The sequence below is a fragment of the Shewanella sp. MF08487 genome (assembly GCF_050848685.1).
Taxonomy (GTDB): domain Bacteria; phylum Pseudomonadota; class Gammaproteobacteria; order Enterobacterales; family Shewanellaceae; genus Shewanella; species Shewanella glacialipiscicola.
On the sequence record NZ_JBOZPB010000005.1, the window covers coordinates 1 to 57,671 of the forward strand.

General features: G+C 44.1%; 52 protein-coding genes, 1 pseudogene and 2 riboswitches. Of the genes and pseudogenes, 26 read left to right on the forward strand and 27 right to left on the reverse strand.

Annotation, left to right across the window (positions count from 1 at the left end; all coding sequences use genetic code 11):
- Positions 1 to 367: 367 nt before the first annotated feature.
- Entirely contained in the window at positions 368 to 1,270 is a 903-nt protein-coding gene (locus ACRN9H_RS04895; RefSeq protein WP_432312690.1) for a DUF4097 family beta strand repeat-containing protein, read from the forward strand.
- Positions 1,271 to 1,358: 88 nt separating this feature from the next.
- On the opposite strand, the gene rsuA is transcribed toward ACRN9H_RS04895, so the two are convergent.
- A complete protein-coding gene (gene rsuA / locus ACRN9H_RS04900) occupies positions 1,359 to 2,111 on the reverse strand; it encodes a 16S rRNA pseudouridine(516) synthase RsuA (protein WP_432312691.1) in 753 nt (250 codons plus the stop codon).
- Between the two features lie 65 nt (positions 2,112 to 2,176).
- Between rsuA and ACRN9H_RS04905 the strand changes: the two genes are divergently transcribed.
- The 6 genes from ACRN9H_RS04905 (at position 2,177) to ACRN9H_RS04930 (ending at position 7,203) form a co-directional block, all read left to right on the forward strand.
- Positions 2,177 to 2,731, forward strand: coding sequence for a sugar O-acetyltransferase (locus tag ACRN9H_RS04905; protein ID WP_432312692.1), 555 nt, complete (start codon positions 2,177 to 2,179; stop codon positions 2,729 to 2,731).
- Positions 2,732 to 2,992: 261 nt separating this feature from the next.
- Positions 2,993 to 5,077 (forward strand): M13 family metallopeptidase, encoded by a 2,085-nt coding sequence (locus ACRN9H_RS04910; RefSeq protein ID WP_432312693.1) that lies wholly within the window; start codon positions 2,993 to 2,995, stop codon positions 5,075 to 5,077.
- Positions 5,078 to 5,122: 45 nt separating this feature from the next.
- On the forward strand, positions 5,123 to 5,272 hold the full coding sequence (locus tag ACRN9H_RS04915) for a hypothetical protein (protein WP_432312694.1): 150 nt from the start codon (positions 5,123 to 5,125) through the stop codon (positions 5,270 to 5,272).
- 33 nt (positions 5,273 to 5,305) lie between these two features.
- A complete protein-coding gene (locus ACRN9H_RS04920) occupies positions 5,306 to 6,091 on the forward strand; it encodes a RelA/SpoT domain-containing protein (RefSeq protein WP_432312696.1) in 786 nt (261 codons plus the stop codon).
- A gap of 173 nt (positions 6,092 to 6,264) precedes the next feature.
- Positions 6,265 to 6,672: an SMI1/KNR4 family protein gene (locus ACRN9H_RS04925; RefSeq protein ID WP_011845817.1), complete on the forward strand. Its 408-nt coding sequence runs from the start codon at positions 6,265 to 6,267 to the stop codon at positions 6,670 to 6,672.
- A gap of 30 nt (positions 6,673 to 6,702) precedes the next feature.
- Entirely contained in the window at positions 6,703 to 7,203 is a 501-nt protein-coding gene (locus ACRN9H_RS04930) for a DUF4447 family protein (protein ID WP_432312697.1), read from the forward strand.
- Positions 7,204 to 7,420: 217 nt separating this feature from the next.
- On the opposite strand, the gene ACRN9H_RS04935 is transcribed toward ACRN9H_RS04930, so the two are convergent.
- On the reverse strand, positions 7,421 to 10,003 hold the full coding sequence (locus ACRN9H_RS04935) for a TonB-dependent receptor (protein WP_263187583.1): 2,583 nt from the start codon (positions 10,001 to 10,003) through the stop codon (positions 7,421 to 7,423).
- Positions 10,004 to 10,245: 242 nt separating this feature from the next.
- Between ACRN9H_RS04935 and ACRN9H_RS04940 the strand changes: the two genes are divergently transcribed.
- The 4 genes from ACRN9H_RS04940 to ACRN9H_RS04955 all read left to right on the forward strand — a co-directional run bounded on the left by ACRN9H_RS04940 (position 10,246) and on the right by ACRN9H_RS04955 (position 14,674).
- Positions 10,246 to 10,785 (forward strand): PH domain-containing protein, encoded by a 540-nt coding sequence (locus tag ACRN9H_RS04940; RefSeq protein ID WP_432312698.1) that lies wholly within the window; start codon positions 10,246 to 10,248, stop codon positions 10,783 to 10,785.
- 125 nt (positions 10,786 to 10,910) lie between these two features.
- On the forward strand, positions 10,911 to 12,182 hold the full coding sequence (locus tag ACRN9H_RS04945) for an Nramp family divalent metal transporter (protein ID WP_432312699.1): 1,272 nt from the start codon (positions 10,911 to 10,913) through the stop codon (positions 12,180 to 12,182).
- Positions 12,183 to 12,249: 67 nt separating this feature from the next.
- On the forward strand, positions 12,250 to 12,714 hold the full coding sequence (locus tag ACRN9H_RS04950) for a DUF1456 family protein (RefSeq protein WP_246611737.1): 465 nt from the start codon (positions 12,250 to 12,252) through the stop codon (positions 12,712 to 12,714).
- 271 nt (positions 12,715 to 12,985) lie between these two features.
- Entirely contained in the window at positions 12,986 to 14,674 is a 1,689-nt protein-coding gene (locus ACRN9H_RS04955; protein ID WP_432312700.1) for an NAD-dependent malic enzyme, read from the forward strand.
- A 123-nt stretch (positions 14,675 to 14,797) separates the two neighbouring features.
- Here the strand turns inward: ACRN9H_RS04955 and ACRN9H_RS04960 are convergent, their stop codons facing one another.
- Both ACRN9H_RS04960 and ACRN9H_RS04965 read right to left on the reverse strand, forming a co-directional pair.
- Positions 14,798 to 15,232, reverse strand: coding sequence for a DUF3069 domain-containing protein (locus ACRN9H_RS04960; protein WP_432312701.1), 435 nt, complete (start codon positions 15,230 to 15,232; stop codon positions 14,798 to 14,800).
- A gap of 33 nt (positions 15,233 to 15,265) precedes the next feature.
- Positions 15,266 to 15,790, reverse strand: coding sequence for a phosphatase PAP2 family protein (locus tag ACRN9H_RS04965; protein WP_432312702.1), 525 nt, complete (start codon positions 15,788 to 15,790; stop codon positions 15,266 to 15,268).
- Positions 15,791 to 16,009: 219 nt separating this feature from the next.
- On the opposite strand from ACRN9H_RS04965, the gene queG reads away from it, so the two are divergent.
- Positions 16,010 to 17,212 (forward strand): tRNA epoxyqueuosine(34) reductase QueG, encoded by a 1,203-nt coding sequence (queG, locus tag ACRN9H_RS04970; RefSeq protein WP_432312703.1) that lies wholly within the window; start codon positions 16,010 to 16,012, stop codon positions 17,210 to 17,212.
- 191 nt (positions 17,213 to 17,403) lie between these two features.
- Here queG and metE read toward each other — a convergent pair.
- A pseudogene (metE, locus tag ACRN9H_RS04975) lies at positions 17,404 to 18,713 on the reverse strand (5-methyltetrahydropteroyltriglutamate--homocysteine S-methyltransferase); the annotation flags it as partial.
- A gap of 263 nt (positions 18,714 to 18,976) precedes the next feature.
- On the opposite strand from metE, the gene ACRN9H_RS04980 reads away from it, so the two are divergent.
- Entirely contained in the window at positions 18,977 to 19,882 is a 906-nt protein-coding gene (locus ACRN9H_RS04980; protein WP_432312704.1) for a LysR family transcriptional regulator, read from the forward strand.
- Positions 19,883 to 19,978: 96 nt separating this feature from the next.
- Here ACRN9H_RS04980 and ACRN9H_RS04985 read toward each other — a convergent pair whose 3' ends face one another.
- Both ACRN9H_RS04985 and ACRN9H_RS04990 read right to left on the reverse strand, forming a co-directional pair.
- Positions 19,979 to 20,707 carry an HDOD domain-containing protein gene (locus ACRN9H_RS04985; RefSeq protein WP_432312705.1) on the reverse strand — a complete coding sequence of 243 codons (729 nt, stop codon included), beginning with the start codon at positions 20,705 to 20,707 and terminating at the stop codon, positions 19,979 to 19,981.
- A 554-nt stretch (positions 20,708 to 21,261) separates the two neighbouring features.
- Positions 21,262 to 23,223 carry a TonB-dependent receptor gene (locus tag ACRN9H_RS04990; protein ID WP_432312706.1) on the reverse strand — a complete coding sequence of 654 codons (1,962 nt, stop codon included), beginning with the start codon at positions 23,221 to 23,223 and terminating at the stop codon, positions 21,262 to 21,264.
- A 108-nt stretch (positions 23,224 to 23,331) separates the two neighbouring features.
- A riboswitch (cobalamin riboswitch) is annotated at positions 23,332 to 23,559 on the reverse strand.
- A 385-nt stretch (positions 23,560 to 23,944) separates the two neighbouring features.
- On the opposite strand from ACRN9H_RS04990, the gene rihA reads away from it, so the two are divergent.
- From rihA to azu, 3 genes are all read left to right on the forward strand, one after another.
- Positions 23,945 to 24,907: a pyrimidine-specific ribonucleoside hydrolase RihA gene (gene rihA / locus ACRN9H_RS04995; RefSeq protein WP_432312707.1), complete on the forward strand. Its 963-nt coding sequence runs from the start codon at positions 23,945 to 23,947 to the stop codon at positions 24,905 to 24,907.
- A 13-nt stretch (positions 24,908 to 24,920) separates the two neighbouring features.
- Positions 24,921 to 25,829, forward strand: a complete 909-nt coding sequence (rbsK, locus tag ACRN9H_RS05000; RefSeq protein WP_432312708.1) for a ribokinase — start codon at positions 24,921 to 24,923, stop codon at positions 25,827 to 25,829.
- A gap of 164 nt (positions 25,830 to 25,993) precedes the next feature.
- Positions 25,994 to 26,458 carry an azurin gene (gene azu, locus ACRN9H_RS05005; RefSeq protein ID WP_432312709.1) on the forward strand — a complete coding sequence of 155 codons (465 nt, stop codon included), beginning with the start codon at positions 25,994 to 25,996 and terminating at the stop codon, positions 26,456 to 26,458.
- A 150-nt stretch (positions 26,459 to 26,608) separates the two neighbouring features.
- On the opposite strand, the gene ACRN9H_RS05010 is transcribed toward azu, so the two are convergent.
- The 4 genes from ACRN9H_RS05010 to ACRN9H_RS05025 all read right to left on the reverse strand — a co-directional run bounded on the left by ACRN9H_RS05010 (position 26,609) and on the right by ACRN9H_RS05025 (position 30,914).
- A complete protein-coding gene (locus ACRN9H_RS05010; protein ID WP_220773174.1) occupies positions 26,609 to 26,911 on the reverse strand; it encodes a DUF3622 domain-containing protein in 303 nt (100 codons plus the stop codon).
- Between the two features lie 239 nt (positions 26,912 to 27,150).
- Positions 27,151 to 28,200, reverse strand: coding sequence for an ABC transporter ATP-binding protein (locus tag ACRN9H_RS05015; protein WP_432312710.1), 1,050 nt, complete (start codon positions 28,198 to 28,200; stop codon positions 27,151 to 27,153).
- Positions 28,200 to 29,831 (reverse strand): ABC transporter permease, encoded by a 1,632-nt coding sequence (locus tag ACRN9H_RS05020; RefSeq protein ID WP_432312711.1) that lies wholly within the window; start codon positions 29,829 to 29,831, stop codon positions 28,200 to 28,202. Before ACRN9H_RS05020 ends, ACRN9H_RS05015 begins: the two co-directional genes overlap by 1 nt.
- Before the next feature lie 75 nt (positions 29,832 to 29,906).
- Positions 29,907 to 30,914 carry a Fe(3+) ABC transporter substrate-binding protein gene (locus tag ACRN9H_RS05025; protein WP_432312712.1) on the reverse strand — a complete coding sequence of 336 codons (1,008 nt, stop codon included), beginning with the start codon at positions 30,912 to 30,914 and terminating at the stop codon, positions 29,907 to 29,909.
- A gap of 216 nt (positions 30,915 to 31,130) precedes the next feature.
- Here ACRN9H_RS05025 and ACRN9H_RS05030 point away from each other — a divergent pair, with 216 nt between their 5' ends.
- Positions 31,131 to 31,556 carry a hypothetical protein gene (locus ACRN9H_RS05030; protein WP_432312713.1) on the forward strand — a complete coding sequence of 142 codons (426 nt, stop codon included), beginning with the start codon at positions 31,131 to 31,133 and terminating at the stop codon, positions 31,554 to 31,556.
- Between the two features lie 49 nt (positions 31,557 to 31,605).
- On the opposite strand, the gene ACRN9H_RS05035 is transcribed toward ACRN9H_RS05030, so the two are convergent.
- From ACRN9H_RS05035 to ACRN9H_RS05045, 3 genes are all read right to left on the reverse strand, one after another.
- Entirely contained in the window at positions 31,606 to 32,202 is a 597-nt protein-coding gene (locus ACRN9H_RS05035) for a glutathione S-transferase N-terminal domain-containing protein (RefSeq protein ID WP_432312714.1), read from the reverse strand.
- A gap of 92 nt (positions 32,203 to 32,294) precedes the next feature.
- The gene (locus tag ACRN9H_RS05040) at positions 32,295 to 33,044 is read right to left on the reverse strand and encodes a ferredoxin--NADP reductase (protein ID WP_432312715.1); all 750 of its coding nucleotides are present in this window, start codon (positions 33,042 to 33,044) and stop codon (positions 32,295 to 32,297) included.
- Between the two features lie 115 nt (positions 33,045 to 33,159).
- Positions 33,160 to 33,771 (reverse strand): DUF5610 domain-containing protein, encoded by a 612-nt coding sequence (locus tag ACRN9H_RS05045; RefSeq protein ID WP_432312716.1) that lies wholly within the window; start codon positions 33,769 to 33,771, stop codon positions 33,160 to 33,162.
- Positions 33,772 to 34,031: 260 nt separating this feature from the next.
- Here ACRN9H_RS05045 and ACRN9H_RS05050 point away from each other — a divergent pair, with 260 nt between their 5' ends.
- Together ACRN9H_RS05050 and ACRN9H_RS05055 are read left to right on the forward strand one after the other, a co-directional pair.
- Positions 34,032 to 34,562, forward strand: coding sequence for a histidine phosphatase family protein (locus ACRN9H_RS05050; protein ID WP_432312862.1), 531 nt, complete (start codon positions 34,032 to 34,034; stop codon positions 34,560 to 34,562).
- A gap of 500 nt (positions 34,563 to 35,062) precedes the next feature.
- Positions 35,063 to 35,272, forward strand: coding sequence for a hypothetical protein (locus ACRN9H_RS05055; protein ID WP_076497920.1), 210 nt, complete (start codon positions 35,063 to 35,065; stop codon positions 35,270 to 35,272).
- Positions 35,273 to 35,386: 114 nt separating this feature from the next.
- Here ACRN9H_RS05055 and ACRN9H_RS05060 read toward each other — a convergent pair whose 3' ends face one another.
- Together ACRN9H_RS05060 and ACRN9H_RS05065 are read right to left on the reverse strand one after the other, a co-directional pair.
- Complete coding sequence (locus tag ACRN9H_RS05060) at positions 35,387 to 35,644, reverse strand: hypothetical protein (protein ID WP_220773183.1); 258 nt, start codon at positions 35,642 to 35,644, stop codon at positions 35,387 to 35,389.
- An 80-nt stretch (positions 35,645 to 35,724) separates the two neighbouring features.
- Entirely contained in the window at positions 35,725 to 37,518 is a 1,794-nt protein-coding gene (locus tag ACRN9H_RS05065; RefSeq protein ID WP_432312719.1) for an ABCB family ABC transporter ATP-binding protein/permease, read from the reverse strand.
- A gap of 481 nt (positions 37,519 to 37,999) precedes the next feature.
- On the opposite strand from ACRN9H_RS05065, the gene ACRN9H_RS05070 reads away from it, so the two are divergent.
- On the forward strand, positions 38,000 to 38,176 hold the full coding sequence (locus tag ACRN9H_RS05070) for a hypothetical protein (RefSeq protein WP_220773687.1): 177 nt from the start codon (positions 38,000 to 38,002) through the stop codon (positions 38,174 to 38,176).
- Positions 38,177 to 38,249: 73 nt separating this feature from the next.
- On the opposite strand, the gene aroG is transcribed toward ACRN9H_RS05070, so the two are convergent.
- From aroG to ACRN9H_RS05090, 4 genes are all read right to left on the reverse strand, one after another.
- Positions 38,250 to 39,305, reverse strand: a complete 1,056-nt coding sequence (aroG, locus tag ACRN9H_RS05075; RefSeq protein WP_263187599.1) for a 3-deoxy-7-phosphoheptulonate synthase AroG — start codon at positions 39,303 to 39,305, stop codon at positions 38,250 to 38,252.
- Positions 39,306 to 39,552: 247 nt separating this feature from the next.
- Positions 39,553 to 39,891 carry a hypothetical protein gene (locus ACRN9H_RS05080; RefSeq protein ID WP_220773685.1) on the reverse strand — a complete coding sequence of 113 codons (339 nt, stop codon included), beginning with the start codon at positions 39,889 to 39,891 and terminating at the stop codon, positions 39,553 to 39,555.
- Positions 39,892 to 40,063: 172 nt separating this feature from the next.
- Positions 40,064 to 41,314, reverse strand: coding sequence for an ammonium transporter (locus tag ACRN9H_RS05085; protein ID WP_432312720.1), 1,251 nt, complete (start codon positions 41,312 to 41,314; stop codon positions 40,064 to 40,066).
- Between the two features lie 10 nt (positions 41,315 to 41,324).
- A complete protein-coding gene (locus tag ACRN9H_RS05090) occupies positions 41,325 to 41,663 on the reverse strand; it encodes a P-II family nitrogen regulator (RefSeq protein ID WP_220773683.1) in 339 nt (112 codons plus the stop codon).
- A 340-nt stretch (positions 41,664 to 42,003) separates the two neighbouring features.
- On the opposite strand from ACRN9H_RS05090, the gene ACRN9H_RS05095 reads away from it, so the two are divergent.
- Positions 42,004 to 42,546, forward strand: coding sequence for a hydrolase (locus ACRN9H_RS05095; protein WP_432312721.1), 543 nt, complete (start codon positions 42,004 to 42,006; stop codon positions 42,544 to 42,546).
- A gap of 80 nt (positions 42,547 to 42,626) precedes the next feature.
- Here the strand turns inward: ACRN9H_RS05095 and nrfA are convergent, their stop codons facing one another.
- A complete protein-coding gene (nrfA, locus tag ACRN9H_RS05100; protein ID WP_432312723.1) occupies positions 42,627 to 44,030 on the reverse strand; it encodes an ammonia-forming nitrite reductase cytochrome c552 subunit in 1,404 nt (467 codons plus the stop codon).
- Between the two features lie 242 nt (positions 44,031 to 44,272).
- Between nrfA and narQ the strand changes: the two genes are divergently transcribed.
- Entirely contained in the window at positions 44,273 to 46,090 is a 1,818-nt protein-coding gene (gene narQ / locus ACRN9H_RS05105) for a nitrate/nitrite two-component system sensor histidine kinase NarQ (RefSeq protein WP_432312725.1), read from the forward strand.
- Positions 46,083 to 46,712 carry a response regulator gene (locus ACRN9H_RS05110; RefSeq protein WP_220773679.1) on the forward strand — a complete coding sequence of 210 codons (630 nt, stop codon included), beginning with the start codon at positions 46,083 to 46,085 and terminating at the stop codon, positions 46,710 to 46,712. Before narQ ends, ACRN9H_RS05110 begins: the two co-directional genes overlap by 8 nt.
- Positions 46,713 to 46,817: 105 nt before the next feature.
- Here the strand turns inward: ACRN9H_RS05110 and ACRN9H_RS05115 are convergent, their stop codons facing one another.
- Complete coding sequence (locus ACRN9H_RS05115; protein WP_432312726.1) at positions 46,818 to 47,192, reverse strand: YacL family protein; 375 nt, start codon at positions 47,190 to 47,192, stop codon at positions 46,818 to 46,820.
- Positions 47,193 to 47,389: 197 nt separating this feature from the next.
- Here ACRN9H_RS05115 and ACRN9H_RS05120 point away from each other — a divergent pair, with 197 nt between their 5' ends.
- Positions 47,390 to 48,355: a zinc transporter ZntB gene (locus ACRN9H_RS05120; RefSeq protein ID WP_432312728.1), complete on the forward strand. Its 966-nt coding sequence runs from the start codon at positions 47,390 to 47,392 to the stop codon at positions 48,353 to 48,355.
- Positions 48,356 to 48,418: 63 nt separating this feature from the next.
- On the opposite strand, the gene ACRN9H_RS05125 is transcribed toward ACRN9H_RS05120, so the two are convergent.
- The 3 genes from ACRN9H_RS05125 to ACRN9H_RS05135 form a co-directional block, all read right to left on the reverse strand.
- Positions 48,419 to 49,540 (reverse strand): succinylglutamate desuccinylase/aspartoacylase family protein, encoded by a 1,122-nt coding sequence (locus ACRN9H_RS05125; protein ID WP_432312730.1) that lies wholly within the window; start codon positions 49,538 to 49,540, stop codon positions 48,419 to 48,421.
- A 1-nt stretch (position 49,541) separates the two neighbouring features.
- A complete protein-coding gene (lysC, locus tag ACRN9H_RS05130; RefSeq protein WP_263187602.1) occupies positions 49,542 to 50,897 on the reverse strand; it encodes a lysine-sensitive aspartokinase 3 in 1,356 nt (451 codons plus the stop codon).
- A gap of 149 nt (positions 50,898 to 51,046) precedes the next feature.
- A riboswitch (Lysine riboswitch) is annotated at positions 51,047 to 51,221 on the reverse strand.
- Between the two features lie 104 nt (positions 51,222 to 51,325).
- Positions 51,326 to 51,760 carry a DUF3293 domain-containing protein gene (locus ACRN9H_RS05135; RefSeq protein ID WP_432312731.1) on the reverse strand — a complete coding sequence of 145 codons (435 nt, stop codon included), beginning with the start codon at positions 51,758 to 51,760 and terminating at the stop codon, positions 51,326 to 51,328.
- Between the two features lie 581 nt (positions 51,761 to 52,341).
- On the opposite strand from ACRN9H_RS05135, the gene arcA reads away from it, so the two are divergent.
- Positions 52,342 to 53,058 (forward strand): two-component system response regulator ArcA, encoded by a 717-nt coding sequence (gene arcA / locus ACRN9H_RS05140; protein ID WP_076497949.1) that lies wholly within the window; start codon positions 52,342 to 52,344, stop codon positions 53,056 to 53,058.
- Between the two features lie 103 nt (positions 53,059 to 53,161).
- On the opposite strand, the gene ACRN9H_RS05145 is transcribed toward arcA, so the two are convergent.
- Complete coding sequence (locus tag ACRN9H_RS05145; protein ID WP_432312733.1) at positions 53,162 to 55,489, reverse strand: DPP IV N-terminal domain-containing protein; 2,328 nt, start codon at positions 55,487 to 55,489, stop codon at positions 53,162 to 53,164.
- A gap of 182 nt (positions 55,490 to 55,671) precedes the next feature.
- Here ACRN9H_RS05145 and ACRN9H_RS05150 point away from each other — a divergent pair, with 182 nt between their 5' ends.
- Complete coding sequence (locus ACRN9H_RS05150; RefSeq protein WP_432312735.1) at positions 55,672 to 56,664, forward strand: class 1 fructose-bisphosphatase; 993 nt, start codon at positions 55,672 to 55,674, stop codon at positions 56,662 to 56,664.
- Between the two features lie 165 nt (positions 56,665 to 56,829).
- Here the strand turns inward: ACRN9H_RS05150 and ACRN9H_RS05155 are convergent, their stop codons facing one another.
- Positions 56,830 to 57,399 carry a DUF7010 family protein gene (locus ACRN9H_RS05155; RefSeq protein WP_432312736.1) on the reverse strand — a complete coding sequence of 190 codons (570 nt, stop codon included), beginning with the start codon at positions 57,397 to 57,399 and terminating at the stop codon, positions 56,830 to 56,832.
- Between the last annotated feature and the right edge of the window lie 272 nt (positions 57,400 to 57,671).

Consider the following 57,671-nt stretch of genomic DNA (forward strand, 5'->3'; position numbering starts at 1 on the left):
ACCTTTTAGAGCAGCATCCGCTAAAAGCCAGTAAACCAACCAAGATAAGAAAGGCAGCATGGAATGACGATTTTAGGCGCGAGATTTTCTTTGGTTAAGAGATTTAACAAAGCTTAATCCCGCCCTGCTCCATTATTATGGCAGGATACTATGATGACCGCAGGGTTCCTGCCACTCGATAGCGCAATATTCGACTTCAAACGAATTATCTTAGTAAGCCAAGACAACACGGATTGACCAAGCATAACGAACAAATCCAACTAACAACTTTGCTCACTCTGGCTTTGGGTACTGCAACGTGAACTAGACCTCTTGCTATAGGCTCAAAAATTAACGACTTAAAACTCAATACAAGGAAACACGCCCTATGAGTCACCTCAATTTGACTAATACTAGCCTATTCATTTCGATGCTTTATTTAAGCCTGATAGCCAATGTGTTCGCAGCGCAAAGCATCGATAAAAAACTCAGCATAGGCCATGATGTTCAACTGCAAATAAAAGTCCAACGTGGGGATGTAACCATTCAAACTTGGGATAAAAACGAAGTCAGCGTTAGCGGTACATTGGATGAATTGAGCGAAGGTTTTATATTCGAGCAACAGGGAAATAATCTTAATATCGAAGACAAAATGCCCCGCCACTACAATAGCAAGATTAACACTGGCTCGCAGCTCACCATTAAAGTGCCAAAAACAGTAAAACTCAGTGCCGATACCGTCTCTGCTAATTTGCAACTCACGGACATAAAAGGTGAACTCGAGTTAAATACTATAAGTGGCAATATCAGCGCCGAAGCCGTTGACGGTAAAATCCAATTAGAAACCGTATCGGGCATGATTCAAGATACTGATAGTCAAGGTGAAATTAGCTATCGTCTCGTGAGCGGTGATTTAACTAGTCAATCTCGGGCCGAAAAGGTCACAATTGAACAGGTCTCTGGTGAAGTGAATGCAAACTTGAGTGTTGCCAAGGAAGTCACCCTCAAAACGGTCAGTGGCGACGTGCAAATATCACTGGCAAAAAATCTTACAAAAGCCAATTTAGACAGTGTTAGTGGCGATATTATGCTGACTTTTGTTGATATGCCCGATGCTAGCTTTGATTTAAATGGCGGCCCTAGTGGAAAAATCAATAACGCGTTAATCCAAGATAAGCCTGAAAAACAAAAATATGCACCACGTTCAGAGCTTGTATTCCAAACTGGCTCAGGCGCTGCCAAGGTAAAAATGAATACCATCAGTGGCGAACTGACACTAAAAAAGCGGTAATCACTCCAGCTTTTAGCACACAAAAATGCCGCCACGAGTAACACTCGGGCGGCATTGTTATATCAAGTTAGCGAACTTGAACGATAAATTAGACAGATGCGATTTCTTCAGCCGTCAAATATCGCCATTCACCCAGTGCTAAGGAGGGGTCTAATTCAATTTGCCCAATGCTTTCACGGTGCAAATCTGCCACGTGATTACCCACAGCGGCAAACATACGTTTCACTTGATGGTACTTACCTTCGGTGATGGTTAAGCGCACTAATTGCGGCTCAATAATCTCCAATAGCGCAGGCTTTGTTAAACCATCCTCACCGCGTAATTCAACACCCGCAGCAAATAGCGCAATTAAGCTAGCATCAACCGGATCGGCCAGTTGCACTAAGTAACGTTTGGCGCACTCTTTTTTAGGTGAGGTGACTTTGTGTGACCACTGGCCGTCAGTCGTGATGAGCACAAGCCCTGTGGTATCAGCATCTAAACGGCCGGCAATGTGCAAGGTTTCAGGCTTTGGTACATCGAGTAAACTCAATACCGAAGGATAGGTCTCATCAATCGTTGAGCAAATCGTATCGACTGGTTTATTAAGCATCAAATAACGCACGCCCACTAATGCTATCCGTTCGCCCTCAAGGCAAACGTGCATAGCTTCACTCACTTTAAAGCCCGAATCTTTAACAACCACACCATCGCAAGTAATGTCACCGCGATGCAGGGCTTTTTTCGCTAATGAGCGAGTTAGTGAGGTACTCTCACAGATAAATTTGTCTAAACGCACGTTAATACTCAACTTCAATAAAGAAAACTGCCATATTATGAGGCCGACCACTTCAAAGGGCAAAACATTGCTACTGCCAAGCGATGCCTCCAGTAAGAATTATTAGCTGTCGTTAAGGGAGAAATGACATGACAGAATACCAAAAGATGATCACTGGCCAAGAATATGATTGCTTTGCCGGCGAACTATTAAGTTTAAGAGCTCAGCAACAACGACTAAATCGACAATTAAATCAAATGATTGAGCAAGATAATCAAGATTACGCTCAACTCTGCCAACAACTCATTCCCCATAAATCATCAACGGCGACAATATCTACGCCTATTTTTATCAGTTACGGCCTCAACCTCACCCTTGCCGATAAGGTGTTTATTAATATGAATGTCACCTTGCAGGATAACGCGCCTATTGTGATTGGTGAACAAACGATGGTTGGCCCTAATGCCCAGTTTTACACCTCGAGTCATCCGCTTGATGCCAAGCTGCGTTGTTCAGGTTTAGAAACCGCAAAAGCCATTAACGTAGGTAAACGAGTATGGATTGGCGGCGGCGCAATCATAATGCCGGGAGTCAGTATTGGTGATGATGCGATTATCGGTGCTGGCGCCGTAGTGACAAAAAATGTCGCCGCGAAGAGCGTCGTGGTAGGTAATCCTGCTAAACCAATTAAGCAACTGAGCTAACCTATTTTAAAATGTCGGACTAAATGCTCGCTAACCTGAAATAGCTTGCATACGCTAGTGTTACCTAGAGTCATATCAATCATCTAATTGGTAACCTTTAGTTACATATGACTCAAGTTAATCCCACGATATAAAGAGTAATGATCTTGTTTCAACTCACACTAAAGCATTAACATACGATTCATTACGCCTGAAGCAATCCCATTTTGCCAAAATAACAGCCCCAATAATGGGCACAATAATAAACCCGAAGGAAACAACATGAGAAAAGTACTTATTGGGGGACTGTGTGCCTCACTTATCGCAGGCCTGACTGCCTGTAATGACAAGCCTGCCGAGGTTAAAGCACCTGAAACGGCTAAAACAGCCACCGCAGCGGCAGTAACTCAAGCACTAGGTTCTGGAATTGAATTTGCTAATTTTGATAAAGCGATTCGTCCACAAGACGACTTCTATAAATACGTTAACGGCACTTGGCTAAAAAATACTGAGATCCCAGCCGATCGCACTAGCATTGGCGCTTTCTACGATTTACGTGAAAAATCACGTGACGACGTAAAAGTCATTATCGAAGAAGTGGCTGCAACGCCCAATCTCGCCGTTGGTACAGACGAGCAAAAAGTGGCCGATTTATATCGTTCGTTTATGGATACAGAGACACTCAATAAACTGGGAGTCACACCAATCCAAGGCGAATTTGATGCTATTAATGCCTTAAAAGATAAGAATGAATTAGTGAAGTACTTCGCTCACAGCCAAATCGCTGGCGCGGGTACTCCAATAGCATTTTATATCGATATCGATGCGAAAAACTCTAGCCGTTACGCAACGCATCTCTATCAATATGGCCTAAGCCTGCCAGAAAAAGACTACTACTTTAACGAATCAGAACGCTTCGTTAATATCCGTAAGGCATATGTCGCCCATATCGAAAAAATGTTTACCCTTGCGGGTCTTGCTAACCCTAAAGCCAGTGCTGAAGCTATTTTAGCGTTAGAAACCGCCATTGCTGCTAAACATTGGGATGTGGTTGAAAACCGTGACAGCACGAAAACCTACAATCTATATCAAGTCAAAGATCTGCCAACACTGGCACCGGATATCGATTGGGCTGGCTACTTAGCTGCTCTTGGCGCTGACAAGCAAACCGATATCATCGTTAACCAACCTAGCTATATCCAAGGGTTAAACGAAGTTTTAAAAACGACTGAGTTAGCCACTTGGAAAACCTATATGCAATGGCAAGTGCTGACGCACGCGGCGAGCAATCTGAGTGAAGCGTTAGACAATGAAAACTTCGCTTTCTTCTCTAAAACCTTAAACGGTCAAGAAGAACAAGAACCTCGTTGGAAGCGTGGCGTTGCAGCCGTCAATGGCGTTCTTGGTGAAGTCGTGGGTAAAGTGTATGTCAAACGTCACTTCACTCCAGAAGCCAAAGACCGTATGCAAGCACTGGTTGAAAACCTGCGTGGTGCTTACGGCGACAGCATCAAAGAATTAGCTTGGATGAGCGACAGTACTAAAGTGGCTGCGGCGGATAAATTAGCAAAATTCAACCCGAAAATCGGTTACCCGAACAAGTGGGAAGATTACAGTAAGCTAACTATAAAGGCAGACGACTTAGTCGGTAACGCTATGCGTGCCAGCGAAGTTGAACATGCTAAATCATTAGCCAAACTGGGCGCACCAATCGATAAAGACGAATGGCACATGACGCCACAAACGGTTAACGCTTACTACAACCCAACCATGAACGAAATCGTCTTCCCTGCGGCAATTCTGCAACCACCATTCTTCAATTTGGCGGCTGATGATGCAGTCAACTACGGTGGTATTGGTGCGGTAATCGGCCACGAAATGGGCCATGGTTTTGACGATCAAGGTGCTAAGTTCGATGGCGAAGGCAACATGCGTGACTGGTGGACTGAGCAAGACTTGAAAGAGTTCTCTGCCCGCGGCCAAGCGCTGATTGCACAATACGACGGTTACTTTGTGTTTGACGATTTGCACGTCAACGGTGGTTTAACGCTAGGTGAGAATATTGGTGACTTGTCAGGTGTGACTATCGCTTATCGTGCTTATAAGAAATCGCTTAACGGTCAAGAAGCGCCGGTCATCGATGGCTTAACGGGCGATCAACGTTTCTTCATCGGCTTCACGCAAATTTGGCGCGCAAAAGCCAAAGAAGAAGCCATGCGTAACCGCGTAGCGACCGATCCACACTCACCTGCGGAATTCCGCGCACTGGGTGCACTATCTAACATGCCAGAGTTCTACACCACATATGATGTGAAACCCGGTGATGCTATGTATATCGCACCAGAAAAACGTGTAAAAATTTGGTAAGCCAGATTTAAATCGCCACTCGGCTGCATAAGCTGAGCAACAACAATGGCGCTCACTGTCACAGGTGGCGCCATTTTTATTTGGCTAAACTCCTCAATCCTGAGTGATGAATGTGAGCCCCATGCGCAAGATGAACAAGTCTTAATGATTGATTCAGCTTTAATTAAGCAAAAGAAGCCTATGGTGGATGGGTGACCTGTACAACTCACCCATAAGGAAGTAGGCCGCATGACTAAGTTATTTCGTACCTTTTTTATTTTTCTACTCTTATTATCGAGCCGCGCTGGTGTAGCAAATTCTCTCGACGTCAGTGACACAAAAACAGAACGTGGTAATTACAGTGCAAGACAGGCATCAAGCCACGATCTACAAGGTCTATACGCACTCAGCAGTCAGACCTTTGATGCGCCTCGTCAAACCTCGAATGACTTATCCGTTCTCCATCACCAAGCCTATGATGCTCAGGCTGAACTGGCTCAGTTGCTTACCCGAATTACCCATCATTCACAGACGCAAGTGATTATTCCTCCGGTGAAGAGTTATCAAAGAGCTGCCGATAAAGTGGCGACAAAATTTAACGGTGATGCCAGCCAAATTACCGACCTGGCAAGGGCAAGTATCGTGACCGACAGCATTCAAGATCTCATGCAGGCTTACCAAGCCTTGAACGAACAGACCCAAGTGGTGAAGCAAAAGAACCGCTTTGCCGAACCCAAAGCATCTGGCTATCGCGATCTCAACTTGCTGGTACGTTTACCCCAATCGGGCATGATTGCCGAGGTGCAATTGCATTTGCAGGATATCGCCGATATCAAAAACGGCCCAGAGCACAAGGTATATGAAAAAGTGCAGACGATTGAAGCTAATGCCCGTAAACAGCAAAGGTTACTCAGTGAGTTTGAACTCGCGCAGATTGCTAAATTACGACAAGAATCACACAAGCTGTACCACAAAGCATGGCTTAACTATAAACGGGTCGATGAAGCCAGCTTATTAAGAGTCTCAGTCGCTTAACCCGCAATCGTTTCCACTGTTGCGCTGGTCTCCCGCAAAGGTGCCAGCGCTTTTTTTATATTTACAGTGCCTAAAAAATCATCTTAAAAATAAGCTGAAAAAAGCACTCTCTCGCATCGAACGTCTTTTTAAGTATATAATCCCGCGCCATAGCCCTATCAGCAGGAAATGCCATGCACGACATTATTGAGCAACTCCAAGAACGCAGCGAAACTGTGCCAGTGCCACTCGAATTACCCACATTTGAGCAGCTCGTCGAAGTCGAAGAGCAAATCCTGATTTCATTGCCAAGGGAGCTAAAAGAATACCTGTTGTATGCCAGTGATGTGATTTACGGCACGATAGAGCCAGTAACAGCATCGGATCCCTACTCGCACACCTATCTACCTGAAGTCACTTGCTATGCTTGGTCTATTGGCATGCCAAGGGACATGATTGCCATTTGTCAGCAGGGCGATGCCTTTTACTGTATCGACCAAGATGGCCAAGTGCATTTCTGGAAAAACGGCGGCTTTACCGATATCTATTGGGAGTCGTTCTGGGAATGGGTTGAAGAAATCTGGCTAAAGATTAAATACTAATTTTACTTTCACTGCATTGAGAACACGATTATGTCTAAAAACATTGGCTTGAATGCCATCGAAATGAGCTACTTACGCCAATCATTGAGCTTAAGTGCGGCTCAAGTTGGCACGCTAACTAACCATAGCGAAGCCGATGTATTAGCCTGGGAAAGTAGCGAACAAGCGGCACCTGAGCTGGCGCAAAAGAAACTGCTTGATATTGATGACATCATTGAGATGCAAGTGCTTAACACCTGCGATGGTATCGAAGAACTATTTAAGAAAGAACCTAAGCGTCACTTAGCCTTCGTGGTCTACCCCACTCAAGCGGTTTACACACAATACAACCCCGAATTCTTAAGTTCACTACCTTTTACTGAGCTGTACAACACGGCAGCTTGGCGCATCAAGAAAGAGTGCAAACTGGTCTTAGAAGTCGATGTGAGCTTAGTCGCACTGGACGTGGAGGCCTATAAAGCCTTCCGTGAACCGACCAAAATGAGCGAAAGCCGCGAAAGTCGTGCTAAATGGGCCGCTACGCAGCTTTAATTCAGACCTATACAACACTAAAAAGCAGCAATCATGCTGCTTTTTTATATCTAACATAAATTGTCAGATAAGTTATTCGTTATTAATGGATTTCATAGCAAACTAATTTTTATGAAAATCTGTATTTTACGCTATAAGTTGCAATGTATATTGCTCTGCATACAAAAACGGCGCCTTTAATCGGCGCCGTTTAACATTAAGATCTTTGATTCATCATTTAGAAATTCATGGTGAATTTAGTGTAAACGTAGCGTCCCATTGGGTTATGTACTGAAATCACATAGCCGTAAAGGTCAGTATCACCATCACCAATGGCAAATGGTGGCTCTTCGTCAAAGACGTTGTTCACGCCTAAAGTGAGCTTGAACATGTCATTGAAGCGGTAAGTACCTGACATATCTACCAACAATTGCGCATCAATAGTACGCGACTTATTGCTTTCAAAATCGAGTACACCATCAAAATCGATATCGGGAGTATCTTCAAACTCACCGATATAACTTAGATTAATGTTGGCGCCAAAGTTGTCCATAGTCCAGTTAGTAGTGAGTAACCAACGATGTTGAGGAAACTTATATTCGCCAGTGTAATCTAAGCCGTCTTTTTCGAAGTTATGTAAGTAACTGTACTCTAGACCGAATTTTAAATCGCCATAGCTATCTAGCTCAAAACCATAATGGCTAGATACGTCCATCCCTTGTACATCTTGAGAGCTTAAGTTTACAAAGCTTGAATGGATGATACTAATCGGACCTAGAGTTTGCCCCGCCTGCGGTGTTAAACGCTCACACACAGTGCTACTTTGATCGTTACAATTTGCAGTATAGATATCGCCTAATGGTTGTTTATCAATTTTGTTATCTTGCGTAATGCTAAAGATATCAAAACCCACATCAAACTTCTGGCTTGGTGCCCAGATCATACCAACGTTCCACGTCTCAGACTCTTCAGCATCAAGATCTGAGTTGCCTTCAAATTCAGTGTTGTAATCTAAAGCCTCACAATCCACATTATCGGCAGCGCAGCGGTAAGTATCTATAAAGAAACTACTTTCACGAGATGGACCTAGGCCAATTTGTGCTAAAGATGGTGCACGAAAACCCGTAGACCAAGAAGCGCGAGCTGTTAACTCATCAGACACGCCCCATTGGAAAGCAACCTTAGGGTTAGTCGTTGAACCAAAATCACTGTAATGGTCATATCGACCCGCTAGTTGCAGTTCGAAGTTATCGGTTATCGGAATAGATAATTCCATATAAGCCGCATATTGCTCACGGGATGCTGCAGCAGAAACCGCCTCAGTACCAAAAATCAATCCACGTTGGAATTGCTCATCCGGCACATCACTTACATCTTCTTCGCGATATTCAGCTCCGGCCGCCATCATAATGTCGCGACCACCTAGGGTAAACGCTTGACCAGAGATATTAGCCGCATAAGACGTCATATTCGACAGGCCTTGGCGCACTAAGCTAGTCGTAATGGCATCAATCACTTCTGGTGAGTTAATCGCGCCACCAAATGGGTTATAACGACCGGCATCAATTTCACGTTGTAAGTAATCGGTTCTTACCCAACCTTGGCTACGATCACCCGTTTGAGTTGACTCACTACGACCTTTTTGAACAGAAGCTTCCCAATCCCACTCCTTTACGACACCACGTAAACCCGCCACTAAACGTAAGCTGTCAGATTCGATATCCCAACGTCGCGCGCCCGCATCAACGGTACGAAAACGGCCGATTTCAATATCTTTGCCCCAAGGATTATTTGGGTGACTACCGGGAACCGTTAATCCAGCATCTTCATCAAGAGGCGTTGGTGCACCGCCCGCTTCTGAGGTGTTGTGCTGAGCCGCTAATTCAAGGAAGGCAGTTAAATCATCATTGAAATGGTAATCAAATTGACCAATAGCACCGACACGTTCAGCGGATGGGATCACCAAGTTATATGAACCATATTCAAATAAACAACTGCCGCTCGCAGTTGCACTATCAGCAGGACAAGCTGGATCGATGGTTTTCACCCCATCTACATAGAAATAACCAGGGAAACCACGGGAAGATCTAAAGTCCTCACCCCCATAAGGTGATTGGTTTGAAACCCCAAAACGGCCTAAGTCAGTTGCAGCCAAAGTATCATTTTTAAAATAATCGAGAATAATCGATGCATTGCCTTTTTCGGACTTAGTTCCCCATACGACACTCGCGGTTTTTTCGCCATAATCCGTACCAGAGCTGTCGCCTAAACCAAGGCTGACCTCAATGCCTTCAATGTCTTTTTTGAGGATAATGTTAACCACACCCGCAATAGCATCAGAGCCATAAATAGCCGATGCACCGTCCTTAAGAATGTCGATACGTTCGATAGCTGAAACGGGAATATTATTGATATCAACAAATGAATTAGTAATGCCTTCGGCAAAAGCACTCGCCGCAACACGGCGGCCGTTAATCAAGACTAAGGTCGCATCAGGGCCTAAGCCACGTAAACTAATGGATGCACCACCGTTAGCCGTAGAATCTTGACTGTTTCCTCGGGTAGAAAACGCGCCAGCACCGTTCGCCGGCATACGCTCGAGTAATTGCTGTAAATTATCAAATCCCATATTAGCAATATCGTCTTTGCTAATGGATTGAATCGGTGATGGGCCTTCGATATCGGTACGTTTAATACGAGAGCCTGTTACTTCAATACGTTCAACTTTTTCAACACCGTCAGCGGCTTGGACTACTGTAGGGGCTAATGACATAGCAATGGCAATGGCACAAGCACTGGGTAAAATCTGAGGTCTTTTCATACACATCCCTTGTTTTAATTATTTTATAAAACCAAAGTTAACTTTTATTTAACTTTAAATTAACAACAAGTAAGATAATGAGTTACAAGAGAAAGTCAATCAGATAAAAGTAGAAGTGATACTTTTATTACATGTTAAAACAGGACACGTTCTCTACTAACAAACTGAGAAAGAACTCAGAGCCTTTAAGTGATATCTGGTCGTAAATCATCATATTTTAATAACGAGAATAAAGAGGTCGTATGCAAGAAAGTATTATTCATCAAGCGGAGTTTGAAGCTAATTTAGGCTGGTATTGGTTGCTTTCTGGGGCCGCTTATTTCAGCCTCAGCATAGTCGGTATTCCTTTGTTATTGCTTTGGTTTCCGATAGGACTGTGGGGGACTCGCCGTTATATTAGTAATATGAGTGCCCAGCTCACCAGTAATAAGTTGATTGTGTGCCGTGGAATATTAACTCGTACCGAAAACACTGTACCTTTGGATAAAATTACCGATATGGCATTGATCCAAGGCCCAATTATGCGTCTATTTGGGCTACATAAACTCACGGTAGAAACCGCAGGGCAATCGGGCACTGGCGCCTTGATAAGCTTAATTGGCATTGTTGATGCGCCCCAGTTTAGAACCCGCGTATTAGAACAAAAAGAACGTCTTGCTCAGACATTGCATCCAACAATTCCCTCGGTGCAGCCTGATAATGCGTTATTACAAAACGTTGTGGAGATGGCTGCAAGCCTAAAACGCATTGAAGCCTTGCTCAGCCAAAAATTAAACGGATAAATTGAATAAAACGACTTTGAGTGTCATCACTTTACCTTTAAGGTTGGGCCACTAACCCAGCATGAGCGCAGCGGCGCTTATTCCAATCCTAAGATTAATTTTCAACAGGTATTTTTGATAACGATATGACTGAATCCTCGGTAACTTCTCCTTCATCCTCTTGGATGACACACCTGACTCTGGGCATTAAAGCCATGGGGCCAGGCATTCTTATGGCCGCAGCAGCAATTGGCGCATCCCATTTAGTTGCCTCCACTCGGGCGGGCGCCGAATTTGGCTGGCAATTAGCTTGGGTTATTTTAGGGGTTAATTTACTTAAGTATCCCTTCTTTGCCGCAGGCGCACGCTACACCGCTGCCACAGGGGAAAGTTTACTACACGGCTATCTTAAACAAGGCCGAGGTTACTTACAGCTATTTACCGGACTGAATGTCATCGCCGCTGTTGCTAGCACGGCAGGGGTTTGCATGCTAACCGCTGCTATGTTGACTCAATTTATCCCGCTTCCTATCGATTGGTTAGCGCTGTTGGTCTTGTTGAGCTCATTGGCTTTATTAATTTTAGGGCATTATCAATTACTCGATAAACTCACTAAAATCATCATGTTTGTTCTAACACTTACCACATTAATTGCTGTTGCCTTGGCTTGGGATCATGCTCAGCCATTAGCGAGCAATTTTGTCTCTCCTTCACCTTGGCAATGGGCCCATGTGGGATTTCTGGTCGCCATGATGGGTTGGATGCCAGCACCGATTGAAGTCAGCGCTTGGAATTCTCTCTGGTTGCTCGAAAAACAAAAAAGCCAGACGGTCACGAAAGCGCAGGCACTGCTCGACTTTAACTTAGGCTACATCATCACAGCAGTCCTCGCGATCGTGTTTTTGTCATTGGGCGCCTTAGTGATGCACGGCAGCGGCGAACACTTTTTAGATTCCGGCGCGCAGTTTGCTAATCAATTGATTAATCTTTACAGCCAAGTGATGAGCGGCGAGAGTCGTTATCTTATTGGTATTGTGGCATTTCTGTGTATTTTCAGCACAACAGTAACAGTGATCGATGGCTATAGCCGTACCTTAGATATGGGCTGGCAGTTACTCACCTTAAAGACCAGTTCAGACAAACGTCTCACAGGGATCATGCTCGCTATCAGTGCCTTTAGCTTATTGCTGATCCTCTTCTTTAAAGGCGCACTGTTACCGCTACTCGAGTTTGTTATGATCTTGGCCTTTATGACCACAGTCATTTTTGCTTGGTTAAACTACCGTCTAATGACCAGTCGCCAGCTCCCCAAAGCCGATAGATACGGCGCGAAGATGAAGCTACTATCTTGGTTTGGCCTGAGTTATTTACTGATTTTTGCTGCACTTTTTGTTTATTGGTATGCTTTTATTAAATAAACCCATTAATTTGAGAGTATAATAGCCGCTCTTAAACCAGACAGCGCAGCCGCGCCAAGAGATGACCATGATTAATAATGATATTTTGCGCCGTTTGCGCTTCGTGTTTGATTTTAGCAATGCAAAAATGATTAAAATTTTTGCCAAAGCTGGAAGAGAAGTGCCTGTCGAAGAGATAATTGATCTTCTACGTAAAGAAGAGGAAGAAGGTTATAAAGCTTGTAACGACACGACCTTATGTCAGTTTTTAGATGGTCTTATCATCGAAAAACGTGGTTTACGTGAAGGGGCTGAAATTCCAGCACCTGTTGCACGTTTAAATAACAACTTAATCTTCAAAAAGCTCAGAGTTGCCCTCGAAATGCGTGAAGAGGATATTGTTGCCGTATTGACCTTAGCCGAAGTGCAAATGGCAAAGTCTGAACTCAGCGCTCTGTTCCGTAATCCAGAACACAAAAACTTTAAAGAGTGTGGCGATCAAATCCTGCGTAACTTTGTTCGCGGTTTATCGCTCAAATACCGCGGCGTTTAACGCTAGGCTTTAAGCTGGCTGAATAAGCCACGCGCTTTTAACATCAAACGCAGCTAAGGCTGCGTTTTTTATATTTAGTTTCACCCAAGCAATAACGCCCTCTTAATGCCTCATCTCATGAGCTTTTTTGTTTAAAACAGCCCACTTCTTGATTACTGCAAAAAAATGACAAATACCTTGCTCATCGGACAACAAAGATCACGTTTCATGATAACCTTACGTGACTTACAGCACGTATCGAACCACTTAAACAATAACTAAAAGGTTACCCATGGACGATAATAAACGCCCCCTCTATCTTCCGTTTGCAGGACCAGCCATTCTTGAAGCCCCGCTAATTAACAAGGGCAGTGCATTTTCTGAAGAAGAGCGTATTTTCTTTAATCTCGAAGGCTTAGTACCCTATGCCATTGAAACGATTGAGGAGCAAGCTTCTCGCGGCTACGACCAGTTTAGAAGTTTCACTAACGATCTCGATAAACATATCTACCTACGTAACATTCAAGATACTAACGAAACGCTATTTTATCGTTTAGTACAAAATAATATCAGTGAGATGATGCCGATCATCTACACCCCGACTGTCGGCTTGGCTTGTGAACGCTTCTCGAAAAACTATCGCCGCAATCGTGGTTTATTTATCTCCTATCCAAACAAAGATAGAATTGATGACATCCTCAATAACTCCACTCGCCAAAAAGTAAAAATTATCGTTGTTACCGACGGTGAACGCATTTTAGGCCTTGGCGACCAAGGGATTGGCGGCATGGGTATCCCTATCGGTAAGCTATCACTCTACACCAGTTGTGGCGGCATAAGCCCAGCCTATACTTTGCCGATCACCTTAGATGTCGGTACCGATAACCAGCAACTGTTAGATGATCCTATGTATATGGGCTGGCGCCATCCGCGCATCGGCGGCGAAGAGTACGCCGAATTTATCGAAGCCTTTATGCAAGCTGTACACGTTCGTTGGCCAGATACACTGATCCAATTTGAAGACTTTGCTCAAAAGAATGCCATGCCGCTGTTAGAGCGATATAAAGATCGCTATTGCTGCTTTAACGATGATATTCAAGGTACAGCTGCGGTGGCAGTAGGTTGTTTACTCGCCGCTTGTAAAGCTGCTGGCACAGAATTAAATCAACAACGTATCGCTTTTCTCGGTGCGGGTAGCGCCGGTTGTGGTATCGCCGAAGCTATTGTGGCGCAAATGGTGTTAGAAGGCATCAGCGATGAACAAGCTCGCACGCAAGTGTGTATGGTTGACCGTTGGGGCTTATTGTTAGACAACATGCCTAACCTATTACCCTTCCAGCAAAAGTTAGCGCAAAAATGTAATGATATTCAAAACTGGAGCAATTTCAGCGATAATATTTCGCTGCTCGATGTGGTCCACAACATTAAGCCAACCGTCCTTATTGGCGTATCTGGCGTGCCGGGTCTATTCACCGAAGAAATTATTCGCGCTATGCACAGCCATTGTGTTCGGCCGATTATTTTCCCCATGTCAAACCCCACTAGCCGTGTTGAAGCAACACCTAAAGACATCTTACATTGGACGTCTGGCCAAGCATTAGTGGCTACGGGTAGCCCGTTCGAGCCTGTGATTGTTGATGGTGAAACCTTTGAGATTGCCCAGTGTAATAATAGCTTTATCTTCCCAGGTATTGGCTTAGGGGTTTTAGCCTCGGGTGCACGCCATGTGTCTGATGCCATGTTAATGGCTTCAAGCCGTGCATTAGCAGAGTGCTCACCACTGGCAATTGATGGTACGGGTCCATTACTGCCAAAACTTGAAGATATCCATGCAGTAAGTAAACATATCGCCTTTGCTGTTGGTAAAGTGGCGGTAGAGCAAGGTTTAACGCTGCCAATGAGCGATGAGATATTGCAGCAATCAATTGAAGGCAATTTCTGGAGTCCAGAATACCGTCGTTATAAACGCACCTCATTCTAACCATCTGTTTGTTCCCGCTTAAGTAGCGACAAACTGGCTTAGTCAAGAAGCGTTAAAAAAGCCCCGTCACAGTAAAGTGACGGGGCTTTTTATGTTGAGTTTAAGCTTTCTTTTAATCTACCACTAAGGCGCCATAACCTGCTTAAAGCTATTAAGCATGGAGCGATCAGTACGCGCTTTTTTCAATTTGCGTAAACTTTCTTTGAGCGACTCATCGGCTAAACGTAAAAAGATACCGTTATATTCTTGTTCTTGAATTTCACCATCGCTATCAGCTTGTTCAGAAATTTCTTGAGCGACACGACTCAGTTGTAGCCAAGCATTGGCGATATAAAAGCCATGAAATGCGGCTTGATCCATCAGATTACGGGCGCTGGCGGGTAAAGACACCCAAGCTTGAGCAAATTTGCCTTCTCGGTCTTCTAACAGTTCGGCGCACAATCCTTGATACGCCACTAATAATCCTTCTGGCAATTTTGCCATTGGCAGCACTTTATTGGCGACATTGTAAGAAATCTGCTCGGCAGTTTCACGGTACGCAGCTGATAATTCACTCATAAAAGTCTCGATTAACCTTGATTAAAAATATATTTAAAACTGACCACTGACATACAAACCATACACCCCATTACCCGCGACTGGCGTTAAGGTAATGCTGTCATAGGGCTGGGTAAAATACCAACCCGCAAGTGCGCCAATCGCAGCGCCGGCTAACACATCTTCTAAATAATGTTGGTCGCTCGCCACTCGGGTATAGCCGACATAAGATGCGGCAACATAAGCAGGCAAACCATATTGCCAGCCATAACGTTGTTGAATAAACGTCGCGGCCATAAAACTGTCAGAGGTATGTCCCGATGGAAACGAATCATCACCACTATCGTCAGGGCGGTCTTTACTGACGCCATATTTTAGACCTTCAACAATTAATCGACTCGAAACTGCAGCCTGAATTAACTGCCAACTGCCGTCATAACCGTCTTCATAAAATAAAGTTGCACCCATAGCGGTAGCGGGAAGTAATAAATGCAGCACATCGCCTGAGGTTTCTAAATCAGAACCTGCCCAGCTCGAGCCACTCACCATTAGCAGTGCAACATAAAGTAATTTTTTCAATGGAGATCCTTTTTAGCATAATATCCAGCGCGCAGTTTATACCTTGATAACTCGCTGAATGCAAAATTGCGGCCGTTCTAAATCAAAAAAACTAAACGAGTAAATTCAGCTCGATGAAATGGTGCAGTAGAGCCCCATTCAGACCACTGAGTAAACTCGTCGCTCATAACTGAAAAATGCTATCATATTGTCACCTAGTAAAAGGCTCCGCATCAATCCATGTCGACTTTAGCCCCTCCATCCCCAAGCCAATCTTATGCCAGCACCTTGTCGCGCCTCGCGCTGCAAATAAAAACCTGGGGAAAAGCGCTCGGATTTGCACAGGTCGGTATTTGCGATACCGACTTAACCGCCGAAGAGGCTAAGCTACAAACCTGGCTAGATAATGGCTATCACGGTGAAATGGCCTATATGGCAAATCACGGCATGATGCGGGCTAGGCCACAGGAATTGCATCCTGGCACAGTGCGGGTTATCTCAGTGCGGATGGATTATTTACCCCCAGAAGCAGGCTTTGCCGCTAATCTCACCGACCCTAATTTAGGCTATATTTCGCGTTATGCCGGTGGCCGCGACTATCACAAATTGATCCGTGCTCGACTTAAAAAGCTAGGCGATCAAATCAGTGCAGAGTTAGTTGCCCTCGGGTTTGATGCGGCTGATTTTCGCCCCTTTGTCGACTCAGCGCCAGTACTTGAACGCCCGTTAGCTGAAAAAGCGGGTATCGGCTGGACAGGCAAACATTCACTGATCCTCAATCACGATGCAGGCAGTTGGTTTTTTTTAGGCGAACTACTCATTAACTTACCGCTACCCGTGGATATTCCGATTCAAGAAGGTTGTAATACTTGCGTTGCTTGTATTACGTCTTGTCCAACAGGTGCAATTGTAGCGCCTTATGTGGTCGATGGTAGACGCTGTATTTCTTATCTCACCATTGAACTGCAAGGCGCTATTCCCGAAGAATTTCGACCACTCATGGGTAACCGTATTTATGGCTGTGACGATTGTCAGTTGGTCTGTCCAATCAATCGTCAAGCGCCGCTTACCGCCGAAACCGACTTTCATATTCGTCCCAAGCTAAAACAACCCGAACTACTCAGCCTGTTTGCTTGGTCCGAGGCCGAGTTTCTTAAACAAACTGAAGGCAGTGCGATTCGCCGAATTGGCCATAAACGTTGGCTGAGAAATATCGCCGTTGCGCTCGGTAATGCACCCGCAAGTGAAACCATTATTGCGGCATTACACGCTCGCCAAGATAATGAAGAGGTTGATGAAATAGTACGTGAGCATATCAATTGGGCACTGAATGCCCAACAAGCACGCCTTGCCGATAACGAATTGATTATGCAGCAAAAAGCACGCCGTAAAACTGAGCGCATGGTACGTATTGTTGAAAAAGGTTTGCCACGCGACGCCTAAGCTCTGTTGTCTCGTATAAAAAGAGGTTTGGTAACATGCTGTTGAATTGACAATCGTCGTTATCATGACCCAATACTGACATTAAATACTGACCATTCTCAACTCAGATTAATAAATCAATAATGGATGCCAAGGCATTCATTATTGATTGTGACCAAACACATTTTATCCGCGCATGTTAAGTGAACGTATTAACCTAAACGACAACGTAACTCCCGTGTTGCATCAACCATGGTTTTCAGTGCAGGTTCAACTTCATCCCAGATGCGCGTTTTAAGGCCACAATCTGGGTTGACCCATAATTGACGTACTGGTACTTTTTGTGCTTCCTTTTCAATTAATTGCACTATCTCATCCAAACTGGGCGTATTGGGTGAGTGGATATCATAAACACCGTGACCGATTTCATTCGGGTAGGGGAAATCTTCAAATGCGTTTCAAAGTTCCATCCGCGAGCGCGAAGTCTCAATGGTAATCACGTCAGCATCCATCGAAGTAATAGCGGCAATTGTGTCGTTAAACTCGCTATAACACATATGGGTATGAATCTGAGTTTCATCAGTCACGCCTACGGCGCTGAGTTTAAAGGCATTAACCGCCCAATCTAAATAGACCTGCCACTCACTGTGTTTCAATGGCAAACCTTCACGAAAAGCCGGCTCGTCAATTTGAATAATGACGATACCCCCATTTTGTAAATCCACCACTTCATCACGGATCGCCAACGCCAATTGAGCGGCTATCGCATCACGGCTAATATCTTCACGGGCAAATGACCAAGGCAAAATCGTTACGGGCCCCGTTAACATCCCCTTGACAGGCTTATCCATCAGACTTTGGGCAAACTCAGCCCAATCTACCGGCATCGCTTTGGGACGACTGACGTCACCGTATATCAATGACGGCTTAACACAACGCGAGCCATAACTTTGCACCCAACCATTTTTGCTAAAACCGACACCAGTTAGTTGTTCACCAAAGTATTCCACCATGTCGTTACGCTCAGCTTCACCATGCACCAGCACATCAATGCCCAGTTTTAATTGGCGATCAATAGTATCGCGGGTGACTTGCTGTAATTGCTCTGTGTACTGAGCATCGTTTAATTCACCTTTACGCCAACGGCTACGCAAACTACGAATGGCAGGCGTTTGCGGAAAAGAGCCAATAGTGGTGGTAGGTAATAATGGCAAACGATATTTTTGCAGCGGCACACTTTGGCGCACGCTAAAACCATTAACACGCTCATAATCCGCCGCAGTTAGTGCACCAACGCGCTCAATAACCTGTGTATCCGCCAATTGTGCTTTAGCTTGGCGACGGGCGATGCAAAAAGCGGTGATTTTTGTGCTTCATCTGAGCTAGGCACTAATAACAGTTGGCGAATCTTACCCAGCTCTAACAATTTTTACTTAGCGAATGCCAATTGTTTACGTAGAACAGGCAGAAGCTTGACTTCAACATCTAAATCCACAGGGCTGTGCAGCAAAGTTAACGCAGATAAAGGGAAAAATAACCGGTAGAGACACAGAGCTTATCCCGAGTTCAGGTTATCTAGTTGCATATTCTATCTTCCTTTATTTGAAATGAGCCCCATTTGGCACGCGCATCCACTCGGTTATATTCTCTTGGCATTTTAAAACATGTCTGCCTAGATAAATAGCATTAGGCGTCTGGACGTCTAGATGTTTATTGTGTTAGTCTCTATCCCAGCAACCGAATTGATTTCAAGCACAACATGAGCGAAATTCACTTGGAGTGAACATGATCGAACTAAGACACCTGCGCACCTTAATGGCACTAAAGGAAAGTGGCAGCTTGGCGGGCGCAGCCAAAAAACGTTTTGTCACTCAGTCCGCCCTCTCACATCAAATTAAAGAATTAGAACTGCGGATTAACTCGCCTATTTTTGTACGTAAAAGTAAGCCGTTGTCATTCACCCAAGAAGGTGCGCGATTATTGCATCTGGCCGAAGAGATTTTGCCTAAGGTGTTAGAGACCGAAAGTGATCTAAAGAATGGGCTTGAAACCGAAATTAATCAGTTACGAGTCGGCATTGAATGCCACAGCTGTTTTCGCTGGCTAATGCCTGTAATGGAGAAGTTTAGACAACAGCACCCACTAGCAGAGTTAGACTTGTCTAGTCGTCATCTGTTCGATTCGCTTAACGCCCTAGAAATGGGAGAGTTAGATATTGTGCTCACCTCTGATCCTGTACCTGGGCATTCATTGGCTTATCAGCATTTATTTGATTTTGAAGTGAAATTAGTGGTAGCTAATGATCATCCCTTAGCGAAAGAAGCTTACATCACACCAAAACAATTGGTGCACTTACCCATTATCAGCTATCCAGTGCCACTGGCGCGTTTAGACATTTATCGTCACTTTTTAGAACCTGCTGGCATTGAGGCCGGCGAGCAAAAAACCTGTGATTTAACCATGATGCTACTGCAACGTATCGCCTGCAAAGACGGTATAGCCGCGTTACCGAACTGGTCGATTAATGAGGGACATGGTTTGAGTTTAACAACGGTAAAACTAGGCGCAGAAGGTTTAAAACGTCCCTTGTTTGGCGCCTATCGCCGTCATAGTAACAATTCGGTATTGATTCAGCAGTGGTTACAATTAGTGGCAAATGAAGGGTTATCCCGTCAAAACAACGGTAATTAATTCGTTATACAATAACCAGCCCACGGAATGCAGGCTGGTCAATTACTTTAAATTAATTATTTAATCAATGAGTTATAGCGTTTTCGAATGGAATAATTACAGCGGATTCATCAGTAAGCCACGAGTAGATAATACGCGGCGCAGGATTAACCCTGCTGAATTAGGGTTAGGTGTTTGGCGCAGATTATGTGCAATCATAAACTCTTGACGTAAATCTTGATCTAAATCTAATGCCTCAAAGGCCTCTATCGTTAACGTCTGTTGCTGATTATCAATCACTGATTTAATCGCACTTAACGGGAACGATTGTTCGGCATTAGCATTTAAATAAGCGAATGCGGTTAATGCGATAATAAGGCCAAATACACTAAATAAGGCTAAGGTTTGAACTTCGTCGGCATCAACGTCAATACCTTCCATACCGACTAAACTGTCTACCGCATCCGTAGCAATATCTTCTGTTAGCTTCCAATAACCATGGACCAGCTTTTTATAGGGCTGAGGCAACTCATCGAGGCGTTCTTTGAGATAAAACGTAAAGGCGTAGCGGTAGATATTCACTTGGCCTAGGCGGATCAGCGCCTCTTTTAACGAACGCGCTTTGTGGTTTTCAACTACAGCCGCCTGCGCCGAATTACTGCGCATTAGCATATGGGCCGACAATGCAGGATCGCTCGAGACAATATCAATCACGTTACGAATATCGCCTTCAGCAAGGATCGCCTTTTTAAGTGGAATTAAAATTCCTCGGCGGCCAATCACTTGTTCTTCATTGGCAATGATAGCGCTAACTTGAGAAAAAACCTGTTGCTCAAGATCAGTCATAAGACACTTTACACCTGTTAATTTGCATTAGTATTGGTTCGGTTACAGCCCATATCATACCAAAAATACGCATCATTTCAGCTATAGACAGCACAGTAATGTCATTATTGAAGCCCATTTTTTATTCAAACTCACTAATAACTATAAATAACGACAGTTAATACACATAACTAAAATCATATTCAAAACTATCGTGCTTTAAGATTTATTCTTTGAGCTAATACCAATCGTATTAAATATCTGTTCATTCAGCGGGAGTTCAACGCGCTTTAGACAAGGCAAAAGCTTGGAAGGCATAGTGGTGCTCTGTCAAAAGCCTTACACACAGTATAAAGCGCTTTGCCATGTAGTTAAATGCCGCCCTTTGGGAGCCTCACAGGCATCCCACTCCCGTGTTGCATTGACTTAAAAGGGAATAACCATTCTGCGTCAATGCGCCTTGGATTGAGATGCCTGTCAGGCTCTGAACTGACTAGATATTTAATGTGATTGGTATAAGTGTAAAAATAAAAAAACCAGACTCAGTCTGGCTTTTTTTAAACAATTTGTCGAGATTAGAAACGATAGCCCACGGTAAAACGTATGTCACGACCGCGGCCTGAGTAGTAACTATCACCCCAAGCGCCGCCATAGTAACCTGAACTGACATAATCTTTATCAAATAGGTTATCGATGCGCAAACTCGCCAGCCAAGCATCGCGGGTATAATTAAGGGCTAAATTACTCAGTATATAACTGGCTAACTTATCACCTTCATTGCCATTATCGCCTTCGATAAAACGATCACCGGTATAAATCGATTCAGCAAATACTTGGAAATGTTCGGCAACATCCATGCTGATATAACCGCGCCCGGTATGCTGCGCCACCCAAGACAATTGCTTTCCATCGTTTAAACCGTCAGTAAATTCAGCATCGATATAGTTATATTCCAATCCTAGCTGCAGCGCTTGAGTAATCTGCCAATCCCAATCGGTACTGGCGCCATAGCGACGTGAAGCATCAGCATTGACATTAGCACCTTGGAAGCTGCCGCCTTCTGGCGTTGGTGCACTGGGATCAAACACGATTTCATCTTCTAAATCGAGACGATATAGGCTAACTCGTAATGTTTGGCTCGTAAGAGTCCAATCCCAGCCCGCTTCATAGGAGCGGCCTGTTTGCGGCGTTAAGCCAAACACACCTTTAGGGGTATAAGCTTGCTCATCGACTTTGGCAAAACGGAAGTTATCATCGGCACGTAAATACAGTCTATGCTCGGTGCTCGGACGATAGTTTAGCCCCAGTTCAAATGCATGGGCATCTTCATCAAGGTCGATACCCAGAGGATAGGCTTGACCATCTTTTAATTCATCTTGAACCCAAGCATAACGACCACCCACAACGTAACTTAACGTAGGGCTTAAAGGCACAGTGGCATGCACATAGGCACTTTGCATTTGCTGCACATTGCTACGCTGCATGCTATCAAAATCGGCCTTACCACGACTGATATCTAAACCCGTCACTAAGTTCAGCTCACCTTGGCGCGTAGCATAATTACCTATCGCTTTGGGGCTAAACATCAGCATTGAACGCGTATTTTGACTATTAGCGCCCCAGTTCAAAGAGGAAACTAAGGTATCGCTATAATCGACATCTGCAGCAAGCGCCCAGTGTTGATTAAGCTGGTGCTGATAACCTGTACGCGCCGCGGTGGTCATTTCATGAATATACTCTTGGGTATTATCAGAATGGCGTGGATTGGCTTTAAATTGCGCCTTGGTGAGTGAACCTGGGTTTTCACGATCATCATCGTAATAACTGGTTTCAATAAAAAATGAATCGGTCGCAGTTTTATACTGAATACGCCCTAAAATAGAGCCGGTTTCGTTAGCATTGTGCTCACGATAATTATCGCCTTGATTGTAGCTACCCGTTAAAAAGTAGCGCCAGTCTTTGTTGATGGCGCCTGAAATATCGCCACGGCCTTCATAGGTATCAAAGCTGCCACCAGACAACTGCATGCTACCACCGTTATTTTCAGGGGATTTAGTAACAATATTGATGACACCACCAACGGCTTGATCGCCATAGAGTACCCCTGCACTACCAGATAAAATTTCGATACGATCCACTTGATTAAGCGGAATGGCATTAAGGCTAGGCGCTGCGATATCGATATTATTGAGACGACGACCATCAAGTAAAATCAGCGTATTATTAACAGCAGTGCTGGCGCTAAAGCCACGCATTGCAAAGCTAGTTCCAATATTATTATCCGAAATTTGAATACCGCTTTGACCACGTAAAACCTCAGTCACGCTAGTGGCACCACTCATTTCAATCGCGGCGGCATCAATCACATTCACGTTAGCAGCAATATTTAACGGGGTATTATCAGAGCGGCCAATAACGACGACATGCTCATCGACTTTAGCTGCGCTGGTATCGTCAGCCGCCATAGCGGGCGCGATAATTGAAAAACTGCACAGGCTACTCATTAGCAGCGCGATTTTTGTTGGATTTGTTCCCATTTTACCTTTAACTCCTGCAAGGAAAACGGGGCATTAGCGCCACGATATGCATCATTCAGTACCAAAACTGACATTGACTATCGCATTTTGAAATCTGCCCACCGAAATCTCAAAAACACCTTTAGGGCCGGTCTCCGGACTTAAGCTAGGTTAATCCATTGCGGATTAACACGAGACTCATGGTTCATACTACGTCTATCGAGTCCATATTAGACTCTTCGCTCACGTACGGCCGTCTCTCACTTTTTACCGTTGCGGGGGCAGTGCCTGCATTTCACAGGCTTCCCGATTATCTCGCTGCCTTAGCAGGCGAGCACCTCAGAAGGTTGACTTAATATTCAAACTGGGGTTAAAAGCAGCATATTGCGTCTTGTAACCCTTAGTACATTAAACAGACTGCCATTTGGCAGTGAACGCGCGCATTATAGACGTCTACATGGATAAAAGTCCATTAATCCACATCAATCCTCGCAGTGATTACTCTCAAGCACTATTGTGCTCTTATGCTTAAAAATATCGCCTAAAATGCAGGTTCCAAACGCAGCGGCGCCCATCAATCGAGAGCCCATCAGCATCAATAACTGAAAGATATTTAGTAGCTTATTAAACAAAATACGAAAAAGGTCACACTTTATCATTAGAGTCACATACACAGACTAGCGTCCATCATAGGGCATGTTATGCTAGGCCGCTAGAACAGCTGTTTAATGGAAGTAACAGTATGACTCGTCAAATTATTCTTGATTGCGATCCCGGGCATGATGATGCCATTGCACTTATCTTAGCCTTAGCTCACCCAGAACTTAATCCCCTTGCCGTAACGACCAGCGCAGGCAACCAAACGCCAGATAAAACCCTCAATAATGCCCTGCGCATTTTAACCCTGTTAAAGCGTAGCGATATTCCCGTGGCGGGCGGTGCCATTAAACCACTGGCACGTGAATTGATTATTGCCGACAATGTCCACGGCGAAACAGGGCTTGATGGCCCCGTATTGCCCGAACCCAGCTTTAGTCCACAAGCGATGACGGCGGTTGAGTTGATGGCGCGGCAAATTCGCCAAAGCACTCAACCCGTAACCTTAATCCCAACTGGGCCACTGACTAACATCGCACTGTTATTGGCAAGTCACAGTGAATTACACCATAAAATCGAACGCATCGTATTAATGGGCGGCGCCGCGGGCGTGGGTAATTGGACTCCTGCTGCCGAGTTTAATATTTTTGTCGATCCTGAAGCGGCGGATATGGTCTTTAAATCCGGGATTCCTATTACCATGTGCGGACTCGATGTCACCCATCAAGCGCAAATCATGGATGAAGATATAGAACGCATTCGCGCTATCCCAAATCCAATAGCCAAGTGCGTCGCAGAGTTACTGGATTTCTTTATGGTTTACCACAGAGATCCTAAATGGGGCTTTATTGGCGCGCCATTGCACGACCCCTGCACTATCGCTTGGTTGCTCAAACCTGAATTATTCGAGGCACAAGATTGTTGGGTCGGCATTGAAACACAAAGCGAACTGACCTTAGGCATGACTGTGGTTGATCGCTATCAACTCACAGGTAAACCCGCCAATGCCACTGTATTATTTGGCCTAGATAGACAAGGCTTTGTCGATTTACTGGTCGACAGTTTGCGTGTCTACGATGCCTCTTATCTCAATCGCAAAGATTGCTAACAGTGAGCGTTTTATGAGCCAGATACTGATTATCGGCAGCGCTAATGCTGATCATGTGATGAAATTTGAATACTTGCCCGCTGCGGGGCAAACCTTGATGAGCCGTGAATATCGGCTTGAACAAGGGGGAAAAGGCGCGAATCAAGCCGTCGCCTGTGCTCGCTTAGCCAAACCAGGCTCGCGCATTGATTTTATCTGCCATCTTGGGCAAGACAGTGTCGGTGATGATATGCGTCAGAACTGGATTAAAGACGGCATTAGTACTGAAGGTATCAGCCAAATAACCGGGCTAAATACCGGCACTGCGATGATCTTTATCGGTGACGATGGCGAAAATACCATTGGTGTTGCAGCCGGTGCGAATGCCAGTCTGTCACCCCATGATTTAGAGAATCATACCGAGCTCTTTGCCAGTGCCCAATATTTACTAATCCAACTAGAAACCCCCGCTGCCACAGTGGCAAAAGCACTACAACTGGCTAAAAAGCGCGGTATTATTACGGTATTAAACCCAGCCCCTGCAACGGCTCTTGGCAATGATTGCCTCAAGTGGGTCGATATTATTACCCCCAATGAAACAGAGGCTGAAGCCTTAAGCGGTGTGGAAATCAATGATGCCGAAGATGCACAAATGGCTGCACAACTGCTGCATCAGCAAGGTGTAGGCATTGTGGTGATAACCTTAGGCAGTCGTGGCGCATACATTAGTAGCACCGATTTTACGGGACTAGTCCCCGCGATCAACGTGCAAGCCATAGACACAGTTGCTGCTGGTGATACCTTTAATGGCGCTTTAGTTGTGGGCTTGAGCGAAGGCATGTCAATTGCCGCTGCAGTGGGGTTTGCCAATACCGCCAGTGCTATTACCGTGACGCGCCAAGGTGCGCAACGTGCAATTCCCTATCGTCATGAGCTCCTATAATTAATGGGTATGACGTTAAGCTAAATGCAGTACTAAAACGAAAGTTGCATATACATAATTTACAAACAGATTTCATTCCCATTTAATGTAAATTGCTTATGCTCATATGCGCATGTCTGAGTCAAAACGGCTCGACTACCTTTGTTCCAATAAGGAAGTTCCAGATGAAAGCATTACGTAGCGTGACCAGTACGAGTATCATTGGCTTAGGATTACTATTTGCTAGCCAAGCAAGTGCCAACGAATGTGAACTGAAAATTGCCGCCACCGATGCAATGCAATTTGACACTAAAGAGCTATCTGTTCCTGCAAGCTGTAAAGAAGTAACCTTAACCTTAACTCATTCAGGCACTTTGCCAAAAGCTGCTATGGGCCATAACTGGGTATTAGCTAAAGCGGCAGATATGCCAGGTGTGGCAACGGATGGTATGAGTGCAGGTGCTGATGCAGCTTATGTCAAAGAGGGTGATACTCGCGTTATCGCTCATACGCCATTAGTGGGCGGCGGTGAATCAACATCTATCACGTTTAGCACTGCCGGCATGAACGCCGCCGAAGCTTATCAATTTTTCTGCACTTTCCCAGGTCACTGGGCAATTATGCAAGGCAGTTTTAAAATCAAGGCTTAATGCTTAGCTTAGTACGCTAATAAACGCTGAAAACACAAAAGGCGGATCCTAAGATCCGCCTTTTGTTATGTATCGCCAGATTGGCTGTGAGGTTCGCGTTGAACGTTCCATCACAATCAAGCTAAGCTGATAAGACAATACGAGTGAGGGTTACTCTTCGTCGAAATCATCTTGATCAAGATCTTCGGCATCAGTTGCCGCTTCAGCCGCTAATGCCGCCGCTAATTTTGCTTTAGCTTGTTTCTCTGAACGGCGCTTATTACGTTCAGTTAACGTACCTAAAAACACTTGTAATTCAGTCAAGCCCCAAGCTTGCGCTTCGGCTTCAGTTGCAAAACCATCGTGGCTTTTAGACACTACAGTTTTGGTTGATGTCATGCGACGAGTGATTTCAGTTTTCCAACCGTTGTCGCCCTGTGTTACGCGCAAATCGTATTTTTTACCCTTGCTCATTCTGCTCTATTTCCTAAATGATGCTTGTCACGTTTGTCTTATCAAGCTAACCCAACGCTCATCATAAAACAAAAGGAGCGCAGTGTACTTGATTTCGGCCTAGAAAGATCGACCAAGTGAAAATATTCATGCTAGTTTCAGCAACTCGCTCAATGAAGTGAATACCTTAACCGTTGTGTTAAGTTACCACAGTGATGAACGGCGCTCGGCCGAAACTTTATTTACACTTTAAAAGTCTGTTAAGATTCAAACAATACTAACGAATGCGGTTCAGTCGTAACCCCAACTTTTTGACCAATATTTAACTGCATCATCTGACTGCGTACCTCCACATAATACGCTATCGATGCCGTCTCAACTTTGACCCAATAATGACAAAAAGCCCCTAAGAAACGCCGCTCGGTAATCATACCGACGCCTTGTTCATCGGCATTAATCGTTAATTGCTGTGGCCGTAAAAATACCATGCCACTAAATTCATTCAAGAACGCTAATGGTGTAAGACTGGTTAAATCACCGATGGGAGTCGCCACACTATGTCTATCCAGCACTGCGGCAGGTAAATAGTTACCACTGCCTAAAAAGTCCGCCACATAACGGCTATTGGGTGCTGAATATAAGGTTTCTGCACTGCCATGCTGCACTATGACGCCTTGGCTAAGAATGGCTAATGTATCTGCAAAAACAAAGGCTTCGTCCTTACTATGAGTAACAAAAACTGCACTTACATTACGTTGTTTTAAGATGCTACGGATTTCTGCCATCATCTCATAGCGCACTTGGGCATCGATGTTAGAAAAAGGCTCATCCAGTAATAGTAACTGTGGCTCGTAGGCGAGTGCGCGCGCAATTGAGACCCTTTGCTGCTGACCACCAGATAACTCATGGGGATAACGCTTAGCTAATCCTTCGAGTTTAACTAAAGTTAGCATGTCATCTAACCGCACTAGACGCTCAGCGGCCGACAATTTAGCCACACCAAAGAGGATATTCTCCGCCACAGTTAAATGCGGAAAAAGAGCGTAGTCTTGGAAAATCATACCAATACCGCGCTGCTCACTGGGCACAAACGCACTATCTCCACTCACCACTTGGCCATTTATGTGGATTTCACCTTGGCTAATCGTCTGTAATCCGGCAACCGCACGTAGTAGTGTGGTTTTACCACAGCCACTTGGGCCTAATAGCGCAAGGATTTCCCCTTGGCCCAGCGTTAAACTCAAGCCTTGAAGCACTTGCTGGCCCTGATAATCACTATGAACTTGCTGAAGTTTAAGCGTATTTGTCATCAGCTATGTTGCTCCAATGAACGGTTTAAATAAATAAGCGGTACCAGACCTACCAGTACAATAACGACCGCTGCTAAGGCGCCGTGCTCGAGCTTCTCATCGGATACAAACTGGAATACGTAGGTAGCAAGATTTTCAAAACCGATAGGTCGCAGTAGTAATGCGGCGGGTAATTCCTTCATACTTTCAATAAAAACTAATAAAGCACCAGCAAATAGCCCCTTGGTGAGTAAAGGAAAATGCACCCGCCACAGAAGTTGCCTTGGGCTTTGCCCCATAGTAAGGCTCACCATATCTAACGATGGTGAAATACGTTTATAACTGTTTTCGACACTGCCTATGGCTATCGCGACAAAACGCACACAAAAGGCAAAAATCAATGCCACCACACTGCCCGTTAAGATAAGTCCTGGGCCTTTTATACCCATCACATCGGCTACATCGTTAATGGCAAAATCAAGCATAGTGAGCGGTACTAATACCCCAATCGCCAACACAGTACCCGGTAAGGCATAACCCATTGAGGCTAAACGTGAGGGTAAAGCATCACTCGGTCTTGGGCTACTACGTCGCACAAACATCAACAGTAAGGCGATTAAACAACAAATTAAGCTCGTTATAAGCGCAAGGCTTAAACTGTTAACACTCAATTGCCAAAAGCGTTCATCCCAACTTTGCTCAAAATAACCAATGGCATAAGATAATAAAATACTAAAGGGCAATACAAAGGCGAGCAATAACAACGTGCAACAAAAGCTGAGCGCGACTGCTGTTTGTACCGCCGTGAGTGGATATAAATCTGTGGCTTGAATGCGCGATTGCTTCTGAAATAGCTGCTGCTTACGGCGAGCAAAGCGCTCAAAGCCAATGAGACTAAATACCACCAGCAAAATAATCGCCGAGAGCTTAGCTGCGGCGGTTAAGTTACCGTAACCCAGCCAAGTATCGTACACAGCCGTCGTTAAGGTGGGCACCGCAAAATAGCTAACCGTGGCAAAATCGGCAGCCGTTTCCATCGCCACTAACGCTACACCAACGGCGAGCGCAGGCCTTGCCATAGGTAAAGATAAGCGCCAAAAACTTTGCCATGGCGAACAGCCCATAATGCGCGAAGCATGCGCCAAACTTAAGGACTGCTCCATAAACGCGGTGCGCGCTAAGAGATAAATATAGGGAAATAGCACCAGCGATAACATACAAATTGCACCACCTAAGGTGCGAATATCGGGAAAAAAATAATCCTGCGGTGAGCTCCAGCCAAATATCGACCGTAAACTGCGCTGCACTGGCCCCGCATAATCGAGTAAATCAGTATAAACGTAGGCGACAATATATCCCGGCATCGCTAGGGGTAATAAGAGCGCCCATTGCAGATAACGCCTGCCGAAAAACTCACAGCGCGCGGTAAGCCAAGCACAAGGTATCGCCAGTAGTAACGATCCTAAACTCACCCCTAAAATCAGCAGTAAACTATTACGAATATAAGTCGGTAGAACCGTTGCCAGTAAGTGACCGAATACGGCTTCATCAGGCTGTAATGCTTGAAATATAAGCGCAAAAAGAGGCAGCACCAGTAATGCAGCCACCGCATAACCAGCAAGCGACCAGCTTCTGGCTAGTCCTAAAATCATGTCAGTCCTTAAAGATTACAGCGCCAATAAATGGCGCTGATAAACTCATCGATATTATATGTCTAAAACCAGAGATTAGAGATCAAACTGCACTTCATCTAACAGTTTTACCGCCGCTTGGTGGTACTCTGCCAATTTAAAAATAGGCATTTGATCAGATTTAAATTGCCCCCAAGAGGCCACTAATGGCGAAGGCGCAACATCCGTTTTTACTGGGTATTCCATATTGATATCGGCATAAGCCTTTTGAGCCACATCTGCTGATAAAAACTCCATCAATTTAATGGCGTTTGCTTTATTGGGGCTATAGCGGGCTAATGCCATACCTGACACATTAACATGGGCACCGCGATCGGCTTGATTGGGGAAGTTAATCGTTACGGCTTCTGCAATAACTTTTTGATCAGGATCTTTCAGCATGTTGCCATAGTAATAGCTATTGCCTAAGGCGATATCACATACACCTTCTTTAACTGCAGCAATTTGCCCCCTATCGTTACCTTGTGGCTTACGCGCTAAGTTAGCCTTTACTCCTTGTAACCATGTTTTCGCTTCGGCCTCGCCATGGTGAGCAATTATCGAAGCAACCAGTGCGATATTGTATGGATGCTTACCACTGCGAGTACAAATTTTACCTTTGTACTTAGGATCGGCCAATTCCTCATAGGTCATTTGCTGTGGGCCTAAACGATCCTTCGCGGTATAGAGATTTCGAACACGCATCGTTAGGGCATACCATTGGCCGTCGGGATCGCGGTATTGTGCCGGTATATTATTTTCTAGTAGCGTACTTTTAACTGGAGAAGTAAGATCTTTATCGACCAACTCTACCAAACGAGAAAAATCTGAGGTCAATACTAAATCAGCCGGTGATAAGCGGCCTTCACGGGCGATACGCTCAGCAATACCGTCTTTAGCAAACACCACATCCACACCAATACCCGTTTCGTCAGTAAAGCGTTGAATAATAGGTTCCACTAAGAAGGCTTGGCGATACGAATAAACCGTTAGCTTATCTTCTGCATTCGCCGAATACCCTATCGACATGAGTCCAACAACCGCTGCACAAGTTACCCATTTCATGACTGACACCCCATAGTTATAACGTATTCGATGAATTAAAAGACAACAGCATTAGTGATAATGCTTATCAGTTAGTCAAGGGTAATAGATACTAAATAGGAGAGCAAGAGGCTATTTAACATTTTGTTTTTAATGGATTAAAGTTTAAAATTGGCGATTATCTCAAACCTAACTAAACTGAACCTTAATTTGCATAAAATATTTATAGAGGTCGTTATGTTTACTATGTTATTGCTCGGTATCGCCGCACTAGCGCTCGTTGGGTTCTTTAAACACTATAATAGCACCCCAAAACGGCATAAACCTTATGCTAAAGTGAGGACTCCACACGCTAACGAATCTAAATCACAGCCGCTTCAACCCGATAACTTCCACAGTGTGAGCATAGTGAATGACGCTCATTGCTGTGAGCAAATAACCGCCATATCAGGTAAACGATTTTTATCAAAAGATGCACCTGAAATCCCCATGGAAGAATGCACAGTAACAAACTGCCAATGTCGCTATCAACACTATGACGATAGGCGTCAATTGGGCAATGACCGCAGGGTAGGGTTTGGAGTAACTCGAGATTTATTCGGCGCTTTTGGAGAACAAAACCGCCGTGACAGGCCTATGGGTAGACGCGCAACCGATAGCTGAATGATTTGTCTTAGTACCTAGTATTAGTACCTAGCCTTAGTACCTAGCCTTAGTACGGACGAGTTTGAATAAAAGCAGGTAGGTCACGTATCTCACCAAACCAAAGTGCTGTGGCGGGAGCTACTTTACGCCAATCTAACTCAGAATGCCTAAAATCCACATAATCGAGCAGGCAAATTAAAGCCAGTTGTGGTGCTTGGATCGTTGTTTGAGTGATCACGGTTTGAAGCTCAATTTGCATTAACCCACGCAGCAGTGCTTGCTCAAAACGAGAGGTCCAAAAAGCGGATCTTACCCCTTCTTCTTGTCGCATCTGCTCTTGACGCAATTTTACAGCACTATCGATTAGGCCTTTCACTAAAGAATACTGGCACTCCAACACCCAATTACCGCTTAAAGCACCAAACATCAGCCGATCACCCAATTCAGTATCGAGATAACGCATAATGACTTCGCTATCAAATAGCGCCACTCCATCATTGGTGATAAGACATGGAATTTGCCCTAATGGATTGGCATCAAGCAATTCGGCTGTATTATCAAAAGGATTAACCAATAACTCTTCAATATTATTAATCCCCAAATATTGGATTAACACGCGAACACAACGGGCATAGGGCGATGCTTGAGAGCTTAACAACCTCATTAAAATATCCTTATATTAAAATACTTAAATTATTAAATATGCTGTTTAAGCACAACGTAAGCGAGTGTAGCATCACTATTTGCAAATGGAGATCACCAGTATTTCTCAACGGTGATTTGTCCAGGCGCTCGGCGCAGATTCTTAGCCAAACCTTTGTTAAGTAAAGCTGCTTGCGCGCCGTTAATCATACCGGGATTACCACAAATCATCACTTGAGAATCGCCAACGCTTAACCTTATCCCCGCTTTATCTTCAATTTCACACGACACCAAACCATCGGGAATACGGCACTGTAAAGCATCGGTAATCGATTCACGGGTCACACTTAAAATGAGCTTAAACTGCTCAGGGTATTGTTGTTCTAATCCACGCAGTTTATCAAGATAAGCTAAATCCTGTGCCTCACGCACACCGTAGACTAACACTACCTTTTCGAAACGTTGCCAAGGCTCGGCTGTATCGAGCATAGACAGAAAAGGCCCTACTGCGGTTCCTGTTGCCAAAAACCACAAGTGTTTACCTTGAAGTTTGCCTTTAGGGATCTCATCTAAGGTCATAAAACCTGTCGCGGTGGGCGTAATGTCAATTTCATCACCAATGGACAGCTTGTGTAACTGGGGAGATAGTAGACCGTCTTCTACCGCAACGGCGAGTATTTCGGCATAGGGTTTATCGGGAGAGTTGACTAAGGAATAGGCTCTGGCGACTCGTTTATCGCCTTGCATTTGGCTCAGCTTAATAAACTGACCGGGTATGAATGGGGCTAACTCGGTGGCTATTCGCAGTGAAAATAACTTATCACTCCAATCAATACGCTCTATAACTTGTCCACTAATCCACATAACTTGCCCTCAAGCGAAACGTTAGATAGACCCTAGCATAGACTGTTATCCACACAACAAAAACCCCTTATTTCAAGGGGCGCTTTACCTAAAAATGTTTAATAAAACATTAGCTTTAACCGGTTTGGGTATCTTGCGATTTTGGCTTAATACTATCTCTAAAAGCTTGTAGACCGTCTTGTACTAGAGCATAAGTTTTATCAACACCCGTGGCGATATCTCCCTGCAGCACTTTAAGGCCAGATAAAATATCCTTTGCATCCTTAAAACCACTATCAATAGCACCACCAATAATGCCCATAAAACTCTCAAGTTGGTCGTCTAGATTCATACCTGAATGTTGCTGCTGATGAACACTAAAAAACTTAGTCGCAAAGCTCACTATCCGCTCTGCGGTGGCTTCTGGTGAAGTATCGACGCCATTGTCGTAAGCGGTTTGAATGGCGTTCTCTCCCATCGTTGGCGCTAACTCTTTATTAATCGACTCTATCGCAGCACGATAAAGTAATACCATAGACTGATCACCGGATTTAATATTGACGTCCTGCTGCGCCGATAAGATCGCCTGATTCATCAGTTGTTTACTTGTTTGCTGAGCGGTTTGCTTAGCGGTAACTTTAGGTTCTTTTAAATCACTCACATCGGTATTCTTAGGCGCCGCGTTTTCAGCATATTTTTTCTGTGGCAAAGCTGTACTTTGCACTTGGGGAGATTTATTAATTTCCATGATGGCTTCCATTCAGCTCAAGTTAATTTGATTATCGGGTTAACTTAATTATCGACCAAAATTCAACCAGCTTTAGTAATTTTTAGAATTGAAGTACCATCGAAGCCACAAAGTTCTGATATACCCTGCATAAGTTAGCTATTTTTATGACCGCTAATACATCGCTGTTGCCAAACTGATTACCCATAAATGCTAATAAAGGATATTACACAATGGCAGTAAGTCGTCTCATTAATCATGTGCTTAAATGTTATTCACTGATGTGTATAAAACGATTTAACCTACTGGCGTTTATTATATTCATGAGTCTAAATATCGCGCCGATTAGCCAAGCTAATGCGGAAAATCGATTGATAATTATTATCAGACATGCCGAAAAAGCTGATGTGTCAGCGAAGGATTCACCCTTGTCTCCTCAGGGAGTAATACGCGCGACGTCACTGATTACTACTCTACATCGCACGCCGCTATCGCAACTCATTGCAACCCAGTATCAGCGGACCCAGCAAACGCTTGCGCCCATAGCTGAAGTACGCCATTTACCGGTAACAATAGTGGAGGTTGCCAATCCTATCGAACAACATATCCAGCATATTGTTGAGCAAGTGCATGCCGTGCAAGGTAATACACTGATTGCAGGCCACTCCGACACTGTGCCACTCATCATCAAAGCCCTTGGCGGGCCTGAAATCCAAGCGATTAATGAAGATGATTACAGCCAGCTGTTTATACTCTCGCTTAATGATGGACAACCCGCGAGCTTAATCGCAACCCGTTACGGACAAGAATAAGGAAAATAATATGAGTGAGCTCAATGGGTTTATGTAGGGGTTGGATCTGTTTTCTGGGCTCTTTTGGATTCTGGTAGATCTTGGGGTTCTAGTAGTCATAGATATGTATATCGCTGACAAAATACAGACTCAGCAAGCGGTTAAGCATAAATATCTCGTCATTAGCCACTTTAGATACTTATTCGAGAAATAAGGCGAATTATTAAATAATACTTTTTTGCCTAAGATAGGGAAGAACTTCCTTTTAATCGAGCAAAATGTAGCAGGGTATCCCGCGCAACTAAAAATATGTATAGAGGCATAGTGTTCAGTTTCACTCGACAAATACTATGCGCATATGCCCAGCAGGCTTAAACCACGCGCGGCGACTGGACTGTAAAACTTTCGTCTACACTGTATCTAGATAAGGTATATTTGAATCTGTACCACAAAAGAGGTAAAATCCGTGAGGTAAGACAACATTTTGATAATCTTACCTACACAAAACATAAGGAAATACCTTGAAACCTAGTTTCTTAAGCCAGCAGCCACTCAGTAAAACGGTCAGCTCGAGCTGTAAAAGCTGCAACCGTTTAACGGAGATCGAAGGCGAGATGGTATGTTTTCGTGAAGGACAGATTATTAGGCTCACTCTAATTGATGAATCGACACCTAAACTAAATCTATTATGTGAAGGTTGGAAAGCAGCAAAGCTAAACGACAAAGCTTGATTTTTTGTTGCGCTGAGCATTTCTAGCATATAGGTTTTCAGGGGTATTGAGACTAACAACCGCGCTCGACTTCCTACCTTGTGTTTTTACATTACCCATCCAGCCTTTACTCACCTAACGTCGACCCATACTATAACTTGCTGGCATATTCATCTCACGGATAACCCCCGCAAGCACCATTTCTGCATTGACCTTTGCCAAGGTAAGACTGCGAGTCGTCACTAATAGCCCCGCATTTAACTCAGCGTAAATACGTTGTAATGAGCCATAGTCGACACCGCGATCTTTCAATGTTGCCATAATGGCATACCAATCAGTGGCGACTTTTTCTTCTTTGCCTTCAATATTCACTCTCAGTGTCATATTTTTCATGCTTGAATCTCTTCCGATTGATGTATTGCCATTGAGTATAGAGAGTTCAAGCTGAATAAAGACTGAATTATTTTGGGCTATTAGCTGCTTAGGTGCGCATGCTGCTCATTTTGTATTCGCCATAATTTGGCATATAAGCCATTTGCTAAGAGTAATGTCTGATGATTGCCTTGCTCAACAATCTCTCCTTGGCTTAATACCACAATTTGGTCAGCATCGACGATAGTCGATAATCTGTGAGCCACTACTAGGCTAGTGTGCCCCTTAGCCACTTCACGCAGAGCCGACAAAATAGCCTGTTCAGAACGGCTATCAAGTGAAGATGTCGCTTCATCAAAAACCAATACAGGTGAGCCTTTTAAGATGGCCCTTGCGATTGCAACCCGTTGTTTTTCACCGCCTGAGAGCTTTAAGCCGCGTTCGCCCACTTTTGTGTCCCATCCCTGAGCAAGTGAGTCAATGAACTGTTCTAAGTGTGCCAGCTTAATCGCATTTCGTACCTCTTCGTCGCTCGCACTCGGTCGGCCATAACGTATGTTCTCAACTAACGAATCGTTAAATAGCACAGTATCTTGCGGCACTATGGCAATCGCGCGTCGCAGTGCGTCTTGCGTAAGATGACGGATATCTTGACCATCAATTTTAATCGCGCCTTGGTCTACGTCGTAAAATCGAAATAACAGTTTAATCAGCGTCGACTTACCCGCGCCGCTATCGCCTACGACGGCGAACTTTTTACCCGCTGCGACCTTAAAACTCACATCCCGAAGAATGGGGCGCTCATCATAACTAAAACTCACCTGTTCAAAAGACAGCTCTCCCTTTGAAGGCTGAAAATCTAATGCTTGGGGTGAATCAACGATCATCGGGTGCTTATCGAGCAAGCTGAACATGCGTTCAATATTGGCTAATGCACCGCGAATTTCGCGATATACAAAACCTAAAAAATTGAGGGGTAAAAACAGCTGCATCATAAAGGCATTAATCAATACAAAATCACCTAATGTCATATCGCCATAGGTGACTCGGTAGGCCGCCAACGCCATCATAGCCGTCATTGCTAAGGCAATAATGACAGCCTGACCACCATTAAGTGCAAACAAAGATAAACGGTTTTTACGTTTTGCTACTTCCCACTGCTCAAGCGCTTGATCGTAACGACTAGACTCGTATTGCTCATTATTAAAATACTTTACGGTTTCATAGTTCAATAAACTATCGATAGCACGGGTATTTGATAAGGAGTCAGCCTTAGCGGCATCGCGTACGTATTCGGTGCGCCACTCAGTCGCCACCACTGAAAAAATAATATAAGCCAGCACAGCCACAAAAGTGATTGCCGCAAAAGCGATACCATAGTTGAAGAAGAAAATGCCGATAACCATGACAATTTCAAGTAACGTGGGCACAATATTAAACACCATAAAGCGCATGAGAAAACTCACACCGCTGGTACCGCGTTCAATATCTCGGGATAGACCACCGGTTTTACGCTCTAGGTGAAAATCGAGATCAAGACGGTGTAAATGCTCAAATACGGCCAGTCCTAAGCGCCGAATCGCCCGCTCAGTCACGCGACCAAACAAGGTATCACGGATCTCCCCTGTAATTGCAGTCAACAAGCGCACTGCGCCATAGGCTAAGACTAACCCTACCGGCACACTCAGTGCTTGCACCGTTTTATCGGCATCTAAAGTATCAACCAAGTGTTTTAAAATAAAAGGTAACGCAAGACTGGTGAGTTTAGCCACAACCAAACATGACATTGCTAGTGCTATACGGCCTTTGTATTCCAACAAATAAGGCCAAAGTAACTTCATCACATGCCAGTTTAATCTCTCAACCGGACCGTCTAAATAGTGCGTTGGGCGCATGGAATATAACCTTTAATGAGTTAGATTAGCTGTAATAATGCCGAGCTAAAATAAGCAGTGTGAGACAGGTAAAGCGTGAATAAAATAAAATAGATTCCATTCTCCGACCGCCCGACCAGCTTACTGTGTGAGGCTGGTTATCTTAACCTAATTCAACGGTAAAAGTTGATGCATCTAGCTCAGCTTTAATTATTCATATCGAGCAAAATGATACCGCGGTCAGTATTCTCATCGATGCTTATAATTTCAACAGTAATCGCCGATTAAAATAGAATATTAGCGCCATAATGCTATTGGTAAGCTTTTATCAAGATAACTCCAATTACTGATTATTTTTCGTTTTCGCGCTAAGTATCGTCTAAATAGTTATGAAAACAGCCAGGATTTGTTAATATCGCCCTCTAGTTTGGGTGATTGTAACGCCTTGGCTATCGCGATAATATTAATGTATATCCATTAAATTAAGATCAAAGGAAGCGTTATGTTTGACTCGGCTAAAGTTCAGTACCCACCCCTACCACTGATCCAAACTTGGGTGTGGATGATGATTGAATCAGGCAACCCAGAGATCCAAGATAAAGGAAGAGAAAACCTTATTGCCGCCTTTGGTAGCTTAGCCAAAGCCAATGAATATTTAGCTGAAATAAGCACAATCTAATAATAAAAAAATAGTAAAGGCGCTTATATAGCGCCTTTATCCAGCATGATTAAGCTTAACTTTTTTATTAAAATTAATTCTGCCGGCGTTCAATAATGCTCTTATTTAAGATGGCTAAAAGTCGCTCGGTATCATCCCAGCCAATACATGCATCGGTCACACTCTGGCCATAGCATAATGTTTGACCTTCTATTAAATCCTGACGACCTGCGACGAGATGACTCTCAACCATCACACCAAAAATAGCCGTATTACCCGCGGCAACTTGAGAGGCTACATCCTCTGCAACCACCATCTGGCGTTGATACTCTTTACTGCTATTAGCATGACTAAAGTCGATCATAATATTATCAGCAAGCTGAGCTTTTAATAATTGTTCGCTAATTTTAGCTACATGCGGTGCACTGTAATTTGGCTCACGACCACCCCGCAAAATAATATGACAATCAGGGTTACCCTTAGTCGAGACAATTGCCGAATGGCCTAGTTTAGTCACAGATAAAAAATGATGTGGCGCATTGGCGGCACCTATCGCATCGATTGCAACCTTAATCGTGCCGTCAGTCCCATTTTTAAAACCAACTGGGCATGAGAGACCCGAAGCTAATTCTCTATGTACCTGTGACTCTGTTGTACGGGCACCGATAGCCCCCCAACACATTAAATCTGCCATATATTGCGGGGTGATCATATCGAGAAACTCACCCGCTGCTGGCATACCGCTGTCATTTAAATCCACTAATAATTTACGCGCGGTACGTAAGCCATCATTAAGTTTAAAGCTGTTATCCATGTAGGGATCGTTAATCAAGCCTTTCCAACCCACTGTGGTTCGCGGTTTCTCAAAATACACTCGCATTACAATTTCGAGTTGATCTTTATAGCGTTCACGCAGCGCAACTAAACGCTGTCCATATTCTAATGCGGCCTTAGGATCATGGATTGAACAAGGTCCAATCACCACTAAAAGGCGATCATCTGTCTTGGCGAGAATATTGTGAATATTATTGCGCGCATTAAATACTGTCGCAGAAGCTTTTTCGGAAGCAGGAAATCGTTCAAGAATCGCAATAGGAGGAAGTAACTCTTTTACTTCTTTAATGCGAACATCATCATTTTGGTAATACATAATTCTACTGCTCCAACGCTGGTATTTTAGGCTATTTCTATCGCTGCAATAAGGGATCTCAACTGCAATACTGAGTTAAATTTATCGAGTCTGAAACGTCAATGCAACCAACTTGTTTCTATTTGAAAAAATCAAATATAACTGATTGTTTTAATATATTTTTAAATTCAGTAACTCTAAAAGTTGCATCTAATGACATTCACACTCAATCGTTCATTTCACGGTAACTGCAGAGTTAACCTGCTAGCTACTGTTGAGGTGGATCAATCTCAATATATAACTCGCGCTGCTGATAATTATATGGCCGATAATGATGTTCACCACAGGAAAAATATCGATAGGGACGTATTACAGTAATGCAGCCAAGGGGTAAAGCCTGCAGTATTTGAATTTGTTGCTGCCGACGAATCGACTCCTGCCATTCAAAATCTTTAAGCACTTGATCGCGCACCGCAAAAGCATCTACAGGCTCACTCGAACGATTAACGATCACTTCGCCAGCAACAACAGTCGTTGATATCAGACCCGAGATAACTATCAAAAAAAGGCTTCTAACTCGACGAGCTGCGTTTAAATTCCACCGCATAATTAGCTCCTAAATCATCGCTATAATATAAATTCGTTTAGTCAGCAGCTTAATACTCAGCCGACTCGTTTGTTCTACATTGACTCTCAATAAAAAACGACATCCATAAAAAAACAGAGCCGAAGCTCTGCTTTACTATCCCTCGAACCACGCTATGCATCAAGGTGTTTTATCAACTCGCACTTTTCACTGTGACGAACTCAGGGTACGCATCAATACCGCAATCAGAAGAATCCATACCGTTATATTCCTCTTCCTCGGTAACGCGGATCCCCATAGTCACTTTAATCACATACCAGACTATAAATGATGAGCACAATACCCAAGTGAAAATCAATGCAGCCCCAGTGAGCTGTGCACTGATCGTCGCGTCACTGTTGGATAATGGCACACACATTAACCCTAGGAATCCGGCCACACCGTGCACTGAAATTGCGCCAACAGGATCGTCGATTTTGATGCGATCTAAACCCACTATCGAAAATATAACAACAGCACCGGCCACTAAGCCAATGACCCCCGCCATTAATAGCGATGGAGATAATGGATCTGCAGTAATGGCGACTAAACCAGCGAGAATACCGTTGAGTACCATAGTGAGATCTGCTTTGCCCCAAATCATCTTGCACACAATAAGAGCCGAGATTGCACCACAAGCGGCGGCGGTATTAGTGTTAACGAACACTTTAGCGACTGAGCTGGCATTCGCCGCATCCGAGAGCATTAATTGCGAGCCGCCGTTGAAACCAAACCATCCCATCCACAAAATAAACATCCCTAAGGTTGCCATAGGTAAGTTAGAGCCTGGTATAGGATTCACTTGTCCGTTAGGACCATATTTCCCCTTACGCGGCCCCAATAATAATACTCCCACTATTGCAGCCGTCGCTCCCGTCATATGCACGATACCGCTACCCGCAAAGTCTACAAAACCCAGTTTAGTGATAAACCCTTGTCCCCACGTCCAATAACCTTCAACAGGATAAATAATCCCTGTCATTACCACGGAAAAGAACAGAAAAGCCCATAACTTCATCCGTTCAGCCACAGCCCCAGAGACAATCGACATCGCCGTGGCAACAAAGACGACTTGGAAGAAGAAATCAGCTTCGAGCGCATGACTTGCGTCTGCAGATTGAGAGCCGATTAGCGTACCTAAACTAGGTAACCATCCCCCTTCAGCGTTATCTACGTACATAATGTTATAACCAACGAGCAAGTACATAACGCAGGCAATTGAATATAAAATCACGTTCTTTGTTAATATTTCAGTGGTATTTTTAGAGCGGACTAAACCCGCCTCTAACATTGCAAACCCCGCGGCCATCCACATAACCAAAGCACCTGAAACTAAAAAGTAAAATGTATCAAGCGCAAAGCGTAATTCAGTGACTGTATTGCCTAATTTTGTTAACTCTTCCATTGTTAGCCCCTTATAACGCTTCTGTATCGAGTTCACCCGTACGGATACGGATAGCGTGTTCTAAATCAACAACAAAAATCTTACCGTCGCCAATTTTCCCGGTATGGGCCGCGGTGGTAATAGCCTCTATCAGCATGTCCAGATCCTCGGCCTTAATCGCTATTTCGAGTTTTACTTTTGGCAAAAAATCCACCTGATATTCGGCGCCTCGATACAGCTCTGTGTGCCCTTTTTGACGGCCAAAGCCCTTAACTTCGGTCACTGTCATGCCCTCAATGCCGATTGCAGCAATAGCCTCTCGGACATCATCCAACTTAAATGGCTTTATGATTGCGCTGACGAGTTTCATTTTGACCTCCAAAAACACGATTGTTATTAACTTGTATCAAAGACAATTCAATCATTAGGCCATATATTTAAGGTGTTGATTTTTAATTATTAAAACTATTGTAAGTTATTTTTTTAGGCGATGACTGCACCATAAAAGGGCAGTGAAAGATAAAGTCTGCTCTTTTAACGAGCAATGCCGCTACGGTAACCATTCGACCTTAGGCCTATTGGTAACAGGGCTAAATTGGGGTTTACTGGGTAAGTAGAAAATGAAGTAAGAACTAAACCACGCAGTCCTAATAACAAAGATAAGACTAAGATAAGACTAAGATAATCATCAAGCGCAGAAGGAAGGCCCGATGTTAAAACCCGAAGAATGTGTTCTTGTTATCGTCGATGTGCAGGGAAAACTCGCACAAATCATGGATAACAGTGAAAAATTGCACCAACAGCTACAGACCTTAATTCAAGGTGCACAATTATTTGAAATCCCCATACTCTGGTTAGAACAACTACCCGATAAACTTGGCACCACCAGCCCTGAGCTACAAACCTTACTGAATAAAACCAGCTCCCCTATAGCCAAACAGCATTTTAGCGGCTGGCACTGTGAAGAGTTTGCACAAGCACTCACGAAGGAAAATCGCAAACATGTATTACTCGCAGGTATTGAAACCCACGTTTGTGTTTACCAAACCTGTTGCGATCTTATCGAACAACAATATGCAGTGCATATCGTTGCTGATGGCGTCTCCTCACGCAGTGCCGATAATAAACAACTTGGGATCCAGATGATGACAGCACAAGGGGCACAGTTAACCAATGTGGAATCGTTATTATTTGAATTACAGCACCAAGCACAGGGTGATCGCTTTAGAGCATTAATCAAACTCATAAAGTGAGTTTTATACCCAATAAAAAAGCCCTCAATATCGAGGGCTTTTTAGTTGAGTATGGTTAACTCAGTTTAAAATATGACTGATTATTTGTAGGTTGCTTCGCGTTTTTTCGCTTCTGCATCCCACTTAGGTAACACGTTTTTCTTGAATGCTTCTTTCTCTGCATTCATTTTTTCCATGTCCATACCTAATACAGCTTGTGCTTTAGCTTTAGTCGAAATATCTGGAACGGCCACTGGATCTGTGATGCCTTTTTTACCCAGTAACTGCGCTAACTTAACCCGCGCATCAGCAGCTTTATTGACTGATGTTCCCAGCATACGCAGTGCTTCTTCCGGAGCATGAGCCGCTACGCCGTGAGACGCAATAGCTAAGTCCCAACGCCATTGTGAGTGACGGATATCATTCAGAATTGGTTTCATTTCTTCTTCAGTTGCGCCAGCTTTCCAAGCCGCAGCAGCTTCAAAGTGTGCTTTGACTAATTGCTCTTCCGCTTTCAACTTCATTTCTTTAACTTTGGCTTTACGCTCATTCGTCACACCGACTAAAAACTCTTTAGTTTGGTTGTGGCAAGTTGCACATGTTTCTTCAAAACGGTCAAATGGATTGCCCACTTTATGATCAGTAAACTTCTTACCTGCTGCACTGGTCACTTTTGGCATGTGGCAATCAACACAACTCACGTTATTCATACCGTGAATGCCCATTTTCCACGTTTCGTACTCAGGATGCTGAGCTTTTAGCATAGGTGTTTTAGAAAGAGCATGTGTCCAATCTGAAAATTGGATTGAGTCATAATAGACTTCCATTTTGTCAACTGTCATTCCCATATCCCATGGGAATTTAACAAAATTCTTTCTATCTTCGGTTTTCTCAAAATAATATTCAACGTGGCACTGACCACAAACCATTGACTCTTTATCTTGTTTTGAAGCCTTGCTAAAAGGTGTACCTATCGCTTCAAAAGCACGTTCTGCATAAGGGCGTGAAATACGCAACTTTGGAGAACCTTTTTCATGGCAATCACCACAGCCAATAGCATTAGTCACTTCAGGGCCACCCTTAGCCCACTTACCTTTGAAATAACCGTCTTCGCCTTGCTCCTCAATCATACGAGGTACATCTGGGCTCTTACAGCTCCAGCATGCCATAGGCATTGGACCATCTTCTGCATCTGCGGGGGCACCTGTACGTAGAGTATTACGCATATCGGTTATCGCATACATGTGACCACGTGGCGCATTATAATCTTTAGCAAAACCATAACCTGCCCATAAGATCACCATATTTGGGTCTTGGGCAAGCGCATCAACTATCTCTTCACTTTTATCCGTGTCATGCCAGCTATTATATTGATTAGCAAACTTATCTTTATAAACTTCGTTACGAGGCTCAGTCTTGTCACTCGCCATTGCGCTCGCCACCATGAAGCTGGCGGCAACCAATGCACTCAATGCAAAGGACTTACCTGTCATCTTCTTCATCATCTTATCTCCGCGTTGCATTATTGTTATAAATACGACATCTCCATTGTCAAACTTAGTGATTTAACCCTGCTAAAAATATACCTCTTAGTGAGTATATAGTGTGAAGTTTGCGCTAGATCAAAATGTAATAGTGTTGTTGTTCACATTTCTGTGTTTTTGTTAATGTATTACATTATTTTCTAATGTAAAAAACCACTGTAAAACGCGGCAACAACAGTGGACACCTGATGGACAGCGGAATAATGAAGCGAGGTAGTCTTACCTCAAAAATATTAGGGTTAATGTTAGTGCTTATTCTGCTTTCGAGTAGTTTATCGACCTTTGCTATCATCAATTTGTCTTACAGTTTGGGCGATGCCAAAGCCATTAACGCTTCTGGATCGCTACGCATGCAAAGTTACCGACTGATGTTCTATGCCAATGCAGGTAGCGATAATGCCCAGCAAAAAATAATAGAGTTTGAAAATACCTTACACTCTGAAGCATTACAGCCTGCAACGGGCTGGTTAAGCCAGCCAAAAATTGCCAACCAATATCAACTCGTAGTCGATAAATGGTTAGTGATGAAACACTACATAGAGCAGGAAAACTCACGCGATTATGTGACGTCTTTAAAGGACTTTGTCGATACCATCAATTTATTGGTACTCGAAATGGAGCAGCACGCCGCCTTTAAACTTAAGTTACTTGCCGTCAGTCAAATTTTAGGCTTAGGTCTAATGTTAATTATTGCCTTTGTCGCCGTACGCTTTACTCGCAAAAAAGTGGTGATCCCGCTACAAAAACTCATGGAATCGGCAAATACCATTTCAAAGGGTAATTTTGAAATTGAAATGCCCGAAACTGAATATATTGAACTCACGGCATTAAAAAATGCGCTACAAAAGACCGCTAAAGAACTCGCGACTCTGTATGGTAATTTAGAGTCTCAAGTAACTGAAAAAACCTTGGCACTCACTCGGGCCAATAACGAGCTGGCATTTTTGTATGATAATCTAATCACACTAAATGCGAATAAACTTGATTACAAAGCATTAAAAGCCGCGCTAAATCAGCTAAAAGATTATGAATCACTCGATTATTTACGACTCATTATTCAGTACCCCGAACAAGAGATTGAGGTGATTGAAGCCGATGGCGGCTGGCCCAACACACCACAGGATAGTACGCGTTTCCCACTGCAATTTGAGCAAGCTAATCTAGGTTATTTAGAGCTGATCTCTGACCAAGCGCCTAATATTGCACTTTTTCGTAATTTCGCCATTATGCTCAACCGCTCTATTGTGATCCACAATGCGACAGAACAGAGACAGCAATTAGCCTTAATGGAAGAGCGCGGCGTGATTGCCCGGGAATTACATGATTCCCTTGGACAAGTGTTGTCTTTCTTAAAAATCCAAATTAGTTTACTGCGTAAAAACTTAGATTACAGTTGCCGCAGCCCTGCAGTTGAAAATCAACTCACCGAAATCAACGAAGGGGTGAGCACTGCCTATGCGCAGCTCAGGGAGTTACTCTCCACTTTTAGATTAACAATCAAAGAGCCTGATCTGAAAAGTGCCCTAGAAACCATGCTTGAGCAACTTAGAGCAAAGACAGAGATCAAGATCACTTTAGACTATAAACTGTCGCCACAATGGCTTGAGGCAAAGCAACATATCCACATATTACAAATCACGCGAGAAGCCACACTCAATGCCATTAAACACGCCAACGCAAGCCTGATTAACATACGTTGTTATAAAGATGAACATGGTATGGTCAATATCAATGTGTGCGATAACGGCATAGGTCTCAAATATTTAAAAGAACGAGATCAACATTTTGGCATAGGGATTATGCACGAGCGAGCGAGTAAACTCTCTGGTAGGGTTATTTTTAGTGATAACGCGCCCACTCACTTCGAGCCAGAAACAACAGCTATTGGGCAAGGATGTAGTAAACAAGCAGGTGCACTCAGCCCCGATAATCCATTAGGCCCAACGCAGTATGCCAACGGCTCAATCGGCACTAGAGTGACGCTTATTTTTCCCTCTCAACAGGAGCCTTCAAATGGGTAAACCTTATTCTGTTTTGGTGGTCGATGACCATCCTCTTTTACGTAAAGGTATCTGTCAGCTCATCGCCTCAGATACTGATTTCAGCCTATTTGGTGAAGCCGGTAGCGGTTTAGATGCATTAACCGCCGTCGCCACCGATGAGCCCGATATCATCTTGCTCGACCTGAATATGAAAGGCATGACAGGCCTTGATACCCTCAACGCGATGCGCCAAGAAGGTGTGACTTCACGCATAGTGATACTCACTGTTTCCGATGCCAAACAAGATGTTACCCGTTTACTACGCGCAGGTGCCGATGGCTATTTACTCAAAGATACTGAGCCCGACTTACTGCTCGAAAAACTCAAAAATGCCATGCTTGGCCACAGGGTAATAAGCGAAGAAGTTGAGGAATATCTTTACGAATTAAAAGATGCTACCGATGAGCAAGAATGGATTACGACCCTAACCCCAAGGGAGCTGCAAATATTGGAGCAACTGGCAGAAGGATTGAGTAATCGAATGATTTCAGAGCATTTACACATTAGCGAAGGCACGGTCAAAGTACACGTGAAAAACCTACTGCGTAAAGCTAATGCTAAATCGAGAACCGAAATGGCTGTGCGCTACCTAAATCAATAATATCTTGAGTATTCACTTGCGATAACACGTAAAATAAAGGCAATCAGGTGATTGCCTTTATTTTTTATTTTTAGAGCAGACTCAATATAGCGCTTCAATAAATAATTACAGGCCTTTCTCAACAAACTGTCGCCAGCTCAACAACGCTTGCTCAAAATCCTCCAGCCCGCAATAGGCTTCAGACTCGGCATCATAAAGCGACATAGCCTCTTCTAACTCATATTCTTGCTCAAACCCTAAGGTATTAGCAAAAACTCGCGCCTGTTCACGCTCTAACTCTAAGGTAAAATCATTACCAACCAGACGCCATGAGCCCAGTTTATCGTTTTGAATTTCCTTAATCACATCCAATACTTGCTGAATTTTGGCTAAATCAGGCCCTAACTCTTCCGTAAACCATTGTCCAAGCACTTCATGATCCATGCTGAAACTGGCTAAAAAAGTGCCCGTTAAACTATTACGCCGAAATTCGAATTCCATTTGATGGTCTCTCTATGTTAAGCCTACTCAGGCTAATTTTAACCTATCCACAGCTAAGTTGCTTAGCTTCAGTCTGCATATCAGATTTATGTGTGTTGATATTGACCTCTTACCGCTGCACATAAGTACTGACTTCATTTTCGTCGTAAAATCAGTTAGCTTGTTTGCATGATTTTGAAAGTTAAATGGAATGCGATATGCACGATGGATTTATCTACAGTTTAGTGCTTAGCGGTGCCCAAGCGGGTACGACCTTAAGCCTAGAACAAATTGAGGAATGGGATCCAAAGGATGGCTTACTCTGGTTGCATCTTCGCTATCGCAATAAAAAAGCGCGCCATTGGATACTCAATAGCGGCCTGCCAAAGGTCGAGAGTGATGCTCTACTGGCGCAAGATACTCGCCCCCGCGCTGTCATTGCTGACGAGGGGATATTACTGGCATTACGGGGAATTAACCTCAACCCCAATTCAGCTCCCGAAGACATGATAGCTGTGCGTATCTTCGCCGATAAGCAGCGGATTATTTCGACCTGCGATCGCGAGTTGCAATCAGTTAAAGATGTGGCGGAATTAATCATTGAAGGCTCTGGCCCGACAACGACAGGCGATTTTATCGTTGCAGTGTGTGAGCGGCTCACCAATCGAAAAGTCGAATTTATCGATAAACTCGAAGAGCAACTGTCTGATTTAGAAGAGTTGGTTGTCTCGGGTAATGTAAAGGATTTGCGTACCGACATCGCCGAGTTACGTCGTCAAACCGTGGCTATTCGCCGCTATTTAGCCCCGCAGCGAGAAGCTTTCTCAAAAATGATTGCAGAACAATTTAGTCTATTTACTGACACTGAAAGACTCAAACTCAGGGAGATAAACGATAAGCTTATCCGCACGATAGAAGATCTCGATGCCCTGCGCGATAGGGCCAATGTGACTCAAGAAGAATTACTCAGCCAACAATCAGAGCAACTTAATAAACGCTTATATTTCTTATCGTTAGTATCGGCAATCTTCTTGCCGTTGGGCTTTTTAACGGGTTTACTCGGGGTCAATATTGGTGGCATACCGGGCGCGGACAATACCTGGGCCTTTACTACCTTCTGCGGCATATTAATCTCACTCGTTGCGCTGCAAATGGCGCTGTTTTATCGATTTAAATGGTTATAGCCCCCCCAATAACAACAACGCCAATCGATTAAGATTGGCGTTGTTTATTACCGATATTAGGCATTATGTTGCGGGTAACTCGAACACTTGAGTCATGACTTTGTAAAGCTCAGTCCCTTGATGCACGGATGCCGAAGCAAAGTGTAAAATAGGCACGCAATCTTGCGGCAAACTCAAACTTTTAAGTTCATCCACCGTGCCGTATAAATCCATTCGCAATATATTCACTAATGGTTGTCCCGCCGCCAATGGCTCACCCACAGGTGCGAGGTACTCCACTAACCCAGCACTTGGCGCGTGATACTTTTTATAATCTTTAAGATAACAACCAAAACGCGGCATTTTGACGGGGGCTACGGTTTGCGCAATCACGCCTCGATGGCTCAAATACGCCAAAATACCTTGGGCATCCAGTCGTGCATCCTCAAGACACACTCGCTCTTGGCTCGCCAATTCTAAGGTTAATGCCGACACTGCAACGGCTAAATCCCGCCCCTGCGACCTAGCAACATCACTCAATTGCCACCAAGGACAAAATGCCGCTTCATCCATAGCACCGCCAAAACTATTGGGGATTACCAACGTGTAAGGAATCGATAAAAACTGGGCAGCGGCTAAGTCATATTCAGGACAATACAAATGTTTACAAGACTTAGGGCCTGTGTGTAAATCGAGTACGATATCGGCGCCGTGGGCCATAATTTGCAGGTTGACTGCAAGCCGATGGCCGGTGGTAATGCCCCATTCATAATGCAATTTTTGCTGGCAGGCTTCAATTAACGTACTGCGATAGGCTTGAATCAGCTCGCTGTCACTCAACTTGGCATGTTCGCGATACCAAGTAGGCAAATCAATAGCGTGATTCAAATACTCACGATTCCAGTTTGCTCCCGTAATAGGGTCAAAACGGCCAAGGGTAAACTCGCCACTTTTTTGATTAATCCCCAGTGGATTAGCCAGTGGTACGAGTGTAATTTCGCCGCGAATATCACAATGTTCAAGCTGTTTCATCAGCTGATAAATCACCGCATTACCTTGCACCTCAGCACCGTGCACATTGGCCTGAATATACACTTTTGGGCCGGTTGCCTTATCGGCGCTCGGCTTAAAATGGTAAATAGGGATAGTGAGCGCCTGCCCTGCGGCAAACTCCCCTATTTGCAGAGACGATGTTGTCGGCAACATATTAAACGCCTTCGAACAGATTTTGGTGCAACGATTTAACCACTTGCGCCGCTTCCGCTTCTGCGACTAACACACACAGATTATGTGGGCTGGCGCCTTGGCAAATCATTCTTACATTGTGAGGTTCTAACACTTCAAATACGCGTCGACAAATGCCCGGCGTCGTCGCAATACGGTTACCAATAATCGCCACTAAAGCCAAGCCATCTTCAACACGTACACGACAATGTTGTGATAATTCTTGCAGCAGTGATTCACTCAATAGCCCTTGACCGCTTGAATCTGAGCCAGTTTTATCCAGCGTCAATGACACGTTCACTTCTGAGGTGGTAATTAAATCGACACTGATTTTATGTCGCGCTAATGTCGCAAAGGTTTCAGCCAAAAAGCCCTGAGCATGCAGCATTTGTAAGCTATGAAGATTCAACAGAGTTTGATCGCGGCGCAATGCCACAGCCCGGAAAATGGGCGCATCTTCTACTTGATGACGTATCCAAGTCCCGCCCTTTTCAGGCTCTTTACTTGAGCCCACAAACACTTGAATTTGCTGACGCACGGCAGGAAGAATCGTCGCAGGGTGCAATACTTTGGCGCCAAAGGTGGCCATTTCGGCGGCTTCGTTGAAGCTTATTTCGGCAATCGGAAATGCATTGGGTGCAAGGCGAGGATCGGTGGTATAAATCCCCGCAACATCGGTCCAAATCTCAACAGCTGATGCACGCAGAGCTTCAGCCAATAATGCGGCAGAGTAATCACTACCGCCACGGCCTAATGTCGTCGTCTGGCCAGCATCATCTGCACCGATAAAACCTTGAGTCACAATTACTTGCTCAGCCAATAATGGCTGTAAATGATCCCGTGACAGGGTCGCTATATGCTCAATTTGCGGTTCAGCACGGCCAAAATGGCTGTCAGTACGCAACACTTGGCGTACATCAAATGCACTCGAGTTAACACCTTTCTCACGGATCACTGCAGCAAAGAGTAGCGAAGAACATTGCTCACCAAGGGACAACAGTTCATCTACCGTGGCTTTGCTGCGTTGTGTCGCGAGGACTTCGCTTAATACCGCCATGCGGCTTAGCAATTTATCTAATGTGGCAGCCACATCGTTAGGACGGCCGAGCTTATCTAAAATAGCGTATTGGATTTGGGCAATTTGTTTTAATCGCTGTAAACGGCCATCGTCATTAATCGATTCTTGGGTCAATTCGACTAATAAATTAGTGACACCGCTTGAAGCACTGACCACGACCAAACGACAATTAGGATTGGCTAACACTATGTCAGCACAACGATTCATAGCACCATAATCGGCGACGGAAGTGCCACCAAATTTTGCGACAACGAGGGACATTAGCGCACCTCCGCGAAACACGTAGGGCGAGAAATAACAGCAGATTGAATAAGATATTGATTAACTAACATGATTACACTCCGAACTGACTTCGTTCGAAGAGCCTGGTGCTCAATGATAACGCACCCCAATTGAGGGAAACAGCAATCGTCACCAGAAGCTCTCCACCAATTACAGGTGACAATCGTCAGGATTCAGCCCGAGCGACCGACATAAACATGCAACAACCATATCTACGCCTCGGCGTTAATCTCCCTCATCGATCATCACTAGAGTTTGTGCTCCTCTGACCGACTACCTAGTTAACGCTCCTCTTCTGTTCCTTTCCAAGGAAAGGGACGAAAAAAGTAGCAATAAACCCCTAATGAAGTCAATGCTAATTTCATAACAAATGAAAAATCACATAAAATCGTTTAAAAATAGCAGGTTTAATTACTCATATCGGGTAGTTCAGACACTAACCTGACCCGATCGCTAAATTTACCCAAACACACTTCATCATGCCCGTTTAAAAGACAAGGCACTAAGCTCACATCGCCTTGCTCAACAATATAAATCGCGTATTGATTAAATTTTTTACCCAATTGCAGTGCCATGGTTCTATCAATAAACACCGCCCAGCTTTTCTCCATATGAGATAAATCCGGCGCAGCACCCACTAAAGCACGATAAGGGCTGCCGAGTAATTCAATTTCACGCAGTAATTGACGATCGAGTAAACGATTTTGACTGGGGCTAAGGAGCGTAGCTGTGGGATTATGAGCGGTAATTATAGCAAAAGAAAAATTACTGGATAATGATTGAGTTAGCAAAAATAACGGTGATTGGTAACATTGCCATAAATCTTGAGTCGTGTAGTCCATTGGTTGTCTAATCGAAAATTTAACCCAAATTAGTGTAGCAGACAGAATATAAAACCTAAAGAGGTGTGAGCGAGCTCACAGGAACATAAGTCGCATTAGTTAAACTAATCAATAGCTAAAGTAAATATCATGCTAGAATTCATTACACGTCTAAAATTTGTTAACATTTCATTTGTTAACAAATGACTAAAACGAGTACAATGCACGTACTGATAAGTTGAAGTAGATAACGTAAGGTGCTTAGCTTTTATACAGTTTGTTACATATATCGCTTCAGATAATACAAACTGGTCGAGCATCTGTCTAAATATGTTCTACATTTAATTTATCATTTAAACATTTAAAAAAACAATAGTTAAGGAACTTATTCTAACTATTGCTTATCGAAGTTGGTACTGATTACGTTTTCTCGTATTACACTTAATACGTGCTTTAATCTGCATCCTAACGTGTCGTCGTAACGATTTCCTTTAGAACACTAAAATAGTTCAAGGAAGTATCAATGCTTTTATGAATATAAGAGCCCGAAGTAAGTTGCTCTTATTGGTTAGTATAAACTTGTTATAATTTAGGTAAATAATATGCAAAATCCGCACATTCTGATCGTTGAAGACGAAGCCGTTACCCGTAACACGCTGAGAAGTATTTTCGAGGCAGAAGGGTATGTGGTAACAGAGGCCAATGATGGCGCAGAAATGCATAAGGCTATGCAAGAGAACAAAATTAACTTAGTTGTTATGGACATTAACTTACCAGGTAAAAATGGCCTATTGTTAGCGCGTGAACTACGCGAAATCAACAACATAGGTTTAATTTTCCTGACAGGTCGTGATAACGAAGTCGACAAAATCCTTGGACTTGAAATTGGCGCGGACGATTATATTACCAAGCCGTTCAATCCACGTGAATTGACGATTCGTGCTCGTAACCTTCTGACTCGCGTCAACAGCGCTGGCGCCGAAGTAGAAGAAAAGAGCTCAGTAGAATACTATCGCTTCAATGATTGGAGCCTAGAGATCAACAGCCGTTCGTTAGTGAGCCCACAGGGTGAATCTTACAAACTGCCACGTAGCGAATTCCGCGCTATGCTGCACTTTGTTGAGAACCCAGGCAAAATTCTAACTCGTGCCGATCTACTGATGAAAATGACTGGCCGTGAGCTTAAGCCACACGACCGTACCGTTGACGTGACGATTCGTCGTATCCGTAAGCATTTTGAAAGCTTGCCAGATACGCCAGAAATCATCGCGACTATTCACGGTGAAGGCTATCGTTTCTGCGGTAACTTAGAAGCCTAATCGGCCTCGAAGCGACAAGAAACAACCGTCGATTCGATAAGAATTGACTCATAAAAAAACCAGATCCTAGGATCTGGTTTTTTTATAGCTGCTTTTATACCTACTATTTTGTGTTTTTCAGCTGCCTATCGAGAAAATCGGCCAGTGAACGATATAAATGATTACGCACTTTCTCGCCGCGCATCGAATGTTTAGATCCCGGATAATCGATCATCTGGAATAACTTTCCTTCATCCTGTAGCGCTTTATAAACTCGAGTGCTGTTTTCAAACAAGACGTTATCATCGGCCATGCCGTGATACATCAACAGACCTGCTTGATAGTTTTTCACGTAGGGGAACACGCTACTGGCTTCATATCCCTTTTCATTACTATCGGGATGAGCTAAATAACGCTCAGTATAATGGGTGTCATACAAGCGCCAGTCGGTTACAGGCGCGCCCGAAATCGCGGCTTTAAAGTAATCCGGCGCTTTAAATAGACTCATCAAGGCCATATAACCGCCGTAGCTGTGGCCGTAAATCGCCACATTGTCGGCATCGACAAAAGCTAGGCTACGTAAATAGTCCACCCCTACTTTTTGATCGTTCACTTCGGCTTCGCCTAAATGACGGTAGATCACTTGCTCGAACTGAGTGCCTCTGTGAGCGCTGCCACGGTTATCTAATTGAAATACCACATAACCTTGCTGCACTAAGTATTGCGTAAAGTAGTCTTGCTCGCTCCAACTGTTAGTGACTAATTGTGCGTGTGGCCCACCGTAAACTCTTACAACAACGGGATATTTCTTGTTTGCATCGAAGGGAACAGGTTTGAATAAACGGGTTTGCAACACTTGGCCATCTTCGGCTTTTAGTTCACCAAATTCAGGGATTTGCCACAGCCCTGCATAGTCATACAAAGGGTGGCCTTGCTTAACGGCATTTTGCTCAACCCATGCCAGTTGTTGCCCCTTGCCACCGTGTAAGCTAATTTGCGGAGGTTGGGATAAGCTATTGAAATAATCGAGGTAGACGCTTTGATTATCGGCAAAAACCGGATCATGCATCCCCGCTTGTATGCTGACGCGCTCAACTTTTCCGCCCGCTAAAGGCACGCGATAAAGTTGTTTCTCGATTGGCGTATCTTTGCGGCCAGTGAAATATACCCAACCTGCGGTTTCATCTATGTATTCGAGCTCATCAACTGCCCACTCGCCTTTAGTCAATTGCGTTTTGAGCTGACCTTTTAAATCAAACAAATACAAATGATTAAAGCCGTCACGTTCCGACGCCCAAATAAAGGCTGTTTGTTGCTTTAAAAAGTGCAGATCATTATTGAGATTAACCCAAGCGTCACTGCGCTCTTTGACTAAGGTTTTCGGCTTAGTCAAAGCATCTAAAGCCACTAATTGTAAATCTAATTTATGTTGGTCGCGGCTCTGCCACTGAAACGATAAATGTTTGCTATCGGGCAGCCAATTAACGCGCGGCAGATAAATGTCTTTTCTGTTATCTTCGCTATTCTCTTCGCGCAGGGTCACCCAATTAATGGCTTTATCCTTTAACGTGACCACAGCTAAGGTAATCTCGACGTTGGCTTTACCAGCATAGGGATAACGCTGCTCGGTGAGCTTAATGCCGTCGGCATAAATTTCGTTACGCGTCACTTGCTCAACGCCGGACTCATCGATACGGGTGAAGGCCATGGCCGATTCATCGGGCGCCCACCAATAACCCGTCATGCGATCCATTTCTTCTTGAGCAACAAACTCAGCCATCGCATTTTTAATCGCCCCGCCGCCATCAGTCGTTAGCGCTTGCAGCTTTTTACTTGCCAGATCTAACACATACAGATTTTGATCGCGCACAAAAGAAACAAAGTTGCCCTTAGGTGACAGCCGTGCGTCAGTAGCAAAACCTTCACCAATCGGTAATTGAGTCACGCTGCCGTCAACGAGGGAAAAGTAATACAGATTGCCAGAAGCGGGAATTAATAATGCTTTACTATCATCGGCCCAAAAGTACTCCATAATGCCTTCGCCATAAATGCGTTGGCGCTCGCGGCGCGCTTTTTCTTCATTGGATAATTCATTGATAGCAAGTTTATCGGCACTTAATAGCAAACTCGACTCACCGGTTTTGACCTCCATTTGCCATAAGTCGTAAAAGTTTTGGTTATCTTTACGACCAGCAAGATAGGTGACGCGCTGACCGTCGGGTGACAATTTTAAGCCCCGAGGGCTACTGCCCGCTAATGCAGGCGATGCATTCATGCGCTCAATCGTCAGTGGTTGTTTACCGCCTTCTATAGCAAAAGCGGGCGTCAGAGTTGAAATCAAAGTGGTTGAAGCGATTGCAGTTGAAACCATAGCGACCTGAGTAGTTATTCGTAGAGGAGCGCTTAACTTAAACGCTTGCTTGAGGGACCAAGTTAATCCATTTTTAGTCATTATTATTCCTTGGATACATAATCGCCTAACAAGGTAGCGATTAAAAACAAGCCGACATTGTGCCAGAGGCCACCTCAAAATAGAAATAGCATATAACAGCACTGAAATTGTTGACTAACTGGGTTATCATTCGCGGCAAATAACGAAATTGACCTCATTGTTGAACCTCTAAAGGACATAACATGCAGACTCTGACCCAGCACCTGACCTCACAGGCAGTGAACGACTCCCTCTCTCAGTTAATTTTAACCTTAGCCGACACCTCAAAAGCCATTAGCCACGCCGTTCGTCACGGTGCGCTTGCGGGCGTTTTAGGTGCGACTGAGCAAGAAAACGTCCAAGGTGAAACCCAGAAAAAACTGGATATCATCACTAACGACATGCTCAAAGATGCCTTAAAAGCTGACGGTACAGTACGTGGTTTAGCGTCGGAAGAAGAAGATCATGTGGTTGAAGTTAGTAAAAGTGGCAAATATTTAGTGTGTTTCGATCCGCTAGATGGTTCATCTAACATAGATATCAACTCGTTAGTCGGCACTATATTCTCTGTCCTGCCCGCCCCTGCTGGCGAGCTAACTGAAACCAGTTTTTTACAATCTGGCCGTGCGCAATTAGCCGCAGGTTATGTACTTTATGGCCCATCGACCATGTTGGCATTAACGACAGGTCAGGGCGTGCAACTGTTTACATTGCACCCAGAAACCAATGAGTTTTTACTGACTGACGCCGCAATGAGCATTAGCCCAGACACCGCCGAATTTGCCATTAACATGTCGAACCAACGTTTTTGGGAAGCGCCAATGCAAACCTATATTGCCGATTTACTGCTCGGTAAAATTGGCCCGCGCGAAAAGTCATTCAACATGCGCTGGATTGCCGCCATGGTCGGCGATGTGCACCGCGTACTATCTCGCGGTGGTATTTTCACCTACCCCACCGACAATAAAGACTCTAAAAAACCGTACAAACTGCGCTTGATGTACGAAGCCAACCCAATGGCCTTGTTAGTCGAACAAGCCGGCGGTAAGGCTTCTACCGGTTATGAAACCATTTTGGATATTCAACCAACACAAATTCACCAACGTGTAGCCGTTATCCTAGGCAGCAGCAACGAAGTCGACGCTTGCCTGAGCTACCACGGTATTGATTACAGCGAAGAGCCAAACATAGAGTAAGTAGAATCGCTTAGCTTCTGATTTTTATGATAAAAGCCACTTATCACAGTGGCTTTTTTATTGTCGCAGAATGCGACATTTTGATTTTTGATGCGGCATAACCGACGGAGAAATTGCGGCCTTAGGGCCGTATAATTCACGTACACGTCAGTGAAAACTAACCCACTAACTCGCAACACAAAGATTTTGCTGAATCTTCCAACGACGTTCCATCACTGGGATAGAGAACCCATAACAACACACCACAATCAAAGGCTGGATTTGAAAGCTCAATTCAGGCCAGAGCATGAAGGCAGTAACACAGGCCAAAGTGCGCACTATAGCATGGACTATGGCCACCTTTTGCGCCGCTATCACGCCATAAACCAACCACATTAATCCGGTCTGCACCGCAAGGGCGAAAGGCAAAGCCAGATAATTTTCCATAAAGAATGGGATAGTGATGGCAAAGGTTAAAAAACTCATGCCAACACTGGCCAAAAACACGTTATCAAACCAATTACGCTCATTTTTTTTCTTGAACGACATGTTCTCACCAGTTAAACGGGAAATCCCCATCGCCAAATAAACGATTGAACCCGTTCCGATAAATACCGCCATCACCAACTGCGAAGAAGGTAAAACAAAGCTTAATGCAAACAGCAAGATCCACACTATCATGCCGGATAAGGGCATAGCCAAAGCACGTTGTTGACGGTATTCGATTAACTGTTGATCCAATGATGTGTGTTGCATGATTAAGCCTCCTTGATTAGATAACTTAAGTATCCATCACGGCAGTGTGAGTTGTCAGCAATAGAGGATGAAAAATGTCACCTCTTTCAGCAAATTTATAGATAATCCTTATTAAATTTCGGCTCACACGGTTGAAAAAATCCGCAGTAAAACATATGTGGTACTTACTAGGAGTTGTACTATTTTGGCGAAAAATATCTCATTAATAGATATTAAGAATCATTGTAAAAATTAAGGTTAAACACTGGTTCAAGCATCAGCCTAGCGCTCAC

Excerpts from the sequence above, each read along its gene's own strand:
- ACRN9H_RS04895 (WP_432312690.1), top strand. The coding sequence starts at position 368 with ATGAGTCACCTCAATTTGACTAATACTAGCCTATTCATTTCGATGCTT.
- ACRN9H_RS04905 (WP_432312692.1), top strand. The coding sequence starts at position 2,177 with ATGACAGAATACCAAAAGATGATCACTGGCCAAGAATATGATTGCTTT.
- ACRN9H_RS04910 (WP_432312693.1), top strand. The coding sequence starts at position 2,993 with ATGAGAAAAGTACTTATTGGGGGACTGTGTGCCTCACTTATCGCAGGC.
- ACRN9H_RS04915 (WP_432312694.1), top strand. The coding sequence starts at position 5,123 with ATGGCGCTCACTGTCACAGGTGGCGCCATTTTTATTTGGCTAAACTCC.
- ACRN9H_RS04920 (WP_432312696.1), top strand. The coding sequence starts at position 5,306 with ATGACTAAGTTATTTCGTACCTTTTTTATTTTTCTACTCTTATTATCG.
- ACRN9H_RS04925 (WP_011845817.1), top strand. The coding sequence starts at position 6,265 with ATGCACGACATTATTGAGCAACTCCAAGAACGCAGCGAAACTGTGCCA.
- ACRN9H_RS04930 (WP_432312697.1), top strand. The coding sequence starts at position 6,703 with ATGTCTAAAAACATTGGCTTGAATGCCATCGAAATGAGCTACTTACGC.
- ACRN9H_RS04935 (WP_263187583.1), bottom strand. The coding sequence starts at position 10,003 with ATGAAAAGACCTCAGATTTTACCCAGTGCTTGTGCCATTGCCATTGCT.
- ACRN9H_RS04940 (WP_432312698.1), top strand. The coding sequence starts at position 10,246 with ATGCAAGAAAGTATTATTCATCAAGCGGAGTTTGAAGCTAATTTAGGC.
- ACRN9H_RS04945 (WP_432312699.1), top strand. The coding sequence starts at position 10,911 with ATGACTGAATCCTCGGTAACTTCTCCTTCATCCTCTTGGATGACACAC.
- ACRN9H_RS04950 (WP_246611737.1), top strand. The coding sequence starts at position 12,250 with ATGATTAATAATGATATTTTGCGCCGTTTGCGCTTCGTGTTTGATTTT.
- ACRN9H_RS04955 (WP_432312700.1), top strand. The coding sequence starts at position 12,986 with ATGGACGATAATAAACGCCCCCTCTATCTTCCGTTTGCAGGACCAGCC.
- ACRN9H_RS04960 (WP_432312701.1), bottom strand. The coding sequence starts at position 15,232 with ATGAGTGAATTATCAGCTGCGTACCGTGAAACTGCCGAGCAGATTTCT.
- queG (WP_432312703.1), top strand. The coding sequence starts at position 16,010 with ATGTCGACTTTAGCCCCTCCATCCCCAAGCCAATCTTATGCCAGCACC.
- ACRN9H_RS04980 (WP_432312704.1), top strand. The coding sequence starts at position 18,977 with ATGATCGAACTAAGACACCTGCGCACCTTAATGGCACTAAAGGAAAGT.
- ACRN9H_RS04985 (WP_432312705.1), bottom strand. The coding sequence starts at position 20,707 with ATGACTGATCTTGAGCAACAGGTTTTTTCTCAAGTTAGCGCTATCATT.
- ACRN9H_RS04990 (WP_432312706.1), bottom strand. The coding sequence starts at position 23,223 with ATGGGAACAAATCCAACAAAAATCGCGCTGCTAATGAGTAGCCTGTGC.
- rihA (WP_432312707.1), top strand. The coding sequence starts at position 23,945 with ATGACTCGTCAAATTATTCTTGATTGCGATCCCGGGCATGATGATGCC.
- rbsK (WP_432312708.1), top strand. The coding sequence starts at position 24,921 with ATGAGCCAGATACTGATTATCGGCAGCGCTAATGCTGATCATGTGATG.
- azu (WP_432312709.1), top strand. The coding sequence starts at position 25,994 with ATGAAAGCATTACGTAGCGTGACCAGTACGAGTATCATTGGCTTAGGA.
- ACRN9H_RS05010 (WP_220773174.1), bottom strand. The coding sequence starts at position 26,911 with ATGAGCAAGGGTAAAAAATACGATTTGCGCGTAACACAGGGCGACAAC.
- ACRN9H_RS05015 (WP_432312710.1), bottom strand. The coding sequence starts at position 28,200 with ATGACAAATACGCTTAAACTTCAGCAAGTTCATAGTGATTATCAGGGC.
- ACRN9H_RS05020 (WP_432312711.1), bottom strand. The coding sequence starts at position 29,831 with ATGATTTTAGGACTAGCCAGAAGCTGGTCGCTTGCTGGTTATGCGGTG.
- ACRN9H_RS05025 (WP_432312712.1), bottom strand. The coding sequence starts at position 30,914 with ATGAAATGGGTAACTTGTGCAGCGGTTGTTGGACTCATGTCGATAGGG.
- ACRN9H_RS05030 (WP_432312713.1), top strand. The coding sequence starts at position 31,131 with ATGTTTACTATGTTATTGCTCGGTATCGCCGCACTAGCGCTCGTTGGG.
- ACRN9H_RS05035 (WP_432312714.1), bottom strand. The coding sequence starts at position 32,202 with ATGAGGTTGTTAAGCTCTCAAGCATCGCCCTATGCCCGTTGTGTTCGC.
- ACRN9H_RS05040 (WP_432312715.1), bottom strand. The coding sequence starts at position 33,044 with ATGTGGATTAGTGGACAAGTTATAGAGCGTATTGATTGGAGTGATAAG.
- ACRN9H_RS05045 (WP_432312716.1), bottom strand. The coding sequence starts at position 33,771 with ATGGAAATTAATAAATCTCCCCAAGTGCAAAGTACAGCTTTGCCACAG.
- ACRN9H_RS05050 (WP_432312862.1), top strand. The coding sequence starts at position 34,032 with ATGTGTATAAAACGATTTAACCTACTGGCGTTTATTATATTCATGAGT.
- ACRN9H_RS05060 (WP_220773183.1), bottom strand. The coding sequence starts at position 35,644 with ATGAAAAATATGACACTGAGAGTGAATATTGAAGGCAAAGAAGAAAAA.
- ACRN9H_RS05065 (WP_432312719.1), bottom strand. The coding sequence starts at position 37,518 with ATGCGCCCAACGCACTATTTAGACGGTCCGGTTGAGAGATTAAACTGG.
- ACRN9H_RS05070 (WP_220773687.1), top strand. The coding sequence starts at position 38,000 with ATGTTTGACTCGGCTAAAGTTCAGTACCCACCCCTACCACTGATCCAA.
- aroG (WP_263187599.1), bottom strand. The coding sequence starts at position 39,305 with ATGTATTACCAAAATGATGATGTTCGCATTAAAGAAGTAAAAGAGTTA.
- ACRN9H_RS05080 (WP_220773685.1), bottom strand. The coding sequence starts at position 39,891 with ATGCGGTGGAATTTAAACGCAGCTCGTCGAGTTAGAAGCCTTTTTTTG.
- ACRN9H_RS05085 (WP_432312720.1), bottom strand. The coding sequence starts at position 41,314 with ATGGAAGAGTTAACAAAATTAGGCAATACAGTCACTGAATTACGCTTT.
- ACRN9H_RS05090 (WP_220773683.1), bottom strand. The coding sequence starts at position 41,663 with ATGAAACTCGTCAGCGCAATCATAAAGCCATTTAAGTTGGATGATGTC.
- ACRN9H_RS05095 (WP_432312721.1), top strand. The coding sequence starts at position 42,004 with ATGTTAAAACCCGAAGAATGTGTTCTTGTTATCGTCGATGTGCAGGGA.
- nrfA (WP_432312723.1), bottom strand. The coding sequence starts at position 44,030 with ATGATGAAGAAGATGACAGGTAAGTCCTTTGCATTGAGTGCATTGGTT.
- narQ (WP_432312725.1), top strand. The coding sequence starts at position 44,273 with ATGAAGCGAGGTAGTCTTACCTCAAAAATATTAGGGTTAATGTTAGTG.
- ACRN9H_RS05110 (WP_220773679.1), top strand. The coding sequence starts at position 46,083 with ATGGGTAAACCTTATTCTGTTTTGGTGGTCGATGACCATCCTCTTTTA.
- ACRN9H_RS05115 (WP_432312726.1), bottom strand. The coding sequence starts at position 47,192 with ATGGAATTCGAATTTCGGCGTAATAGTTTAACGGGCACTTTTTTAGCC.
- ACRN9H_RS05120 (WP_432312728.1), top strand. The coding sequence starts at position 47,390 with ATGCACGATGGATTTATCTACAGTTTAGTGCTTAGCGGTGCCCAAGCG.
- ACRN9H_RS05125 (WP_432312730.1), bottom strand. The coding sequence starts at position 49,540 with ATGTTGCCGACAACATCGTCTCTGCAAATAGGGGAGTTTGCCGCAGGG.
- lysC (WP_263187602.1), bottom strand. The coding sequence starts at position 50,897 with ATGTCCCTCGTTGTCGCAAAATTTGGTGGCACTTCCGTCGCCGATTAT.
- ACRN9H_RS05135 (WP_432312731.1), bottom strand. The coding sequence starts at position 51,760 with ATGGACTACACGACTCAAGATTTATGGCAATGTTACCAATCACCGTTA.
- arcA (WP_076497949.1), top strand. The coding sequence starts at position 52,342 with ATGCAAAATCCGCACATTCTGATCGTTGAAGACGAAGCCGTTACCCGT.
- ACRN9H_RS05145 (WP_432312733.1), bottom strand. The coding sequence starts at position 55,489 with ATGACTAAAAATGGATTAACTTGGTCCCTCAAGCAAGCGTTTAAGTTA.
- ACRN9H_RS05150 (WP_432312735.1), top strand. The coding sequence starts at position 55,672 with ATGCAGACTCTGACCCAGCACCTGACCTCACAGGCAGTGAACGACTCC.
- ACRN9H_RS05155 (WP_432312736.1), bottom strand. The coding sequence starts at position 57,399 with ATGCAACACACATCATTGGATCAACAGTTAATCGAATACCGTCAACAA.